Raw genomic sequence first — 54276 nt, 5'->3', positions numbered from 1 at the left:
ACGAATCCCACAGGTTGTAGGCGACCTCCAGGAACTCGGCCGCCCGGTCGGACGCGGTGGTGGCGATCGAGAACGACACCAGTGGTGGCAGCAGGCTGACGGAGACCAGTGAGGTGGCAGTGAAGTCGACTGGACCGTTGCCCGCGTCGGCGGCGATCACCACGACGCCGGCGGCGTACCGGCGGAACACTGAGCGGAAGATGTCGGCATCGACGGCCCGCTCGACGTCGGGATCGGGGACGACGCTCTCTCACCAAAGTCGACGACTGAAGAACTAGACAATCTCGTCGTTCGCAACGGCCGGGTCCCTCACACCCCGGACCGTCGGTGCGTTCTACTGGCGTGATGCTTTCGGAGAAGGTCAGGCTGCCGCCGTTCCAGGCGCTGGTGGACGAGCACTGGCGAGACGTCGCCAGGCTCGCCCGGGCGCTGGCCGGGCCGGTCGACGGTGACGACGTGGCCCAGCGCGCCTGGGAGAAGGCGTTCGCCGCCTATCCCAAGCTCACCTCGGCCCGGAACCTGCGCAGCTGGCTGCTCACCATCACGGCCCGGTGCGCGACCGACCTGCACCGGTCCCGGAAACCACAGACCTCCTTGGACGACGCACCACCGATCGCCGTCGACGGCCCCGATGCCGCCGAGTGGCCCGATCCGGACCTCTGGCAGGCCGTCAAGGACCTGCCCGAACGGCAGCGCGTCGCCGTCACGCTCAAATATGTCGGCGACCTGGACCACCATGGTGTGGCCGCCGCTCTGGACACCACGCCCGCCGCATCCCGCCGACTCGTCAGCGATGCGCTCGCGACCTTGCGTACCAAACTCGGAGTGGACCATGAATGATCTCGAAGTGCCTGATATCGAGGGCCGGCTGAGCCGGTTGACCCCCGGAGGCGCCCGCCCACCGGTCCTGCCGACCGCCGATGTCTCCTATGCCCTGCACGACACCCCCATCGGCACCCTGCTGCTCGCCACCGCGGGCGGCCGCCTGGTGGCCAGCTCCTTCGGCGACGAGGAGACGATGACGAATCGCCTAGCCCGGGCGATCTCTCCCCGCGTACTCCGTCAGCCCGCCGCGCTGGACGAAGTACGGCGGCAATTGGACGAATACCTGACTGGTCAACGAAAGGCGTTTGAATTGCCTGTTGACCTGGTGCTGGCAACGCCTTTCCAGCGACTCGTGCTGAGCGATCTTCCCGACCACACCAGCTATGGCAAGACGACGACGTACGGGCAGGTCGCCGGGGAGATCGACCGGCCGAAGGCAGCCCGTGCGGTCGGCACCGCGCTCGGCGCGAATCCCTTGTGTGTGGTGATTCCCTGCCATCGCGTGGTCGGCTCGAGCGGAGCACTCACCGGGTACGCCGGCGGGCTGGAGGCAAAGCGTTTCCTGCTGAATCTTGAATCGAAAAGCTGACGTTTCCGGCGGTTACTCGCGGCCATTTACACTGATCGCAAGAAGGAGCAGGTCCCCAATGTGGAGTGGGGACCTGCTTCTTTAGTTTTGCGTCACCAGCGCGGCCAGGAGTTTGCGCATTCCGGTCCGGGCGGACTCCGTCGCGGTCGGCCCGAGCGCCACCAGGGACACGACCAGCGCGGCCACCTCACCGGGGTCGAGCGCGATCGGCTCGATGCTCGAGCGGGCGTCGAACGCGTAGCCGCCACCAGGACCGCGGCGTACGGCGATCGGGATCCCGGAGTGCCGGAGCCGCTCGATGTCGCGCTCGACGGTGCGCGTGGTGACGCCGAGATCCTGGGCCAGCCGGGTCGCCGTTGCCGGTTCGCCACGCCGGGACCGCAGCGCCTCGATCAACGCGTGCTGCCGCTCGATCCGGCGCAGTGTCAGGTGCGGATCGGCCGATTCCGAAAAAGCCATGATCGAGAAAATACCCGACACCTGCTAGTCGGTCTTCCCGACTAGATTGGTCGCATGACCTCTCCTCTGCTGTTCCTCAGTGGCGCCGGGCTGCCGGCCTGGATCTGGGACGACGTCCGCGCCGCCCTGCCGACCTCCACCGTTGCTGCCTACCCGAGCGCAGGCTCGCTGCGGGACTACGCGACCAAGGTGCTGAACGAGGCTCCGGAGCGATTCACGATCGTCGCCCACTCCATCGGCGGTGTGATCGCCGGCCAGTTGGTCGCTCAGGCTCCCGATCGCGTCGACGGCCTGCTCGCCGTGGCGGCCTCGATCCCCCGCGCCGGCCAGTCCTTCCTGACCGCGCTGCCGTTCCCGCAGAAGCTGATCGTGCGGGCCGTCATCCGGCTGGCCGGGACGAAACCGCCGGAGAAGGCGATCCGCGCCGGGCTGGCGGCCGGGCTCGAGGAACCGCTGGTGGATCGCATCGTCGGTGAGTTCAGCCCGGAATCAGCTGCCCTGTATCGCGATACCGTTGCTCCGGGCACCTTTCCGGCCCGCCGCGGCTACCTGACCACGACGGCCGACAAGGAGTTCCCGGTAGCGCTCCAGCAGGTCTACGCCAAGAACCTCGACCCGACCTGGACCCACACACTGCCCACAGGCCACCTGCCCATGCTGGAAAGCCCGGGCGACCTCAGCCTTGCCATCAAGACGTTCCTGGAGAGCTGAGCCCTTACCCGTTGCCGGGTTGGTGGATCTCCAGGATCAGCCGGCGGCGGCCGCCCCACTCGCGCTTGTAGACCTGGTAGTCCTCGATGCCGGCCGCGGCGCAGAGGCGGCCGTAGCTGGCTTCGTCGTGGATGAAGTGGACGCTGCTGGTGCCGAAGTGCTCGGTCGTCACGATCCGGTGCTCCGGGCCCTGTCGCAGGCCGTTGGCGATCTCCGACGCGGTCGCGGGGCCCCAGACCGGCCCTTCGATCACGGCCAGCCCGCCCGGCTTCAGCACCCGGGAGATCTCCCAGATCGTCGACAGCTGCTCGTCCTCGGCGAACAGTTCGTGGAACGCGGTCCACAGGCAGATCACCGCGTCGAACGAGTCCGACTTGTACGGCAGGTCCGTCATCGAGCCGATCGCCCAGTCGATCGACAGCTCCTCTTCCTTCGCCTTGGCCTGGCCCGCCTTGACCAGGCTCGGGCTGATGTCCAGTGCCCGCACGACCTTGCCCGCCCGGCGCAACGGCAGGCTGACCCGTCCGTAGCCGCAGCACAGGTCGAGCACGGTCTCCCGGCCCTGCAGCAACTCCTCGACCGCCTCGACGACGGCGGCGTCACGTTCCGGCGTGGTGCGACTGGCCAGCCCCTCAGGACCGAGTTCTTCGTACTCGGCGCGGCTGCGCAGTGCGGAATTCAGCATTGCGCAAGTATCCCGGCACCGCTGGGTCACTGTCAGTATCGCGGTTCGATTCGAGACCGGACCGATTCCGGAGTACGGACGGCGCCCCGCGGACGCGGGGCCTAGCTCACTGGCTGAACCTCCTTGTGGCCGAGGCGGCCGAGGAGGATGGCGGCGATCATGGAGACGATGATCGAGGTGTACGTCGCGCCGAGCCAGCCCGGGACCGGCTGGTTGTTGAACAGGGTCTGCTGGACGTCGAGCCAGAACGGGGACCAGCCTTCGACCGTGCCGGGGTTGACGAGTTGGTAGGCGATGAAGCCGAAGACCCAGGCCAGTGCGGGCTGCCAGCGGAAGCGGGCGGTGTCCGAGACGTCCCAGCGCATCTTGCTGACCACGAAGAAGTCGGCGATCGCGACCGCGAACAACGGGATGAAGACCGAGCCGATCAGGTACAGGAACTGGGTGTAGTTGCCCAGGTCAACGAACAGCGCGAGGCCGGTGGCCAGCACGCCGATCGCGACGGAGATCCAGCGCCGGTCGATGTGCCCGACCAGATTGTGCGCGGCCATCGTGGTCGAGTACACGTTCGCGTAGGCCTCGTCGACCTCGTCCACCAGCAGCACGAACAACGCGATCGCGCCGGCCGGCAAGGTGACCAGCGCGGTGATCACGTCGGTGCTGTTGGTCTGCAAGGTGGCGACGGCGATCACGCCCAGGGCGTAGTACAGGATCGCGGCGAGGCCGTAGCCCAGGGCGGAGCCGGCGAAGGCGGCCTTGTTGGTGCGCGAGTGCCGGGTGTAGTCGGCGGCCAGCGGGGCGAACGAAACGACTCCGGCGGCGGCGAGGTCGACGCCGGGCCAGAAGCCGAAAACGCCGTCCTGCGGTAGGTCCTGCACCGGCTTGCTGAGCACCTGGACGAAAAGATAGACCGAGGCGATCAGGACCAGCCAGACCATGAACTTGCGCAGGATCTTGATGCTGCCCAGCGGACGGACGGCCATCGCGGTCGCGATGAAGCCCGCGATCAGGACGAACAGCCAGCGCCAGCGTTCACTCGTCACCGCGACGGCGGCCTGTGAGATGACGATGATCTCCATCGTCGCCCAGCCGATGTTCTGCGCGATGTTGAGCACCGTCGGCGCCATCGAGCCGCGGCGACCGAACAGCCCCCGCAGGCAGGCCATCGCCGGCGCGCCGGTGTGCGAACCGAAGACGGCGGCTCCACCCAGCACGAGCGCGCCGATCCCGCAGCCGACGACGACCGCGATCAGGCCCTGCACCAGCGAACCCGTGTACGCCGCGACGAGCGCGCCGGTCACCGGACCGAACAGCGAGATGCCCAGATTGCCCCAGAGGGTGAACTGGTCGAAGAAACCGAGGGTGCGGGGCGCATCCGTGGTGAGGACGAGCGGCGCCTCGGTGGCGGTGGACGTGCGTGCATCGGTAGTGGTCATGATGACCTGCTCCCTACGCCGGCATTACCCGGTCAGGTTCAGGCGGTCGGCGACCCGGCTGTGACAGCTCGTCGCCCTCTCAGCCCGCCATCATCGGTGCGAGCTCCCGCAGAGGTTGTTACTTCGTCAACGATAACGCCTTACTCACCGTTGTATACACCGGCTATCCGCTTGATGAACGTCACAAGCTCCGGGCCGTTGGTCAGGACCGGCATATGCGCTCCGGTCGGCAGGGTCCAGGCCTCGCCGTGCGCCAGGTCAGCAATCCGCTGCGCCCAGGCAGGCGGGCACAGGCTGTCATGCCTGCACCGGACGACCACTGTCGAGCACTCGAGCCGGCTGACTGCAGCAGCGAGGTCATAGCGCCGGGCGACCTCCATGGCGCGCGCCATGGAGATGAGGCCAGTGTGGGCGTACACCGGCACCAGTGGTGGCACCAGGGCCGGTGACTCCCATACTGCGGAGCGGATCCACCTGGCAGCGAGAGTTGGCCAGCCTGACGCCGCGACGTCTCCGGTCGGGCCGATGAGCACCAGCCCCTTGGCCATCGAAGGCTTAGCCAGTGCGGCCGCCACCACGATCTGGCAGCTCGCCGAATGACCGACCAGGACAGAGGGAGCAGACAGGCGCTCCGCGACCCGCTCAGCCAGCGACTCGGTCCGGAGGTCGTCGCCCGGCTGTACGTGTTCGCCGTACCCGGGCAGCGTCACCACCTCGTACTGCGCATCCAGGTGCTCCACCGTGGGCGCGTACGCCTCTGGTCCAAGGCCGAGACCGGGGACCAGTACTACGGGCAAGGTCACTCCCAGGGTGGACGGCTCGGGGGAGCCTGTACTACGGGGTTCGACACGTCAGGCTTGAGTTCGCGGTACCCAAGGGCAAGCCCCGCCGTCAGGATCAGCAGACCGGCACCACCCCACGCGTACGCCGTCGGCAGGCGGTGCAGCGAGTCGTCGATCGAGCCCAGACCAGTGGTCAGCACCATGACGAACCAGATCAGCAGTGGGATCAAGGAGAGGCCGACCAGACCGAGTCCGGCGAGCTCTGCCCGATCCGGCTGGCGTCCTGCCTTGCGGCGGCTCAGTATGTCGCGCAACCACATGGCCAGTGCGGCTGCGCCGACCAGGAGGGTCAGGAGCTGGCCGATGGTGTCGATGGCGTCCGTGCGGAGCGGGTGGTTCAGGGGCGAGCCGGGCGCCTGGGAGATCTCCCGCAACGAAACCCGCTGCACGGAGATGACCAGCAGGCCGTAGATGCCGGCGATGATCGTGGCGATCAGGACAACCCGGGCAGCGCGTGGGTCCCGCACCGGCTCCCGCCCGTACGTCGGCAACTGGTGTGGCTGGGGATTCGCGGGCGGGCCGTACGGCGTACCGGGGCGGTAGGCGGGCGGCTGGTTGTAGACGTGCCCCGCCGGCACCTGCTCCCCGTACTGCGGCTGCGGCTGTCCCGGCTGCTGCCCGTACTGCGGTTGACCTGGTTGAGGCTGGCCCGGTTGCGGTTGCCCTGGTTGCGGCTGGCCCGGCTGAGGCTGGGTGGGGTCGGCCGGTGGGATGAGGAACGCACCTGGCCGACTCGGATCGCCGGGGCCACCAGTGGCGTAGGTGCCGCCGCCGTACGGGGCGGGTTTCGCGTAGTGCTCGTCCGGGCGGGACTCATCGGGGTTGTCTCCCCGGCCGTAGGTGGGGAAGTCCTGTGACGACATTCGCTACACCATCCCGCTCGCTCGGACCGTCTCCGGACAGGTTCTCACGCGTGAGGGGGACTACGTGGCTTTGATCGTCGGCCACGCGTTGGGGAGGCAGCCGGCCAGGCCCTTGGACTGCTGCATCATGACGGGGGCGGGCGCGCCCGGCTTGGGGCAGGGTGCGTGGCCGTGGCCGAGGGCGTGTCCCACCTCGTGGTTGACCAGGTAGCTGCGATACAGCTCGACCTTGCCGGCGTACCCCGGGATCGCGTACATCCAGCGCTTGGCGTTGAGAACCACCCGGTCCTCGACCCGGCAGGAGAGCTCGCCGCCGGTGTCGAGCGGCAGGCACAGCTTGTCGGTGAGCGTCGGCGTGGCCACGATCACCCGCAGGTCGGCGTCGACCTTGTCGGTCCGCTCGAAGCTGACCGGCTGCAACGCCTGCCAGCCACGCGGATCGGTCAGCGTCTTGTGAATGGCCGCCGCGACGAGTGAGCCGTTGAGCGACAGCCCTTCCTCGATCTCCACCCGGTAGGTCAGTTTGTCCCGCACGCCGGTCGCCTTCGCGGACCCGGGCACCACCTGCAGCCGCCCGGTCGAAACGGTGACGTTCGGCTTGGAGCCCTTCGGCGGCCGGGTCAGGGTCGGTGCCGGACGCAACGGCTGGGTGAATTTCGCCGTCGGCGTCGGAACGACCGTCGGCACCGGCACCGGCTCAGGCGCCGGAACCTCGGCCGCGAGCGTCGTCCCACTGAACTGCGCCGCAAGATTGGTCTGCCGGCCGGCATCGGGATGCACCACCATCACCACCCCGAGCACGGCCAGCGCGGTCACCGAGAACCACTGTGCCTTGTACGACTTCCGGCGGCTGTGCCGCCCACCCCGGCGCGCACGAGTGCCGCTGCGCGTTGCGGTCCGCCGGGTGGTCATGTCGAGCCACCCTATCCACTCTTCGTTACATCACGAAAGTGCATCTTCCATCACGGTCCGCACTTCCCTACTCACGAGTCAGGTGCGGGTGCGGAGGAACTTGCCGAAGTGGGGGACGGTGAAGGCGACGGTGCCGCGTTCGGCGGAGAAGACCAGGCCCTTTTTGATCAGGCCGTCCCGGGCCGGGGACAGCGACTGAGGCTTGCGGTTGAGGGTGGTGGCGACCTCGGCGGTAGGGACGGAGCCGTCGTCGGCGTTGATGCCCAGCTCGGCCATCGCCCGCATGTACTCGCGTTCGGCCGGGGTCGCCCGTTCGTAGCGCGATCCGAAGAAGCCGACCGTGAGTTCGGCCGAGGCTTCGGGGGCGGCGACGGCGACGTCCTTGATGGTGATCGGGCTGGCCGGGGCGTGGTCCCAGGTGGCGTGGGCGAAGGCCTGGACGAAGTACGGGTAGCCGTCGGTCTGGGCGTAGAGCTCGTCGAGCGCTTCCTCCTCGAAGACGACGCCCTCGGTCTCGGCCGGGACCATGAGGGCGCGGTCGCAGGCCTCGCGGGCCAGGCGGTCGACGCGGATGTAGCGGAAGAGGCGTTCGGAGTACGACTTGCTGGCGGACAGTACTGCGGGCAGATGTGGCAGGCCGGCCCCGACGACGACCAGTGGGGCGCTCTGCTGGCTGATCTCGTGGCAGGCGGCGCAGAGTGCGGACAGGTCGTCGGCGCTGATGTCTTGCATCTCGTCGATGAACAGCCCGACGCCGACGGACAGGTCACCGGCCAGGTCGGCCGCGTCGGCGAACAGCTCGATCAGGTCCATCTCGAGATCGCCGGAGTCGGCCCGGCCTTTCGCCGCGACCACATCGACAGGCGGATGCCAGCGGATGCCTTTGCGATCGTTCTGCGCGGTCCGCAGCGCAAAGGCCTTCAGTACTGCGCTGAACTCGTCGACCCGGTCGTCGTCGCGATGCCGGTGGCCGAGTTCGCGCATGGCGGTGTGCATCGCCTGGGCGATCGGCAGCCGGATGCTCTGGTCCGGCCGGGCCTCGATCTTGCCGGTACCCCAGGCGCGCTTGATCGCCTGACTCCGCAAGGTGTTGAGCAGCACCGTCTTGCCGACCCCGCGGAGACCTGACAGCACCAGGCTCCGCTCCGGCCGTCCCGCCGCGACACGTTCGAGCACCACCTCGAACTGCCGCACCTCGGTGTCGCGACCGGCCAGCTCGGGCGGGCGCTGGCCGGCGCCGGGCGCATAGGGATTCCGGATCGGATCCATGCATTTCACTGTATGAGGATGTCTAGTGTTTTCCTTAGATTTCGCTAGCCAACCCGATCGCGTGTCGTCGCTCTGTCGCCATCTGCGGCTATCTAGCAAAAACACTAGAAAGAACTAGACAGCCGTAGCGCAGTCTAGGGAGCCGCTGCGAGCACTATGGTCTGCGCATGGGCGGGGCTGAGTTGCAGGACTGGACCGTGCAGGCGGCTGCGCAGTACGAGCGGACACACCAGCAGTACGTCGGCGGCGCGCGGAAGCTGGAAGCGCTGATCAACGAGCTGATCGGCGAAGAAGAGGGCATCAACTACCTCAGCGCGACCGCGCGGGCCAAGGATCCCGAGTCGTTCCTGGCCAAGGCGTCCAAACCGCATCCGGACGACCCGGGCAAGCCCAAGTACGACGACCCGCTGAACCAGATCACCGACCTGGTGGCGGCCCGCATCATCACCTTCCTGGTCGAGGCGGTGGACCGGGTCTGCGAGGTGATCGAGTCGGAATTCGAGATCGTCGAGCACACCGACATGGGCGCGCACACGCGAGCGCAGGGCGCCTTCGGGTACGCCAGCAAGCACTACCTGGTCCGGCTGAACGCGCATCGCCGGGAGCTGCCGGAGTACGCCGTACTGAAGAACCTGACGATGGAGATCCAGGTCCGGACGGCGGTCCAGCACGCGTGGGCCGAGTTCGAGCACGACATCCGGTACAAGCTGGACATCCCGCCGGACCGCAAACCCGAGTTCGACCGGCGGTTCCTGCTCGCGGCGGCGCTGATGGAGCTCGCGGACAACGAGTTCGCCGAGATCGACAAGCTGTACCGCGAACTCGCCGCGGCCGAGCCCGACGCGGAACCGATGGACCTCACCACGGCGACGCTGACCACCTACCTGACCCGGCGGTACCCCGACGCCCCGCACGCGAAGACCAACCACTACGCGTGGATCCTCGGCATCCTCGCCCAGCTCGGCGTGACCACCGAGGAGCAGCTGACCGAGCTGCTGCAGGGCATCGACAGCCAGGCGGTCCAGGCGGCGATGACCCATCGCTTCCCGGCCGGCACGGTCCGGCGGCTCGACGACGACCTGCTGGCGGCGAAGGGCTCGGAGTACATCGAGCTGTTCCCGACCGAGGAGCGCCGGCAGAAGATCCTGCGCGGACGACTGAAGGCCCTGGCCAGAGCCGGCCTGGTCGAGAGCTGACGTCGCGGAAGCGTTTCCAGCCGCAGCTCTTGCACAGAGCCGCCGGTTTGATCCACCCGTTGAAAAGGGTTTGACGGACTGTCGGCGGGCCCGCCTAGGCTGGATGCATTCGCCTGGTCAGGTGTCTCGAAACCCCTCTAGTTCTTTGGGACGTCATGTCGCTGCGCCTCATTCCGTTTGCCGACCCGGGTGTACCAGATACCCGGTCCGGTCTCCGACTCATTCTCTGGCTCGAGCACCAGCAGCTCCGGGGTCAGGTCTCGGCACTGTGCTGGGGTCTCCTGTACTTCGGCGGGATCGCCGCCGCGCCGGTCGCGGTCGGGCTGGCCGTCCAGGCCGTGATCGACAAGTCCTGGCCGAAGCTGTTCCTGGCCGGGGCGCTGCTGCTCGCGATGGGTGCCACCAAGGCGGCCGCGGACTCCTTCTTCCACCGCGCCGTCGTCACCAACTGGATCTGTACCGCGTCCCGTCTTCAGCAACTCCTGTCCCGCAAGGCCGCTGAGCTCGGTTCGCTGCTGACCCGCCGGATCGCGGCCGGCGAGGTGGTCGCCGTGAGCAGCGGCGACGTCGAGAAGATCGGCTGGTTCGTCGAGGTGCTCGGGCGGTTCGCCGCCGCCCTGCTGACCTGTTTCGCCGTGGTCATCGGCCTGCTGTTCTACGAGCCGCGCCTCGGGCTCGTGGTGCTCGTCGCCGTACCGATCCTGGCGTTCTCGATCCTGCCGCTGATGGGTCCGGCCGAGCGCCGGGCCGACGCCCAGCGGGCCAAGGGCGGCCGCGCCACCGAGCTGGCCGCCGACACCGTCGCCGGTCTGCGGGTACTGCGCGGCATCGGTGGCGAGCAGCTCTTCCTGGACCGCTACCGGGTGGCCTCCCAGGAGTACCGCGCCAGTGCGGTCCGCAGCGCGCGGATGTGGTCGTTGATCGCGGCCATCCAGGTGCTGCTGTTCGGGATGTTCCTGGTGCTGATCGTCTTTCTGGGCGTCGGCATGGTCAACGACGGGCTGATCGGGGTCGGCGAGCTCGTCACGACGTACGGGTTCATCACCTTCATGCTGGTGCCGCTGCACACGTTCGAGGAGACAGCGAGCGCCTTCATCTTTTCCAAGGTCTCCGCGCGGCGCGCTGCCCGCGTGCTGTCGCTGCAGCGGATGGACGACAAGGCAGGACAGTCGGCGGCCCAGGTGCCCGAGGGTGACCTGATCGACCCGAAGTCCGGCCTGGCCGTACCGGCCGGGAGCTTCACCGCCGTGGTCTGTGGCAACCCGGACGAAGGTGGTCAGCTAGCGGATCGTCTCGGCGGCCACAGCCCCGAGGCCGACCCGGACGACCCGTCTGTCCTGCTGGGTGGGGTCGCACTGGACGACCTGCCGCTGGACTCGGCCCGGACCGCAGTGCTCGTGCAGGACAAGGACCCGGTGCTCCTGTCGGGCACCGTGCGCGAGCTGTTCGACGTACCGGCGAGTGGAGCCGTCTCGGTCGAGACTGCTCTTGATGCGGCTCAGTGCACTGACATCCTCGACGTACTGCGGCAGTCGCTGCCCGACGGCGGTGCGGACGCCACTGCAGCCGTACTGACGGAGCGCGGCCGGTCCCTGTCCGGCGGTCAGCGGCAGCGCATCGCTCTGGCCCGTTCCCTGTACGTCGATCCCGCGGTGCTCGTGCTGGACGAGCCGACGAGTGCCGTGGACGCCCACACGGAGGCGCGGATCGCGGACAGCCTGCGGTTCCTCCGGTCCGGCCGGACCACCGTGGTGTTCACCTCGAGCCCGCTGATGCTGGACCGGGCCGAGCGCGTGGTGTTCGTGCCGGACGGCCAGGTCGATGCCGTAGGCACCCATCACGAGCTGGTGCACACCAACCCGCGGTACCGCGCGGTGGTCACCCGTGAAGACGAGCCAACCCTCGAGGAGTCGGTGTGAAGCCCCCGGAGTACGACCCGGCAGCCCCGCAGGAGGCGGCTCGCCTGCCGGTGGCCGGCACCGCGACGGTGAGGGCCTATCTGAAGACACTGTTCCGCCGGCACCGGCGTGCCTTCGGCTGGCTGACGCTGGTCAACGCGGTGGCGGCACTGAGCGGCATGGTCGGGCCCTGGCTGCTCGGCAACGTGGTGGAGAAGCTGTCCCTCGGCAAGACCGATGTCGACCTTCCGTACGTCGTACTGGGCTTCGTCTGCGCCCTTGCGGTGCAGACGGTCTTCGTCCGGCTCACTCGACTCCGTGGGGCCGTGCTGGGTGAGGAGATGCTCGCCGACCTGCGTGAGGACTTCCTGATCCGGGCGGTCGCACTGCCGCCTGGTGTGCTGGAGCGGGCCGGCACGGGTGACCTGTTGTCCCGGATCACCACGGACGTCGACCGCCTCTCGCACGCGATGCGGGACGCGGTGCCGCAGCTGACCATCGCAGTGATCTGGGCAGCGCTGCTGATCAGCGCCCTGGTCGTCACGGCACCGGAGCTGGCCGTGGCGATCGTGATCGCCGCCCCGATCCTGATCATCGGGGGCCGCTGGTACTTCCGCCGCGCGCCTTCGTCGTACCGGTCGGAGGCGGCGGGCTACGCGGCCGTCGCCTCGGCACTGGCCGAGACGGTCGACGCCGGCCGGACCGTCGAGTCGCACCGGCTCGGCAACCGCCGGATCAAGCTCGGCGACACCAGGATCGGCCAGTGGGTCGGGTGGGAGCGCTACACGCTCCACCTGCGGATGATCCTGTTCCCGGTCATCAACATGACCCACACGGTCGCCCTGGCCGCAGTACTGGTGATCGGCGGCGGACTGGCCATCGAGGGGCACATCACCGTGGGTGCGCTGACCACCGGCGCGCTCTACATCCAGATGCTGGTCGAGCCGGTCAACATGATGATCCGCTGGTACGACGAACTGCAGGTTGCCCAGGTCTCCCTGGCGCGACTGGTCGGCGTGCGGGAGATCGAGGCCGAAGAAGCCGGTCACCAGGACGAGCCGGACGGCCGGACCGTGCTGGCCGACGAGGTGCGCTTCGGCTACCTGGAAGGGCGCGACGTGCTGCACGGCGTCACACTGACCGTCGAGCCAGGAGCCCGCGTCGCACTCGTAGGCCCTTCTGGAGCAGGGAAATCGACGCTGGGCCGGTTGCTGGCCGGCATCTACTCGCCCCGGGTCGGTGACATCACCTTGGGCGGTGCGGCGCTGGACAAGATGTCGGCCGAGCAGGTGCGAAGCCATGTGGCCCTGGTGAACCAGGAGCACCACGTGTTCGTCGGCAGTGTCCGGGACAACCTGCGGCTGGCCCGGCCGACCGCCTCCGATGCAGAGCTTTGGACCGCCCTGCGGGCAGTCGACGCGCATGCGTGGGTGGCCGGGTTCGAGCACGGCCTCGACACTGAGGTCGGCTCGGGTGGGGTCTCGCTGACGCCGGCGCAGGCTCAGCAGGTCGCACTGGCCCGGCTGGTGCTGGCCGACCCGCACACGCTGGTCCTGGACGAGGCGACCTCACTGATGGACCCGCGCGCCGCTCGCCATCTGGAGCGGTCGCTGGCCGGCGTACTGGAAGGTCGGACGGTCGTCGCGATCGCCCACCGGTTGCACACCGCCCACGACGCGGACGTCATTGCAGTGGTCGAGGACGGCCGCATCGTCGAGCTCGGCGGCCACGACGAGCTGGTGGGCGCCGAAGGGCCTTACGCGGCCCTGTGGCACTCCTGGCACGGCGACCGCTAGCCACCTCGGGTGAGGGGCAGACACTCCCGTCTGCCCCTCAGCCGGCTACTTCGGCAGGCTCATCTCGGGGTCGATCGCAGCCTCGATCAGCTGCTGCAGCGTCACGGACGGTTTGATCACGCCCCACACAGAGACGGTGACGACCTGGCCGTCCGGCCGGACATACCGGACCATCAACGCACCGTTCCACGGCACGGCAGGGCTCGCCGTCGGTGCGGCCTTCGCCGTGACGATCCGGCGGCCGTTCGGGGCCGTCCTGGTCGTGCAGGTCAGGTTGGCCGAGCCCGGCAGCTCCGGCATCCCGCCGTCCCTGCACCACGCGCCCTCCGACAGTGAATGCGTCCCGGCGAACACCTCCACCTGGAGCTGTCCGAAGTCGCCGTTCTGCTGCCACCGCTTGCCGATCCCCACCCCGAAGAGCTTGTTCGACGAGTCGAACACGGTCGGCGAGAAGCTCTCACTGATGGTCTGCTTCGTGTATTTGCGGTCCGGATCGATGTGCCGATGCGCCACGATGTCGAGCTTCTTCATCGTGGTGCTCGCCAGCCGGGCGGTTTGCTGCGCACGATCTTCCCCGCCAGGCGCAGGGGGAGGGGCCACCGTCGGTTGGGCGGCCGGCGCTGGGCCCTGGCGGCCGGTCGACGAGGCGGGCATGAACTGCAAGCCCAGGGCAGCCACCGCGGCCACCGACGTCACCGTGGCGAACCCGGTGGCGATGCGGTGGCGGCGGAGCCGGCTGCGGCCGCGCCGGAGGTCCGCCGCCGGGTCGAACGGCTGCTCCCCGAGGTCGGTGGCGACGGTGAGTTCCAGACGGTCGCGCAGGTCCTGCTCGTTCATACTCGCTCCTCGGTCAGTGCGTCGATTCTGTCGGCGGTCAACCGGGTGCGGAGGTGGTCGAGGGCCCGGGAGGACTGGCTCTTCACCGTTCCGGTGCTGATCTTCAGGTCGGCGGCGACCTCCTCGATGCTGAGGTCGAGCCAGTAGCGCAGGACGACGATCCGCCGTTGCCGCGGCCCGAGCGCGGCCAGCGCCCGGACGAGTTCGTCGCGACCGTCGAGATCGGGCCCTGGTACGGGGTGCTCGGGCAGTACGTCGGAGCTCACCTCGCGCCGCCACCGCCGCCGGCCGGCATCGATGCTGGTACGGATCAGGATCTGGCGCGCATAAACGTCCTCGGCACCACGGCTGTGGATCCTCGGCCAGGCGGCGTACAGCTTGGCCAGTGCCGTCTGCACCAGGTCCTCGGCCGTGTGCCGATCACCGCACAGCAGGTAGGCAGCTCCCACCAGCCGTGATCGCCGCGCCTGCACGAAGTCCGAGAACTCCTGGTCACGCACACTCATCGGGTGCCTCTCGTCCGCTGGTTGACGATCGTAAAGACGGCGAGGTCCGGCGGTGGGTTGCATCTACTTGCAGTGTGGGTGACTCATTGGCGTGTGAGGATTGAGCGGTGCTGACGACTCTGCTCTCGCTGCCGACCGTGATGGCCTTCGATGTCGACCCAGCGGGTGACTTGCTCATCGGGTACGACGGCAGCGGGGTCCGGCAGATCCATGCGGTGGCGGCGGACGGCAACTGGCGGGCGCTGACCGCATTGGACGACACGGCTCGCTATGCACGCTTCATCCCGGACAGTCGCCAGGTAGTCGTCGAGCACGACAGCGGCGGCGACGAGAGAGGCCAGCTCTCCTTGCTGGACCTGGACGACCCCAGTGGCCCGGACGGGCTTCCCGTACTGTCTCCACTCGTCCACGACCTCGACTACTTCCACCACCTGGTGGATGCCAAGCCCGGCAAGGTCTTCTTCACCACCAACCGCCGCAACCAGGTGGACTTCGACCTGGTCACGCTGGACCTGGCCACTGGCGCCGAGACAGTCCTGTACGACGGCGGCGGCTACCTGAACTCGGCCCACGTCTCGCCGGACGAGCGCTGGGTGGTCATCGCCCTGGCCGGCGGCCCGGGCAACTCGGTGCAGCTCCTCCTGGTCGACACAGCTGCCCAGGCGATCACCGAGCTCACGGCGTACGACGAACTGACGTACCAGGAAGGGCCCTCGTGGCTGCCCGACTCGTCCGGGTTCGTCGTTGCCAGCGACCGAGGACGCGACCGGCTTGCCCTGCGCCGCTACGACCTCGGTACTGCGACCTGGGCCGATCTCATGGTCGACGAGAAGCATGACCTGGCCGGTTGGGTCTGTCCCGACGGCGAGCACCTGCTGGTCGGCACCACCGATGACGGTGTCGTCACCATGGCGCAGCACAAGCTCGCTGACGCTTCCTTCGTCGCGCAACTCGAGCTGCCGACTGGTGGTTGCGCCGCCAGGCTGATGGCCGCCCCGGATCCCCTGTGGTCGTCCGACGGCAGCTACGCGCTGCTCAACCACAGTTCGCCGATCGACCCGCTGTCGGTCTTCCGGTACACGCGGGAGACCGGTGAGGTCGTCGCTGTCGAGAGCCCGGAGGGTCCTGCGCTGCCACAAGGCCTCACCCACCCGGAGAGCCACCGGGTCACCTCCTTCGACGGCGAGCAGGTCCCTGTGTTCGTGTACCGCCCAATCGGGGGTGGCGACGGCTCGGCCGTGGTCTGGGTCCACGGTGGGCCGGAGGCAATGGCGATGCGCGTCTGGAACCCGGTGGTCACGGCACTCGCGGCTGAAGGCCACACGGTGATCGTGCCCAACGTGCGCGGCTCAGCGGCGTACGGGAAGCGCTGGTACTCGCTGGACGACAAGCAGAAGCGGCTCGACTCCGTGAAGGACCTCGCGGCGATCCACGAATGGCTGCCGTCGATCGACGTCGACCCGCAACGCACTGCGTTGTGTGGCGGCTCGTACGGCGGCTACATGGTGCTTGCCGGGCTCGCGTTCCAGCCCGAGCGCTGGGCAGCCGGGGTGGACATCGTCGGGATCGCCTCACTTGTGACGTTCCTGGAGAACACATCGGCGTACCGTCGGGTGGCGCGGGAGCGGGAGTACGGCGTACTGGCGGAGGATCGGGAGTTCCTGGAGGCGGCGAGTCCGCTCAACCGGGTGGGCGACATCCGGGCGCCGCTGTTCGTTATCCACGGGGCGAACGATCCGCGGGTGCCGTTGTCAGAGGCGGAACAGATCGTCGACGCTCTGGCGAAGCGGAACGTCCCGTGTGAGCTGCTGGTCTACGCCGACGAGGGCCATGGTCTGGCGAAGCGCATCAACCGGCTCGACGCCTACCCGAAGGCTTTCGCCTTCCTGGCCGAGCATCTGCGCACCAGCTGAGCACCTGAGGCGGCTAGCGGAGTGGGGTGAGGAGCGGCGTGAGGGTGCCGGCCGCGGCGTCGAGGCGGACCGGAAGGCCGAGCGGTACGGCGAGGTTGAGGTCCTCGTGGCCGATCGCGGCGCCCTCGACCATCGGCAGGCCGAGCGGCTCCAGGCGTTCCCGGACCACGTCGGCCACCAACTCGCGCTCGCTGTCGATGCTGAAGTCACCGATCACCAGGCCGGTCACCTCGTCGAACCAGCCGGACCTGAGCAACTGGGTGAGCAGCCGGTCGATGCGGTAGCCCTCCTCGCCGACGTCTTCCAGCACCACGATGCCGGCCGGCTGGGCGAAGGTCGGCGTACCGATGCTCGCGGCCAGCAGGGCGACGTTGCCCCCGAGCAGGCGGCCTTCCGCCGTACCGGCGACCACGGTCCGGGCGCCGGTCGGAGTGAGCAGGTCCTGCACCGACTCAGGCTCGAACAGCAGATCGCGCAGCCGGTCGTGGGTCTCCTGCACGCGGAGTTGCCCGATGCCGGCCGCCATCGGACTGTGCAGCGTGACGAGGCCGTGGGCGTTGAAGACCTCGTGCAGCGCGGTGATGTCGCTGAAGCCGACCAGAATCTTGTCGACGGCAACGAGCTCCGCCGGGTCGAGGTGCTGCAGCATCCGCTGGACGCCGTACCCGCCGCGGCCCGCGAAGACGGCCTTGACCGACGGATCCAGCCAGGCGGCCCGGAAGTCCGCGGCGCGAGCCCGGTCGTCACCGGCCAGGTAGGGCAGCCGGTCGTCGCGAGCCAGCGCGGACGGCATCACCTCGACGTCGATGTCCCAGTCCTTCAGGTACTTCGTCCCCAGCTCGAGCCGCTCTGGATCGAGCGGCCCGGCCGGCGCCACCACCGCGACACGATCCCCGGCCCGCAGCCGCGCGGGCCGCCTCACCCCATGCCCCAGCTCAGTCATTCCCCAGACGATAGTGCCCCGGCCCGCATCGGCGGCATCTGCCAGCCACGGGCCAGCGACGACTCGTACGCCGGTACGCCGCCGGCGAAGTACTCGGTGAACTTCATGATCAGCGGGTCCCAGCGCAACGGGTCGATGTAGCGGTCGTCGTTCATCAGCAGGTCATCGCGCACCTGCACCCGCTGCACCGACATCTCCAGCGCGCGCAGGTTGGAGTCCGGACCACCGACCTGGTGGATCGCCTCGATCCGGCCTTCGAGGTTGATCGGGCTCTCCTCGATGGCGTCCACGTCGACCAGACTGCCCGGCGACCTGGTCAGCCCGGCCGCCGCGAACTTGTCCGGCTCGTAGCGGTAGCCGCGCGCCCGCTTGGCCTCGGACATCTGCCGCGATCCGGTCAGCAACGCGATCCGGTCGAGCGAGGCGACCATCGCCGGGTCCACCAGATTGAGGATGCACTCAGGACGCTCCATCAGGTTCTGCACGGTCTGCGAGCCGACGGACATCCCGAGCATCGCCGACTGGGCCAGCCACCAGGCCGACGACATCGGCCCGAGATTGGTGGTCCCGTCCGCGTTCCGGGAACTGATCAACACGACCGGCGTACCGAAGTACAGAACCTTGGGTTCAACTATCCGCTTCATGCCTCTTGAACGTCAGCCGCCGCCGTTGTGTGAGGGCCCGAGCCTGCTGAGCACACCGGTGATGAACGGCGCCTTGCCGGCGCGATAGGCGGGACGGTCCCGATCGTCCGCCGCGGCCAGTTCGCGTTTGATCCGCGCATACTCGTCGCGATCGGCCGGCGTCTCCCGCAGGTGATCACGGAAGGCCAGCCAGGTCTGCCAGCCTGTCCAGGCAGCCTCCACGATGTGCAGGTGGTGTGAACGATGCTCGATCGTCGGAAAGCACAGCGACCACTTGCGGGCCGCGCTGTCGCCCGGCTCCGGCGCGACGCACCAGCCCAGTGCCGTCAGGCCGTCGAAGGCAGCTGCGCACTCGTCGTAGTCCCGGACCACTGCGGCCATGTCGATGATCGCCTTCGCCGGAAGGCCAGGGACCGACGTACTGCCGATGTGTTCTAGCGGCCGGACCAGCCAGGGAGCGAGGAGTGGCTCCACTCGCCGGCGCTGTTGCTCGAACAGCGCCGGCCAGCGGGCGTCGTACTCGACGATCTTGATGGGATCCAGCCGCATGCGACCTTGTCTACCAGGTGATCTGTACTGGCGTGGTCTTGGTCGTGTTGTTGACGGTCACGCCTAGTTGGACCGTGCCGGGGCGCAGTGCGGTGATGCGGCCGGTGGCTGGGTCGAAGGCGGCTACGGCCCAGAAGGGCGCAGTACGGACCGGTCCGATGTGCAGGAGGGACGAGCCGAACCAGTCGGCTGAGACCGGGAACGAGACCGGCACCCGGCGGTTGTCCTGTACTACGGTCGCCGCGGCCGGGGCACTCGTGCCCTGCTTGAGCTCAGTTGGTGCTGTCAGGTCCAGGGCATCTACGTGTGGCCGCAGCTCGACCTGGAACCAGGAGCGTTCCGGTGCCGACCAGTGGCGCTCAGCGGCGGCCGCCTCTCGCGCGTCGGGGTCGATGCCGACGAGAGCCCAGCCGGTGAACCCACCTGCGTCCGGTGCAGCCGCTGGCCCCTTGCCCATGTTCCCTGTCAACGGCAGCAGTACTCCGTCGGTCCGGGTGGCGGCAAACGTCCCGGCGTGAGCAGCCATGTACGCCGCCCCCTTGCCCGTCGATGCCCGGAAGTCGGCGAGCCAGCGGACCAGCAGCTCCGCTTCCTTGCGATCACCGAGCTGCGAGTTCTGCGTCGGCGACGGGTCGTCGATCGGGTGGTGCGCCATCACCACGACGTTGCGGATCGAGCGATTCGCCCGGGCGTCGTCGAGCTGCTGCTTGAGGTCGAGGATCTGCGCGAACCCACCGGCCCGCAACGATCCCAGCGAGGAGTCGCGCAGGATGAACCGCGTGCCCTTGTGGTCGAACGTGCTGGTCGGAGCGCCGAACACCTTGGTCCACTCGGACAGGTCGCCCGGTCCGTAGCTCTCGTGGTTGCCCGGCACGTAGTGCACCGGCACCTTGCTGGCCACCTCCTCGTCCAGGATCCGCTTGGCCAGCGCGATGTCGTTGGCGAAGGCCCGGTCGACGAAGTCGCCGTTGATCAGCAGGAACTCGGGATTCTGCGCGAGCGCCTCGCGGATCGTCCGGCGGGCCTGCTGGACGATGTCCGACTCGGGCGCGTCGGCGGTGAACTGCGCGTCCGACATCACCGCGAACTTCCACCGCTTGCCGCCCGTCGCGGTGCCGTCGGTGACCACCATCGGGTCGATCACCGTGGCCGGCGGCGCCATCGTCAGCGGCGGAGCGCTGCGCACGGTCAGGTCGTCGATCACGATCCGGCCCGCGTACTGCCGGGTCGGTACGGTCTCGACCACGTAGATCCGCCAGAACCGCAGCGGCATCGTCATCCCCGGCGGGATGTCCGCCTCGACGTACTTCCAGCCGGTCCAGTCGACGGACGCCGCGAGGTTGAGCGTCTTCGCCGAGCCACCGGCCGCGTCGTACGCGTTCGCCCGCAACCAGGCGCCCTTGCCATCGCCGTACACCCAGGCGCCGAGCTTCTGCGGCTGTCCGGGCAACGTCTGCTGCGGAGTCTGCGCCAGGTACGCCGCCCGCGTTGCGGTACTGCCGGTCAGCGAGTAGTCCAGCGCGATCGCCTGGCCGCCATCATGGCCCTCGGCAACCGACCTGGATGCTGTCGCGGCGCCGGCCGGTACTGCGTTCGCCTGCCAGCGGGTGAGGTCGTCGAGCTCATCCACCACCTGGCTGGTCAATCCGGCCGTGACGCTGAGCTGGGTGGTCAGCGATCCGACCTTCGCCGTGACAATCGTCGACACCGCGTCGGCGCTCACCGCCTTGACGTCGAACCCATTGCCACGAGCAACTATCGAGACGAGCTTGCTGTCGTAGCTGAGCTTGACGTCCTGCGGTTCGACCCAGGTGGAGAAGCCGTCGCGATCGAAGCCGTTGACGGTGAAGAAGCCACTGGAGGTTGCATCCGGCAACGACACTTGACGGGTCGAGGGCGCCAGGCGGATCGGCGTACCGAGGACTGTCATCGGGAAGCGGCCGCGGGCCACGCCCTTCAGGGCTGTGACGGTCACGTCGCCTGCCCGGCGACCCGTGACGACGCCCTTGCTGCTCACCGTCGCGTTGCTGCCCGCGAACCAGTACGGCGTACCGGCGGCCGGCGCGTAGGTCTCGTCGTGGCCGCGAGCACTCAGGATGCGGGTGAGGCCGGTGAAGACTCGGGAGCTCTTGGAGAGGTCGGCGTCGGCGTCTTCGGCCGCAGTACCGGCGGCTTCGAGCTGGAAGCCGGTGAGCTTGCCGGAGCCCTTGACCGGAAGGAGTCCCAGGCCGTTCGGAACGATGCGCTCGCCGCCGTCGGACGGATCGTTGACGATGCCGGGCGCAGCCTCGCCCGGCGACCGCGCGAGCATCGTGGAGGAGCCGCCACCGTCGAGGTTCAGGACGTCGTCGGCGCCGAGACTGACCATCAACTGGCCCATCTCCTTCAGCGTCAGCCCGCGTGAGCCGGTCGAGCGGCCGTCGACCGTGACCAGCACCATCCGCCGGCCGTCGTCGGTGAACCCGACCGCGGTCCGCGGCGCAAGATCAGCATCCGGTACGTCGGCCGGCACCTGCCCGTCGCGGGCCAGTTGCACGTTGCCGCTGATCGCTACCGCGGCATCCAGCGCATCGGCGCTCGGGCCGTATTGCACGTCGACCTTCTCACCGGTCTCGAACGCGGTCAGCGCGGTGGCACCCGCGTCACGACCGATCAAGGCCAGCTCGCCCGCGGCCAGCGGCGTAGTACCGGGGGTGGTGCTCGAGGAGACGACGACTCCGTCGCGGAGGACGACCTCACGGACCGCCGGTACTCCGTCGACGGTCCTGGTCCGGGCCGCCTCGCCCCACTCGGGCGTGTAGAGGCCGATGCCGTTCGCGCTGACGCCGGGTGAGTTGAGGTTGGTCAGGTCGAGCTTGGTGGCGTCGTCGTCGGTCGCGCTGCCCTTGAGGAAGACCTGGGCGATGCGGCCGAGACCGTCCTTACTGATCACTGCGGTCTCGTTGTGACCGGCCGCGGGCGCGTTGACCAGGCGGCCGCCGGTGCCAGCACGTTCGATACCGACGCCGAGGGGGGCGGTCGTGTCGTTGATGTCGAAGAAGTCGCCGTTGACGCCGGCGATCGCGCCCTTGCGGGCGAGCTGCTGGCTGAGCGGCTGACCGCCGGAGACCTTGCCGGAATTCACATAATCGACGGTGACGCCCTTGCGGTCGAGGTCGGCGACGAGGATGTCGCCGCGAAGCCAGCCGCGGGCGTCGAGCCGCTCGAAGGCGGTGTAGTTCACGCCGGGCGCGACGGGGCTGTCCTGGCGGCTGGTCACCAGCCCTTCGCCGGGCGGCGCGATGGCAACATCGGCGATATCGGACCCACTCGACAGCGGCCGCAGCGCCTCAACGGGCGTCTGCAGAAAGTCGAGACCGGGCCCGGGGGTTGCGGCTGCCGGGGCGAAGGCTGAGCCGGCCAGCAGACCACCCAGGAGGACAGCGGTCGTTGTACTGCGGCGGAGCGTCGCGCGGGCGGCCGGCTTCGACGGGCGGAGCTCGTGGCGGCCGGTCTGCGAGTGGGGTGGGCGGAAATGGGCATGCCTGGACACAGGGGCCTCCTCGGCGTGGACGGACGCGGCCATCCGACGCCGCAGGCACTACCCCGAGATGAGCCCTGAGTGGACGCCGGTCGACCAACCGGTGACAAAGTAACCTTTCCAGTCAGCAACCGGAAGGTTTCTGTCCCTCTTCGGCCCCGGCAACCGCCGCGAGAGTCCACTTTGTGCACGGGGTGAGCGCTCCGGCAGCGCCGAAACGCTCGGCTGGTGCACAAAGTCGCCGGGCCCGGCCGCCGGCCGCCTGCAGGCGAGCGGGGGCGGGGCGAGGAGGGCGCGCAGGGCGGGGCGGCGGGGGTCAGTCGAGGGCGACCGGGCGGCCGGCCGATTCCCAGGCGTGCATGCCGCCGTCGAGGTTGATCGCGTCGCGCCCCTCGGACGCCAGGAACTGGGTCGCCATCGAGGACCGGCCGCCGACCGCGCAGACGCAGAGCACCTTCTGGCCGAGCGGCACCTCACCGACCCGCTCCTGCAGCTGGCCGAGCGGGATGTGGACCGCGTTCTCGATGTGCCCGCGGTTCCACTCGTCGGGTTCGCGCACGTCGAGCACGAACGCCTCGGCGAGCAACGCGTCATCGACGTCGGCAACCACCACTGCGGGAATCTCCGGAGTCTGGAACATGTCCCGATCATTCCAGCCCCACCGGCCAGACCGGAATCCACGTCCCGGTTTGCCCCACCCAGCGCACCGAGCTGGCTGAGCGCTTCGGCAATCCGGCGGGCTACTTCAGGAGTTTGGACAGCCGGCGGTCGGCCAGCGGCTTGCCGCCGGTCTGGCAGGTAGCGCAGTACTGGAGGGACGAGTCGGCGAAGCTGACCTCGCGGACGATGTCTCCGCAGACCGGGCACTTCTGCCCCTTGCGGCCGTGCACCCGCATGCCGCTCTTCTTCTCCGACTTCAGGTCCTGGACGGCGAGCCCGGTCGAGCGGCCGACCGCGTCGCGCAGGGTCTCCTGCATCGCGTCGTAGAGCTGCTGGAGCTCGTCGGCGGACAGGTTCGATGCCGGCTTGAACGGGCTCATCTTCGCCACGTGCAGGATCTCGTCGGAGTACGCGTTGCCGATGCCGGCGATGACCGACTGGTTCCGCAGGACGCCCTTCAGCTGGACCCGGCCGGCCGCTTTCAGGATCTCGCCGAACCGGTCGGCGGTGAGCGTGAACGGGTCGGGGCCGAGCTTCGCGATCCCGGGCACCTCGGCCGGGTCGCGGACGACGTACACGGCGAGCTTCTTCTGGGTGCCGGCCTCGGTCAGGTCGAAACCGGAGCCGTCGTCGAGCACCACCCGGCAGGCGATCGGCCCCTTGCCGGGCCGGACCAGACCGGTGGATTGTTCCTCCCGCCAGCGCAGCCAGCCCGCGCGGGCCAAGTGGATGACCAGGTGGATGCCCTGCGCGGAGATGTCGATGAACTTGCCGTGCCGCTGGACGTCGTCGATCAGCAGGCCGACCAGCGACGAGATCGGCGGGTCGTAGGTCTTCAGCGCGCTGATCGCGGTGATGTCGGCGCGAACGAACGCCCGCTCGACGGCACGCTCCCGCAGGAACCCCGTCAGCGACTCAACCTCCGGCAACTCGGGCACCCGTCAAGTGTGCCCTACCCCACCGACACCACAACAGAAAAAGACGAAGGGAAGGAAGGCGGGCAGAGCGGCCGCGGGGCTGGGGCGAGAGGGCGAGGCGGGGAGAGGGCAGTGCGGGGGGTGGGGTGCGGGCGGTGAGGGGTTGGTGACTTGCGTGGGGGCGGGGGGTCGGTCAGGGTCTGGGGGTGACCGACGTACCGACGTTTCGCTACCACCCGGATCCGGTGGCCACCGGCGAGGTGATCACCAGCGACGACCCGTGCCGGTGCTGCGGCCGGCGGCAGGGGTTCATCTACACCGGGCCGGTCTACAGCGCGGAGGAAGTGGTCGAGGAACTCTGCCTGTGGTGTATCGCGGACGGTTCCGCGGCGACCCTCTTCGAGGCGGAGTTCACCGACGTCGTCAACGTCCCCGACGACGTCCCGCAGCCGATTCTGACCGAGGTGCTCACCCGGACCCCCGGTTTCAGCAGCTGGCAGCAGGAGCGGTGGATGTTCCACTGCGCCGACGCCGCGGCGTACCTGGGCAAGGTCGGCTACGAGGAGCTGGTGGTGGTACCGGAGGCGCTGGAGATGCTCCGGGAGGAGAACGCCCCTTTTCCCTGGTCCGACGAGCAGCGTGAGGCCTATTTACGGACCCTGACACCGACCGGCGAGGCGACCGCCTACCTGTTCCGGTGCCTGCACTGTGGCACTCATCTGACCTACGCCGACCACGCCTGAGGGATGAGTACGGGGGATCACCCATGGGGAATGGTTGCGGGTACCGCTACCTTCGAAGCAAGCAGAGAAGGAGGCCCCCAATGGGTTTCGTGAAGTCATTGCTCAAGGGCGCCGTGGTCGCCAAGGTCCTGCAGGTCGTGCAGCGGGAGGCCAGCAAGCCCGAGAACCAGCGCAAGGCCAAGGAGATGTTCAACAAGGTGCAGCAGCGCCGCAAGGGTCACTGACGACGGCGGGCTTGCAGGGTGTAGGTGGCGGGGAGACGCTCCGGTTGATCCGTGAGGCGCCACTCGCCCTGCTCGTCGCGCGTCATATGTCCCGGTAGTGGCTCCCACGGCGCACTGTCGTGCTCTTCGAAGTCGGTGACGTCGAGGCCGGCCTTCGTCAGCGCGGTGAAGATCTCGCCGAGACCGTGGTTCCACTCGTGCGTGACGTTGTGGCTGAACTCGACGTCCGTCTCGACGTAGGTGCCGCCCTCGTCCCAGATCTGCGGCGCCTCGGTTTCGAAGTACGGGGCCGCGAGGACGAGCTCACCGCTGGTCTTGGACACGTCCAGTGACCACAGCATCGGGTGTCCCTCCCGGATGAACAGCCGGCCACCGGGCTTGAGCAGACCAGCCACCACAGCTGCCCAGCGCTCGATGCTCGGTAGCCACCCGATCGCCCCGATCCCGGTGAACACCAGGTCGTACTGCGCCGCGCCGAGCACCTCGACCGCGTCGTACACGTCGGCCTGGTGGAAGTCGATCTCGTGCCCGAGCGAGTCGGCGAAGGACTGCGCCTGGGCGACCGCGGGAGCGGAGAAGTCCAGCCCGCTCATCCGGGCGCCGAGGCGGGCGAGCGAGACCGTGTCGGTGCCGATGTGGCACTGCAGATGCACGCCCCGGAGCCCGGAGATGTCACCCAGCCGCGGCAGGTCGAACCGCACGACCTCACTCAGGTACTGCGGGTCCGCGGCGAACCGGTCGACCTTGTAGTCCGGCGACGCGGCGTGCGCCGGCACTCGTTCGTCCCAGCTGGCCCGGTTCACTGCGCGGTAGTCGTCCATGGGCCCGACTGTGACACACCATCCCGCAGTACCGCCTGCTGTTTTCCCAATCACCAAAGGCCTACTGCGAATGGGCCTGGGCGGCGAGATCGGTCAGCGTGAGGACCTGTTTGCGCATCATCAGGAGGTCGCCCCAGGCGAGGAGTGTTCGGCGTACTGGGTTGCCGTGGGCCGGGAGTGCGAGTTTCACGACCAAGCGGGAGCCCGTGGTGGCCGGTACTGCGGCGTACGTGACGGCGAGCTCGCCGAAGAGGCGGAGAGACGCGCGGTCGACGAGTCGCAGCGTCAGTTGGTGGCCGGGGGTGAAGTCGGCGATCTCGAAGATGGTCATGAACCTCTGGCCCAGCTCGAGCTGGTCGGCGCCGGGGGACAGCGCGCGCGGACTGGTCTTGCCGAAGTTGTCGAGCAGGTCGTAGCTGTACGGCGCGATGCGGAGCTGGCAGATCCAGCGGAAGAGTGTGTCGGCATCGGCGGCCGAGTCGTATGGTATGGCCGCTCGCTAGGTGGTGCCGTACATCAGGCCGCGTGCCGACCGTGGTGGGCGAAGACGCGGGCGCTGCGGATGCTCACGACGGCGCCGGGGGTGGAGGCGGGCTTGTGGGAGAACGGCTCTGCCGCGCCACCGAGGGCGAGCAGGTCGAGCTTGGTCCTGGCGAGATCGCGGTCGTCGGCCGCCTGACGGCCCAGGGGCCCGAAGCCGTCGGCGTTGCGCCTGTTGCTGACTTCGAGAGCCGCGATCACTACCAGCGCGAGTACTGCGAGAACTACGATTCCGGTCATGGCAGTAATCTTGCTACCAACCAGATCCCGCCACAATTGGCACTACTGACCATCATGCACAAATTTCTGCCATACTGATTCGCATGCTGCGGAAGATCGCTGTCGTCCTGATGGAGGACGTCGCCCTGTTCGAGTTCGGGGTGCTGTCGGAGGTGTTCGGGATCGACCGGACCGACGACGGCTGCCCGCCGTTCGACTTCAAGGTGTGTTCGACCACGCCGGGTGTGCCGCTGCAAACCAGTAGCCACTCGTCGGTGATCGCGCCGTACGGGCTGGAGGAGCTGGAGGACGCCGACCTGGTCGCGCTGCCGGCCACCACCTGGCGCGGCTCGTACGACCAGCGCATCCTGGCTGCCCTGCGCAAGGCGCACGAGCGCGGCGCGATCCTGCTGACCGTCTGCTCGGGCGCCTTCGTACTCGGCGAAGCGGGTCTGCTGAACGGGCGTAGCTGTGCGACCCACTGGCGGTACGCGGACAAGTTCCGGCAGCAGTTCCCCGAGGCCAAGCTCGACGCCGACGTGCTGTTCGTCGACGACGGCGACATCATCACCAGCGCCGGCACGGCGGCCGGCATCGACGCCTGCCTGCACCTGGTCCGCCGGGAGCTCGGCAGCGCGGTGGCCACCCGGATCGCCCGCCGGATGGTGGTCCCGCCCCAGCGAGACGGCGGCCAGCGCCAGTACGTCGAAGTACCGGTGCCCGAGTCGTCCGGGGAGAGCCTGCAGCCGGTCCTCGACTGGATGGTCGGCAACCTGACCATCGAGCACACCGTGCCGGAGCTGGCCCGCCGGGCGAAGATGTCCGACCGCACGTTCGCCCGCCGCTTCGTCGCCGAGACCGGTACGACGCCGCTGAAGTGGGTCACCACGCAACGCGTCCTGCACGCGAGAACCCTGCTGGAGCAGACGAAACTCGGCATCGAGCAGATCGCGACCGAATCAGGATTCGGGACGGCGGCGTTGTTGCGCCATCACTTCCGTAGAGTGGTGGGCGTGCCACCACAGGATTATCGCCGCACCTTCCAGACCACCAGCTGATGCCGCCGGACCAAGCACCCGACCTGGCAGCTGACCCCACCGCCGTGTCCGCCCCGGCAACGGCCGCGCCTCGTGTCGAGGTGGCTGGCGAGCTCGCCTTCCGGTCCGCCGAGGCTGCGGATGCGCCCGCCGTACTGGATTTCTGGGCCGACGCCGCCGAGGACTCCGATCGCCCGGCCGACTCTCTCGACGCTGTCCGCCGGCTGATCGCCCGCGACCCCGACGCCCTGGTCCTTGCCTTGGACAACGACCGGGTCGTCGGGTCGATCATCGTGGGCTGGGACGGCTGGCGATGCCATCTCTACCGGCTCGCCGTCGCCCCCACCCACCGCCGGCGCGGGATCGCCCGCAAGCTGATCGCGTTCGCGGAGAGCCGCTTCATGGAGTACGGCGGCACCCGCGCCGACGCCATGGTGCTCGACACCAACACCGAGGCACACGCCGCCTGGCGCAACGCGGGCTACGCGCCCCAGCCCAACTGGTCTCGCTGGGTCAAACCGCTCTGATCAGACCGACCGCTGGTACGTGCGGAAGGCCCGGGTGGAGAGGTAGCCCACGATCAATGTGAAGGCCACCAGGTACAGACCGTGCCGGGCGACCGAGTTCCAGTCGGGATCGGCCGACAGTGCCTGGCGTGCTGCGATCGCGGCCCAGTCGACCGGGTTGAAACGCGCCGCGACGCCGACCCACTCGGGCGCCAGTTTCGGGTCGAGCATGATCGAGGACATGAACGTCAACGGCAGTGAGACGAACTGGGAGATGCCGATCAGCGCGTCCTGCTGACGGGTGAGCAACGCGACCGCGTTCGAGAGCGAGCCGAACGCCGTACCGACGAGCATCGACGCGACGATCGTGACGACGTACCCGAGCACGCCGCCGTCGTACCGGGCACCGGCCGCGAAGCCGATTGCGAACACCAGGACGGTCTGGATCATCGTGGTGGTCCCGTTGCTGATCAGTTGGCCGGCCATCAGCGCGCCGCGGCGTACCGGTGAGGCGAGCATCCGGTCCATCACGCCGCGTTCCATGTCCGCGATGAACGACGTCCCGCTCCAGCCGCTCGTCATCAGCGCCGTCATCATCACGATGCCCGGCGTCAGGAACGCGATGTACGACGAGTCGCCGAACCCCGGAATCGCGACCACCCCCTTGAAGAGCTGCCCGAAGAGCAGCAGCCAGATCGCGGGCTGGACCAGCGTGAAGACGATCAACGCGGGCGACCGGTACTGCGCCTGCAGCCACCGTCTCGCGATGAAACCGGTGTGGCTGAGGAACCCTCCCGGGCGGACCCGACGGTCGGTGGCACCTCGTTCCGCCGTCAGCGCGCTCATGCGGCCCCCTCCTCGTCCTTCTCGGCCGACTTGAACGAGCGGCCGGTGTACTGCAGGTAGACGTCATCCAGCGACGGCCGCGAGACCGTCACCGCCATGACCGGAATCGTCTTCTCCTCAAGGGCTCCCAGTACTGCGGGAACCGCGGTCGCGCCGCGATCGACTCGCGCCCGCAGCGTGTTGCCGTCAGCAACGATTTCACCGATGCCAGGAAGTGCGGTGAGAAGGCTGCGGACCGCGCCATCGGTGTCCGGGGCAACGAGCTCGACGTGCACCGAGTCGCCGCGGAGCTCGGCCTTCAGCGCCTCGGGGGTGCCTTCGGCAACCACTTTGCCGTGGTCGACGATCGCAAGCTGGTCGGCGAGACGGTCGGCTTCCTCCAGGTAGTGGGTGGTCAGCAGGACGGTCAGACCTTCGGTGCTGGCCAGTCGCTCGACCTCCGCCCACAGGTCCGCGCGGGCTTCCGGGTCGAGGCCGGTGCTCGGCTCGTCGAGGAAGAGTACCCGCGGGCGGTGGACCAGCCCGAGAGCCACGTCCAGCTTGCGCTGCATGCCGCCGGAGTACGTGCGTACCTGCCGCGCCCCGACGTCGGTCAGGTCGAAGCGTTCGAGCAGCTCGGCGGCCCGGCGTACCGACTCCTGCCGGGTCAGCCCGTAGATCCGGCCGGACAGGACCAGGTTCTCGACGCCGGTCGCCATCGGGTCGGAGCTGGACTTCTGCGGTACGTAGCCGATCGAGTGCCGGACCTCCTCCTGCTGCTTGCCGACATCGAAGCCCGCCACCCGCGCTGTCCCGGAGTCGGCCCGCGACAAGGTGGTGAGGATCTTCACGGTGGTGGACTTGCCGGCGCCGTTGGGCCCGAGCAACCCCAGTACTACGCCCTCCGGGACGGTGAAGCTCAACCCGTCGAGCGCCCGCAACGGCGGCTTCTTGCGGCCGGCGGGATAGGTCTTGACCAGTTCTACTGCCTCGAGGGCAGGGGGTAATGCCATGGCGATGCGACTCCTCTGAACGAGTGATGAGGAGTTGAACCCGGCGTACCTGGCTATCCTGTGGTTGCGCCTTGGGCCAGGTCTCGCTTGCGGGATCGACTCGAGGAACTGCGGCCTTCGACCCGGGCGTTGCCGCGCCCTGGTCGGGGGCCGTCCTACTTGCTTACTTCGCTGCTGGTGGGACCTCCTTGAGCCAGGGGAACTCCTCCCCGAAGTACTTGACCGGGTCCTTGAGCAGGTCGGCCGCCGTGATGCCGAGCTTCTCGGCCAGCTCGTGAGCCTTGCGCCAGAAGGCCGAACCTTCCAGCTCGTCGTTGCGGATCTCCCGGATCAACCGCCGCAGGTAGGTGATCTCGGCCTGGACCAGAGCGAGCCGGAACTCCGACTCGATCCAGAACACCCTCGGCAGCTTTGCCGCCGCCACCGTCGCGTGCGCTTGGTCGAGCTCCTCGACCTCGGCATCCAGCGCCCTGAGCCGCTGCTCCAGCAGCTCGACCACTGTGGCCGGTGGCAGCGCGGGTGCGTAGGCGAGGCCCGCTTCCAGCTGACTGAACTGACGCTCAGGCGTGCCGAGCAACTCCGAGAGCCAGTCTTTGAACTCCTCGCGCCCGGCCTCGGTGATCGCGTACACGGTCCGCTCCGGGCGATTGCCGTCGCGCACGGTCTCGACCGCCTCGACATACCCGTGCTTCTCAAGTGCGGCCACGACCGAGTAGAGCGAGCCGTAGTTGAGCTTGATGCTCATGTCCTTGCCGCGCGCCTTGAGCATCGAGGAGATCTCGTACGGGTGCATGGGCCGCTCGGCCAGACTCCCGAGCACGGCGAACGCCAACGGATTGGCCACCTTGCGCCGCGCCATCACTCAACTCCTCGATCTCAAGTACTCGAAATCGAGTATTCGTCTCCGGCTATCCGATGTCAAGTAGTCAGACGGCCCGCTCGAAGAGCACCTCCAGGCCGTCCTCCTCGTCCCACTGCTCGCCGGCCTCCAGGAAACCGAAGCCCGCGATGGTCGCCAGCGAGGCAGCGTTCGTGGGACTGATCGAGGCACGCACCACCCGTACGCCGGGCTCAGCCGCGGCTTGCTCGATCAGCTTGGTGAGCGCTGCCCTCCCGTAACCGCGACGACGGTACTGCTCGTCGACGGTGTAGCCGACCTCGACCATGCCGTTCTCGTCGGGCGGTCCGTGGTAGCCGGCGTGGCCGACCACTGTGCCGTCGGGCTCGGACGCGATCGCGTGGATGAGCCACCGGGCAGAGCCGGGATCGCCCTTCACCTGCGGGAGGCGGAAGTTGATCAGCCACTTCGAGTGCTCGTTCAGGAACAGCTCGGTCAACTCGACGCCGGCCTCCCGGTTGGCCGTTGGCAGGTCGTCGGCGAGCAACGCTTCCATCGTTGCCGCGGACAAGGGCACCAAGCGGACCTGCTGTGTCGTCATGGCGATGATGCTGCTCTGCGCATCCCGCCACGTCTAACGGTTTAGGCCGCTAGTGGTTCAGCGCTTCGGCGTACCAGGGCTTGATGACGGTGTCGATCAGGGCGAGGCGCTCGTCGAAGGGGAGGAACGCGGACTTCATCGCGTTGATCGCGAACCAGCGGAACTCGGGCAGGCCGTAGCCGAACGCCTCGGCGAGCAGGGCCAGCTCGCGACTCATCGACGTACCGCTCATCAGCCGGTTGTCGGTGTTCACCGTGACCCGGAACTTCAGCTTGGTGAGCAGCCCGATCGGGTGCTCGGCGATCGAGTCGGCCGCGCCGGTCTGCAGGTTCGAACTCGGGCACATCTCCAACGGGATCCGCCGGTCCCGCACGTACGCCGCCAGCCGGCCGAGCTCGACCTTGCCGTTGGGCTCGTCGTACGTGATGTCGTCGATGATCCGGACGCCGTGGCCGAGCCGGTCCGCGCCGCACCACTGGATCGCCTGCCAGATGGACGGCAGTCCGAACGCCTCGCCGGCGTGGATGGTGAAGTGCGCGTTCTCGCGCTGCAGGTATTCGAAGGCGTCCAGGTGCCGGGTGGGCGGGTAGCCGGCCTCGGCACCGGCGATGTCGAAGCCGACGACTCCGCCGTCGCGGTAGGCGACGGACAGTTCGGCGATCTCCATCGACCGCGCCTGGTGCCGCATCGCGGTCAGCAACTGGCGCGCGACGATCGGCCGCTCAGCCTTGGCCATCCCGTCGTCGAAGCCCTCGCGGACGGCATCGACGACCTGCTCGAGGCTGAGCCCGCCGGTGAGGTGCTGCTCCGGCGCGTAGCGGATCTCGGCGTACACGACGCCGTCCGCGGCCAGGTCCTGCACGCACTCGCTGGCGACCCGCTTGATCCCCTCAGCGGTCTGCATCACCGCGACGGTGTGGTCGAACGTCTCCAGGTACCGCTCCAGCGATCCGGAGTCGGCCGACTCGACGAACCACTGCCCAAGCTCACCGGCATCGGTCCGCGGCAGCGTGTGCCCGGCCTCAGCCGCCAGCTCCACGATGGTCGCCGGCCGCAGACCGCCGTCCAGATGGTCGTGCAGCAGCACCTTCGGCGCGGCCTTCAACTCCTCCTGCGTGATCATCCAGCCATCTTGCCCCAACCTGCCCGGAGAAGGCCTTCGTGTCGGCACCCGACCCGCCCCGATCCTGAGTCGCATGAACGCGCATCCCCCGGCCTGGTACCCGGAGTTCCTCGACGCGGTGTCGGCCCACGTCGCGGCGGACCAGGACAACCCGATCCTGACCGCGTGGTCGATCGGCCACGAGATCCTGCGCCGGCAGACCAGCCCCGGCTGGTCGAGCCGCACAATCCTCCACCTCTCGGCAGACCTCAAGGCCCGCTTCCCCACCCGCAAAGGCCTCTCCCCCCGCAACCTCCGCTACATGCGCGCCTTCGCCCAAGCCTGGCCCCACGAAGCCTTCGCCCGAGGCCCCCTGTCCCAACTCCCCTGGCACCACCACCTACTCCTCATCCAAAACCTGGACGACCTGAACCTCCGCCTCCGCTACGCCCGCCAGTCCCTGGAAAACAACTGGACCCACCAAACCCTCAACTCCCAAATCAAAGCCCACTCCCACCACCACAAGCCCAAGCGTTGAGCTGGCAGGGCAGACAATTTGTGCAAGCGCGCTTGCACAAATTGTCAGGCGGGGTGGATTTTGAAGACCGGTACTCCGGGGGCTACGTGGAGGAGGATTTCGGTGGGGGAGTCGGCTCGGACGTCGTTGCCGAAGAAGGCGCCGACTTCCCAGGCCCACTTCTTCAGGTAGGTGCGGATGATGTCGGGCTTGTCGGTGTCGGTGAGTTCCTCGGCGCGGAAGTGTTCTACCTTGCGGCCGAGGCGGAGGGTGCCGGTGTTGCTGGCTCGGAGGTTGCGGACCCATTGGGTGTGGCCGCGCGGGGCGACGAGATAGCGCTGGCCGTCTACGGTCAGCAGGTTGACTGGGGTGCTTCGCCACGCGCCGGACTTGCGGCCCTGGACCGACAGGACGCGGCTGCCCATCAGGCTGATGCCGAGGTTCGTCAGGCCGGCGACCATCTTGTTCATCACCAGCATGCTGCGTCGGCCGCTGGTCACCACTCGCTTGTCGTTGTACTCCTGCATCGCCATCGCCTCCCAGTCGTCGAGAGCAGTGCTCTCTGTTGTGACCAGTGAACACCACCACCGTTCGGCGTGTCAAGAGCAGTGCTCTCGATTTAGTTCGGTGCTCGTGGCAGACTGACCGGCATGAACACAGAGGCCGGCAGGAACGCAGGACGGACTGCCCGTGATCGCGCCCGGGCCGAGCTGACGCAGGAGATCAAGGACGCCGCCCGCCGCCAACTGGCCGCGGAGGGCGCCGAGCGCCTCTCGCTCAGAGCCGTTTCGCGCGAGCTCGGGATGGTCTCCTCCGCGCTCTACCGGTACTTCCCCAGCCGCGACGAGCTCCTGACCGCGCTCATCATCGACGCGTACGACGCGCTGGGCGCCGAGGCGGAGGCAGCGGCGAAGAGCGAGTCGGAGCCACGCGCTGCCTGGCTCGCGGTCTGCCGGGCGGTCCGGGCCTGGGCGATCGCGCACCCGCAGGAGTACGCGCTCATCTACGGCTCACCGGTCAGCGGCTACCAAGCGCCTCAGTCGACGGTCCAGCCGGCCAGCCGGGTCATCCTCGTCCTGTTCGGCATCCTCGGTCAGGCGCAGGCGTCCGGCGTACTGGTTCCGCCCGAGGATGCGCCCGAGCCCGAGGGGTTACTGGCGGAGCAGCTCGGAACGCTCACCGGCTATGCACCCGGCGTACCGCTGAAAGTTCTCGGCCGTACTGCGATCGCGTGGACTCAGCTGTACGGGATGATCAGCTTCGAGCTGTTCGGCCAGCTGGTCGGCTCGATGGACCCGGCCGACGAGTTCTTCGCGGACGCGACGGAACAGCTCGCCACGTTCCTCGGCCTCCCCTGATCGGGCTCAGCTGAAGGCTTCCGGGAGCGGGACGTTGAGCGCGATCTCCAGCCGACGGATGTAGACGTCCCGCGGGATCGCCACCGCACCCAGCGTCGCCAGATGGCTCGTCACCCACTGGATGTCCAGCACCCGATCGGCGGCGTACTTGTCGCTGAGCAGCTCCACCAGACCGGCCACCGCCGCCTTCGAGCCGTCCGTCTTGTGGTGGAACATCGACTCGCCCGCGAACAGCCCGCCGATCGCCACGCCGTACAGGCCGCCGGCCAGCTCGTCGCCGTCCCAGGCCTCCACCGAGTGCACCCAGCCGAGCTCGTGCAGTCGCGTGTACGCCGCGATGATGTCCGCGTCGATCCAGGAACCCGGCCGGCGCGGGTCGGCGCACGCGCGGATCACCTGGTCGAAGGCGGTGTTGACGCGGATCTCGAAGCGTTGCCGGGCCCGCCGCAACGACCGGGACGGGTGGAACCCGTCCACCTCGATCACGCCGCGATCCACCGGCGACCACCACAGCAGCGGCCCATGACTGTCCGGCATCGGGAACAGCCCGCGCTTGTACGCCGCCAGCACGGTGCCCGGCTCCAGATCCGCTCCGGCCGCGACGACATCGCTCGGACCGGCAACCGCGACCGGCGGGAAGTCCCACACGGAGACAGGTGGTTCGACAGGCACCCCACCATCCTGACCTACCCGCCACCGGGCGAAACGCGCGGCACCACCGCAACAACTGTTGACAGCGATCGAGTTGTGCAACATATGCTGCTGGCCATGAAGATCGTCAAGGAACTCGAAGGTTCGGGCGGGCTCGCGGCCATCGCCCGGATGACCGAGGCGATCGCCGCACTGGAGACCCGCAGGACCGAACTGATCGAGCAACTGCGGTCCCAGCGACGAGCGAGCTGGGAGGAGATCGGGCAGGCGTGCGGCATGACCCGGCAAGGTGCGAGCCGGCGATGGTCGCGGCAGGCGCACGCGGCTTCCTTCGGCGCGGCAGCCGCGGCGTACCGGCGAGGACGGCCGCCGTACCCGGAGTCGGCCGTCGACTGGCTGATCCCCCGTACTGCGCGGTCCGTGCTGGACCTCGGCGCGGGGACCGGGAAGCTCACGCAACTGCTGGTCGATCGCGACGTGGCGGTGACGGCCGTCGAGCCGTTGGCCGCGATGCGCGAGGAACTGGTCGCGGCGGCGCCTTCGGCCGACGTACGGGATGGATGGGCCGAGGCGATTCCCCTGGAAAACAAGGCTGTTGACGCTGTGGTCGTTGCGCAGGCGTGGCATTGGTTCGATCCCGCGAAGGCGCTGCCGGAGATCGCGCGCGTGTTGACGCCCGGCGGGACGCTCGGCTTGGTGTGGAACGTCCGCGACCACAGCGTGCCCTGGGTGGCCGAGCTGGATCGCGTACTGCACCGGCACACGCGCCAGGAGATCGACACGAGACCATCAGTCGGTACTCCGTTCCGCGAGGTGGAGCGACTCGAGGTCCGGTGGGAGCACGCGCTGACGCGGGACGAGCTGCTCGACCTGGTGGCGTCGCGGTCGTACGTGATCACCATGCCGCGCAGGGATCGGGACGAGCTGATGCACCAGGTCACCGAATTGCTCGACTCGCATCTCGACCTACGCGGCCGCAAGAAGCTGACGATGCCGTATGTGACCCGCTGCACCCGCGCCCGCCTCGCGCCGTGATCAACCTGAGGGTGTTGGGGGCCGCGGACGCTTCGCAGTACCGGGCGTTTCGGTTGGAAGCGTTGCGGATGACGCCGACGGCGTTCACTTCGACGTACGCGGAAGATGTTGATCAACCGCTGGAGGTCACGGTCAAGCGACTGACCGATCACGCCACTGTGGGTGCCTTCGACGGCGAGTGGCTGGTCGGTATCGCTGGGATGGCTAGCGACCCGCGGCAGCAGGTGCGGCACAAGGCGACGCTGTTCGGGATGGCGGTCGCGCCGGAGGCCAAAGGGCAGGGTGTCGGCAGGGCGCTGGTGATGCGGATCATCGAGCTCGCGACGGCGACGGACGGGTTGCGGCAGATCGTCCTGACCGTGTCGGAGGGGAATGTGGCGGCTGAGCGGCTGTACCGGTCCTGCGGTTTCGAGCAGTGGGGACGGGAACCGGCCGCGGTGATGGTCGACGGCCTGCCGGTCGCCAAGCTGCACCTGATCCGCCGGCTGTAATCACTGGCTGTAGGTGGGGGACTGGCCGGGGTTTCTCCCGAGTGGCGCGACCTGGTGTGGCACGTAGAGTTGACAGTGCTGCGCCCGCCCGCCGGACTCCGGGGGTGGGTGTCCGAGTTGTGAAGGAGTGCTGTGGCCGGAGTAGCCAGATTCGTTGCCAGCAGTCTTGCGCCTGCCGCCCAGCGGTTCGCCCCGCAGGCCGCGGCCGGCGTACTCCGTCAGGTCCTGGAGATCGCGATTGACGGGTACCAACGGTTCCCCGGCGCCGAGCGGGTGGCCGAGCGGCAACTGGCCAAGGCCGGTGACGACGCGCAGCTCGCCATCGACGCGGTGATCGACCAGCACATCCGGCTGGCCGGCGTGCAGGGATTCGTCACCAGCATCGGCGGGCTGGTCACGCTCCCGGTCGCGCTGCCGGCGAACCTGACCGGCATCGCGGTGGTGCAGGCGCGGATGGTCGCCGCGATCGCGCACCTGCGCGGGTACGACCTCGACGATCCGCGGGTCCGCACCGCGGTGATCACCTGTCTGCTGGGCGAGGACGGCGTCACCGACCGGCTGAAGAAATCCAGCCTGCCGACGTCACCGCTCGCGATCGCGACCGCGCCCGTCTTCGATCCCGAACTGGACCGACAGGTGGCCGGGGAGGTGGTGGGCGAACTCATCGCCCGGATCGGCGGCAAGCGGATGGGCATCATGGTGACCCGGCGCATCCCGCTCCTCGGTGGCGCGGTCGGCGCCGGAGTCGACGGCTGGTCGACGTACCAGGTCGGTCAGTACGCCGACAAGAGCCTCGTCCGCCGCATCCGCCGCCCGATCGAGCCTTAGCGGCGTCCGCTTCTGACGGGAGAACAGGTGTCTGAGGCTGTCGCGCCGTTGTGGGGGCCGGTGCTGGACTGTCCCGACCCGATCGCGCTGGCGGAGTTCTACCAGCGCATCTGCGGTGGCGAACTCACCGTGGCGACGGACTCCCTGGCCGAGCTGCGACTGGACTCGATCAGCCTCGGGTTCCAGCGCGACCTCAACTACCGCGCACCGACCTGGCCGGATCCACGGGTCCCGCAGCAGGGTCATCTCGACTTCAAGGCCGCCGACCTGGACGCGACGGAGTTGCGCGTGCTCGCGGCGGGTGCGACCAAGTGCGCAGTACAGCCGAATCCTGCCGGGTTCCGGGTCTTTCTCGATCCGGCCGGGCATCCGTTCTGCATTTCGACCTGGGGCACCGAGGCGGGACCGCCGGAATCCCGGTGAAACTGTCGGCACGGCGTGTCAGCATGAGCCGGTGAGTACTCGACGGACCGAGCTCGCGGAGTTCCTGAAGGCCTGCCGCGCCCGGCTCACCCCCGAAGCCGTTGGCCTGCCCCCAGGCGGCCGACGCCGTACTCCGGGCCTCCGGCGCGAGGAGCTCGCCCAACTCGCCGGTGTCGGGGTCACCTGGTACACCTGGCTCGAGCAGGGCCGGCCGATCAACGTCAGCGGCCAGGTGCTCGACGCGGTCGCGACCACGCTGTGCCTCACCGACCTGGAGCGAGCCCACCTGTACTCGCTGGCCGAGGCGACTCCGGTCCGGGCCAAGACGGGTGTGCATGCGGACGACCTGGTGCTGGCCGAGATCCTGACCGCGCTCGACCCGCTCCCGGCGGTGATCACCAACACGCGGTACGACATTCTCCAGCCCAACAAGGCCTACAGCGATCTCTTCCACGACTGGCACTCGATGCCTTGCGTCCACCGCAACCTGCTCTGGTGCATCGTGACCGAACCGCTGGCCCGCAAGCAGCTGCTGAACTACGACACCGAGGTGCCGTACCTGGTCGCCCGGATGCGCGCGGCGTACGTCGAACACATCGGCGATCCAGCCTGGGAAACAGACCTGGCCCGGCTGCGGAAGCTGAGCCCCGAATTCGAGCAGCTCTGGTCGCGGCACGAGCTGGCCGAGCCCCAACCCCGCCTGCGCCGCATCCAGCACCCGATCGCCGGCGAACTCTCCTTCACCGTCACCGAACTGACCGTCCCGTCCCACCCCGACCTGATCCTCTTCATCGAAACCCCCGCCGACGAACAGACTCGAACCCAACTCCCCCTCACCCGCCGCAATCCCGCTGCGGTCTGATCAGCAGGGGCTGCGCCCGCTGGGCTGCCGTCAGGCGTCAGCTGACCAGTGCCGCACGGCTGCCGCTTCGCAGCGCGCCAGCGGGATGCGCCCTTGCCTGCCAGCAGCTCCTCGCGTAGCGCGTGGCGTCAGCCGGCTAGAGCTTGTACTACGCGGCTGGCTGAGGGTTTGCCCAGCTGGGTGGACATCCAGATGCTGGTGGTGACCAGTGCTTCCAGGTCGACGCCGGTTTCGATGCCGAGGCCGTTGAGTTGCCAGAGCAGGTCTTCGGTGGCGAGGTTGCCGGTCGCGCTCTCGGCGTACGGGCAACCGCCGAGCCCGCCGGCCGAGCTGTCGATAGTGGTGACGCCTTCCCTCAACGCGGTGAGGGTGTTGGCGAGTGCTTGGCCGTAGGTGTCGTGGAAGTGCACGGCCAGCTTCTCGACGCCGACGCCCGCACTCTCGAACGCCTTGACCAGCGCGATGACCTGGCCGGGCGTCGCCACCCCGATCGTGTCGCCGAGGGAGAGCTCGTGACAGCCGAGCTCGATCAGGCGCGCGCCGACCTTGACCACCTGGTCGATCGGTACGGCGCCTTCCCACGGGTCGCCGTAACACATCGAGACGTACCCGCGGACCGCCAAACCCTCGCCGAGCGCGCGCTCGACGGTCGGGGTGAACATGGCGAACTGCCCGTCGACGGTCGAGTTCAGATTCTTGGCGGCGAAGGTCTCGGTCGCGCTGGCGAAGATCGCGATCTCGCTGACGCCCGCCTCGAGCGCGCGCTGGAGACCACGCTCGTTCGGCACCAGCACCGGCGTACGGAGGCCGTCCGGGAGGTCGAGCCGGCTGAGCAGTTCGGCGGCGTCGGCGAGCTGAGGGACCCACTTCGGGTGCACGAAACTGGTCGTCTCGATCGTGGTCAGCCCGGCCGCGGCGAGCCGCTGGATGAACTCAGCCTTCACCGCCACGTCGACGATCGCATCCTCGTTCTGCAACCCGTCCCGGGGACCGACCTCGTAGATCGTCACCCGATCGGGCAGCCCAACGGCTCGGATCAGCTCAGGCTTGCGCACGTTCGCCTCCATCTCGTGAGCCGGGCTCCGTCGCCGGGGCCGGGAGGGGTCTCCTCCACAATGGCTCGTGATGACAACTTTGGCTGACATTCTGCGCGGGATCGAAGGTGGCGTCTTCCCCACCCCGGACCTGAGCATCAGCGTCGTACCGGCGCCGTCCGAGCGGGAACTGTGCGTGGCGGCCTTCACGGCGCACATCGTGATCGCCGCGGACGTGTCGCCGGAATGGGTCGCCGACCTCATCCCGGACGGCGATCTGTCGGCGCCGCTGAACCCGCCCTTCCTGTACGCCCTGGAACAACTGACGGGCCGCCGAGTCAACGCGATCGACCAACTGCTGCTCGCCCCGGCGATCGCGGACCCCGCTCAGCGCCGCGCCGCCACCGAAGGCCTGGTCGAGGTGACCGAGCGCGGTCACCCCCGCATCGAAAGAGCCTGGCGCTACCGCGACGAGGTCCGCGCTTACGTCGACCCGTACGGCGGCCTGGTGCTCACCGGTCGCGGCGTGGCCGGCCGCTTGGAGGTCGCCCTCGAGGTCCCCGAGTCATCCCGCGAAAAGGGCCACGGCCGCCGCCTGGCCCTCGCCGCACGAGCCCTCATCCCACCCGGCGCCCACATCTGGTCCCAGGTGAGCCCCGGCAACGCCGCCTCCACCCGCACCTTCCTCGCCGCCGACTACAAACCGGTCGGCGCCGAAGCGCTGCTCACCCGGTCCTAGTACTACGCACCGGGCTGCGACTGTAGGGCTATGTGGTCGCCGGCGCCATCACGGGGTAGGGGCGGCGGTGATAAGTGGGGGTGGTGTTGGCATAGATGTCGCCTCGGTAGATGCCGTGGATGATTTCAGCTTCGTAGCCGTTGAGTTCTGGCATGCCGAGGGAGCGGGCGACTTCGAGTTCGGCCGGGGCGTCGTACGGGACGCGGACGAACTGGATGGAGAACGGGGCTTCGTCCAGGGTGTCGGGGATGCCTTCGAGGATGACGTAGACCGGGGTGGGGTCGCCCATGCTGTTGCCGACGCTGCCGGTGTTGAAGAGGGTCCGGCGGTCCAGGTCGACCTCGTAGAAGGGGTCGTGGGTGTCGGCGTACCCGACCACGGTCGGAACCGGGCCGTCGCCGGTGGCCTCGGTGTTCTGGAACATGCCGAGGAACTCCTGCTCGTCGTGATCGAACCGCACCCTGCGGTGCACGCTCGTCGCTGACGCGTGGAAGAGCCGGATCCGGCGGCCGCTGAGCACGAAGTCGTAGCTGAACGGGAGCGATCGCAACCAGGTCCACTGGTCCTCGCGCAGCTCGTTCTTCCACCAGCGCAGGCCTTCACTGTCGTGCGTCCGCTCCGGATCGGGCAGGAAGTCGTCCCAGTTGCCGAGGATGTTGACCTCACACCGCTCCCGGCACAGATCCACCACCGCACTACCCCGCGGCCCCTTGCCGACGTAGTCGCCGAGGTTGAAGATCCGCTCGATCCCCCGCTGCTCGATATCCGCGAACACCGCCTCGAGCGCCGACAGATTCCCATGAACATCAGAAACCAAAGCAATCCGCTGCAAACCCATGCGCCCCATCCTGTCTGCCCACCCAACCCACCCGAGCAGGTGGGTTCCGGGGAGAACCAGACAAGCCCGCCAGAGCTGTCGTGGGCCGAGCCCGGCGAGACCGTGCTGGGCCAGCGTGCGGTGGGACTGTCGTGGGCCGAGCCCGGCAGGACCGTGGTGGGCCAGGCCCGGCAGGCTGCTGTCGGACCCGTGCTGTGAGGCGGTGTGCTCTGGCCCGGCCGGGCAGGGTGGGGCTCGGTGGGGTGGGGCTCGGTGGGGTTACCAGTTGCCGGTGGGGCCGGGGAGGTTGGGGGGATCTGTGGGAGGGGGCGGGGGTTTGGGTGGCCGAGGGGGCGGTGGGGGCGGAGGGCCGCCTGGAGGGGCGGAGGAGCTGCCGCCGGAGTGCGGGCCGCCAGAGTCGGAGCCTGAGCCGCCGGAGCGGGAGCCGCCAGAGGGCGCGCTGCCGCTGGGGCGGGAGCCTCCGGGGGCGGGGCTGCGGGAGCCTCCGGGTGATGGGGAGCCGCCGCCTGACTCGCCGGCTGAGTGGGAGGCTGCGCCGGAGAGGGCGCCGGTGGCTTGTTTGGTGGCGGTCAGGGCGGCGCCGGCGCCGGCTGCGGCTACGCCGATTGCGCCGGTGGCTTGGCTGCCACCTCCGCCACCTCCGCCACCTCCGCCACCTCCGCCACCTCCGCCGCCGCCAGAGCCGGAGCCGGAGCCGGAGCCGGAGGCGCGGGTGCGACCGGGGGAGCGGGCTATGTTGATGGCTCCGGAGGCTAGGCCGCCGGGGTCGGCTACTGCGGAGCCGCTGGCTGAGCCACCGCCTGCTACGGCTGCGGTCAGGGGCACGGTGAAGCGGAGTAGGGCTGGGAGGGCGACGATGGCCAGGGCCAGCATCATCAGGCCGGTGAGTACTTGCACCAGGCCGTCTCCGGACTGATGCATCATCCCGTCGTGGCTCATCCGGAGAGCTGCGGCGTAGATCAATGCGGCGGCCGGCTTGTACGCGATGAAGGCCAGCGCCCACCCGCAGAACTTCTTGAACCACGCCATGCCGGCCTCGGTGTTCGTCGCGGCGGCCGCCAGCGGGAACGTCCCGGCCAGCAACACCAGCATGGCCGAGCGGATCAAGAGCAGAACGATCTGGATGAGCGACGCGACCATCGCCGTCGCACCGGCGAACAGTGCGATCAGGATCGGCAGCTTCTGCGTGGCTCCGCCGTCCATCACCAGGTTCTGCATCGCGCCGTCGAAGGAGGATTTGGGCGGCAACGCCTTGGTGACCAGGTACTTCGAGAACTCGTCCGACCACATCGTCAGCAGTTGCAGCACCGCCGATCCGGCCGCCGCCACGGCCATGAACAACATAGTTGCCTTGAGCAACTCACGGAGCGGCTCGGCGCGCTGCTCCCAGGCGATCCGCATCCCCGCGACCAAAGCCGCCAGCCCGAAGACCGTCCCGGCCACCCAGAGGACGTGCTCCTGCAGGAACGCGACCGGTCCGCTGGCGGTCCAGTCCTGACCGCTGCCGGTGGCGAGCGTCGGGCTCTCCAGGTTGATCCAGAAGGTCGACAGCGAGCGCAGGCTCTCGAGCGCGGCCCTGTTCATGTCCTCCAGCAACGCGTCGAACTGACTGCTGATGACGGACTGAAAGCCTTCCTTCACCTGACAGGCGACATCGAGTCTGCCGCACATCAGACACCGCTCCAGGCCACGAAACCGTCGAGATCACGGTGCTGCGAGTACGGCGCACCGACCGGGCTCCCGCTCGGGGGTGGGACGAGCCGCCAGTCACCGGCGTACCAGGCGAGGGTGATGGTGGCGCTCATGTACTGCGATTCGACGGCCAGCGCGAGCATGATCGTGACGCGGTCGCGGCTGGCGTCCACCACTCGATAGCCGGCCAGCTGCGTCGGCTCCGAGGCCGCGTCGCCGGACTCTGCCGCCAACTGCTCGATCAGAGTGTCCGTATCGCGGCCGGGCAACATCAACTTGCGGGCGGTCGCGACAGCCTTGGTCTGATCGGCCAGCGCGGCGATCACGTTGTACGCCGCGTAGACCGCGCCGGTCGGCGAATGCGCGAAACAACGCCGGAACCCGTCGCCGTCGGTCTTGCCCGGCCCGTACGCCGCCGAACGCGGAACCACCACCCGACGACTCACCTCCCACCCATCAACACCCGGCGCCTTGCCGGAGGGAATCGCCTGCTCGCCATCGCTCAACCCACACCGGTTCGCAGTACCAGTCATCTCCGGCCCAGGCGTGGCCCCGGACTCAGAGCCCGGCAGGGAGGGTTGCCCGCCGGACGGCTCCGCCCCCACCGAGCCCTTGACCTGACCTGCGTCCCCACCGCCCGGCTCAGCCGACCCCGGGTCACCGGAACCCGCGCCGCCCGAGCGCGAGTCGCCCGAGGCTGAGGCTGGTCCGCGTACTGCGGCCTGGCTCCCCGCGTCCGACGAGAGGCCGGTGACGAGGAGGACTCCGCCGCAGGCGAGGACGGCGCCGATGATGATGCAGGCCGCGACGAACCCCCGGCCGAACGGTGACTGGTCTTCGGTCTCACTCATCGGATCCCCCACTTTCCCGGTTCACTGGCTGACCCTGGAAAGCCTGGCAAAGATCGGCCGACCGCCGCGAAAGTTATCCACAGGTAGCTGTCCGCAGCCCCGAAGTCACGCTCAATCACCCATCGATCGTGTCTCGACCTGTAGCCGATAGGTCACCCGGTGTAGCGAACTGACCTAGTCAGCTAATAGAGTCCGCGCATGACCATCGCGCCTTCGCTTTGCTCGCCCCTAGCGCTCGCCGATGCAGAACCCACTCACGCCGCCGAACCCTGGGATAGCGACGTGATCACCGCGTACGGCCTGCTGCGGGAAGCAGCAGCCGAACTCGATCACCTGATGCGCCATTCCCTCAAGCGCAGTGGTCTGCAAATGGCAATGTTCGAACTGTTGCTGCGGCTTGCCCGTAGCCACGGGGAGAAGCAGCGTCTCACCTCACTCGCCCGGGAGCTGACCGTCACCACCGGCGGCATCACCCGGCTGGTCGACCGCGCCGAGAATCTCGGACTGGTACGCCGGGAGCCCTGTCCCGACGACGCCCGCGGCTCGTACGCGGTTCTCACGGAGGAGGGCAAGCGCCGGCTTCGCGAAGCGCTGCCGGACCACCTCCTGGAGATCGACAGCCTGTGGATGTCCCAGCTGGCGGACGAGCAGGAACTCGTCCTCGGCAAGCTCCGTCGCGTTCGCGACAACGCCCGTCGCTGGCCCAACGGCCGGCCCAACCTCGGTCCGCTGTCCGCAGCCGACCGGATCTGACCCCGCAGGACTCAGCAACACCTCGGCAAGAGCATTACCCGCTACTAACGGATGCGGCGTCTGGCTGGTGCCTGGCGCCGCACCGAGCGATCGTTGAGCCGTGAACCAACCTCTGGTCCGGCCGGTGTCCAGCGACAACCCTCCCGTGCGCTCCCCACGGACCGGACTCGTCCTCAGGTCAGCCGCCGGTGGTGTGCTGGCCGCCCTCGCGGGTCTGGCCGCCGGCGCAGTTGCCGCCGCACTGCTCGGCACCCGGCTGTCGCCCGTCGTGGCGATCGGTTCGGCCTTCATCGACCGGGTCCCGCCGTGGCTCAAGGACCTGGCCATCTCCGTCTTCGGGACGCACGACAAGACCGCGCTCAAAGCCGGCATCCTCATCGTTCTGCTCGCCCTCGCCGCTCTCGGCGGTGTTCTCGCCGTACTACGGTACTGGTCGGGCGCGGCCGTCGTCATCCTGCTCGCAGGTCTCGCCGTCCTGGCGGCAGCCACCCGGCCCGACGCGGGGCAGACCGGTTTCGTCCCGTCGTTCGTCGCTGGGATCACCGCGCTGCTCATCCTCAGGCTCTTCGCCACACGGCTGTCCGGTCTCGTCACTGACCCGCAGGACGGTGTCAGTCGCAGAGGGTTCCTCCAGCTCTCGGCCGGGGTGGCGCTCGGAACCGTCGCGGTCGGCGCACTGGGCCGGGTCGTCGGCGGGCGACGCGCTGCCGTCGCGGAGGCCCGCGAGGCGCTCAACCTGCCCTTGCCGCCGAGCCTCGACCCGCCGGCCGGAGTACAGGCTGCCGGTGCTGTTCCGTGGGCGACGCCGACTGAGGATTTCTACCGGATCGACACCGCGTTGTCGGTACCGCTGATCACCCCGACGGACTGGACGTTGCGGATCCACGGCATGGTCGATCGCGAGGTCCAGCTGAACTTCGACGACCTGCTGAAACGCAAGGTCGTGCACAAGTGGGTCACCTTGGCGTGTGTCAGCAACGAGGTCGGTGGCGACCTGATCGGCAACGCGCTGTGGTCCGGCGTCCTGCTGAAGGACCTGCTGGCCGAGGCCGGGCCGGCCGCCGACGCCGATGCGATCAAGTCGACCTCGCAGGACGGCTTCACCGCCGGTACGCCGCTGAGCGCGCTGACCGACGATCGCGAGTCGATGCTCGCCTTCGCGATGAACGGGCAGCCGTTGCCGGTGGAACACGGCTTCCCGGTGCGCATCGTCGTACCGGGGCTGTACGGCTACGTCTCGGCGACGAAGTGGCTGACCGAGATCGAGGTGAGCCGGTTCGACCGGTTCGACGCGTACTGGACGCCGCGCGGCTGGTCGGAGCTCGGCCCGATCAAGTTGTCGTCGCGGATCGACGTCCCGCGGTCGAAGGCGACCGCCGGTCAGGTGACGGTGGCCGGCGTGGCCTGGGACCAGCACGTCGGCGTCTCGAAGGTCGAGGTCCGCGTCGATGGTGGCCCATGGCAACAAGCCGAGCTGGCGACGGACGCGTCCATCGACACCTGGCGGCAATGGCACTGGACCTGGAACGCGCCACGGGGCAACCATGTCCTGCAGGTCCGCGCGTTCGATGCCAAGGGCGACCCCCAGATCGAGGTCCAGGCGCCACCGGCCCCGGACGGCTCGACCGGCCTGCACAGCGTCGACATCAAGGTCGGCTAGCTGTCCTGACGGGTGACCGCTGCCAGGACCATCGGGAGGAAGGTGTGCTCGAGGGTGCCGGCGGGTAGCTGCTCGGGCTCCAGCAGGGTCTGTGCGCGGGCTCCTTCGTGGACCGCGATGACCAAGCGGACGAACTGCTGCGGCGGGACGCTCAGCCGCAGTCCGCTGGTCCTGGTGATCTCCTCGACGAGCCGGGTCAGCTGGTCGCGGAACATCGCCCGCTGCTGGTTGAGCGCCTCCGCGGCCTCCGGATGCCGGAGCGCGTGCAGGGTGAACTCGGTGGAGATGAGATGCCACTGCCGCTGATCCGGCGCCGCGTCGTCGAGCAGGCCCAGTACTGCGTCCAGCAGGGTTGTGGGCTGATTGGCAAGGTCGGGCAACAGCGCGGCGATCTGCTCCAGCAGGCGATCCGTGGTGGCCTGGAACAGGGCGAGCACGAGTTCGTCCTTGGAGCCGAAGTTCGAGTAGAACGCGCCGCGGGTGAAGCCGGCCCGGTCGCAGATGTCCTCCACCGAGGCGCCGTGGAAGCCGCGCTCGGCGAACACCGCGAGGGCCCCTTCGAGCAGCCGGGCGCGGGTGTTGGAGCGACGTCGCTTGGGCGGTTCCATGACAGTAGGATACAGTTCTGTATTGAATACACAACCGTATTGAACGGGGTTTGCCAGGATGGAGCTCAAGGCACACGCGATCAGCGTGCGGGGGCCGCACGCGCCGATGCTGCAGCCGACGTCGGTCAGCGTCGGCGACCACCAGCTGGTGCTGTTGGCGGGGTACCCCGGCCCTGGTCATGTCGCCGTGTCTCTCGGGCTCTCCGGGCGGCTGAAGCCGGACGGTGGCGACGTACAGCTGGACGGCGAGACCTCTGGTCGCGTACTGCGCCGGCGGGTTGCCGTAGTCGATGCGCCGGGGATCACTGAGCCTGACGATGCCCTGCCGGTCCAGACGGTCGTTGGCGAGGAGCTGGCGATTGCTGGACACAAAGCTGGACGCAAGGCGGTCCTGGAGTGGCTGGAGCAGCACGAGTGGGATGGTTTCGCTGATCGACGGTTCGAGCATCTCCCGGTGAGCGTGCGGACCAAGCTATTTGCGGAGCTCACCGTGGCTCGGCCGGACGTCAAGGCGGTCATCCTGACGATGCCGGACCGGCTGGGCGGGGATCCGCACGAGTGGTACGAGCTGGGGCGCGACCTGGCGTCCCGCGGGTACGGCGTGATCATCACCTGCGCGGACGCGTCGGCACGCCTCCTCGGAGTCGAAGCAGCCCAGCTCGGCTCGGTCAGCCCGCCGCAACCCGTGCAGATCGAGCCCGCCGAGCCAGTCGCACCCGCAACGCCGACCGAGGTCGCCACCGAAACCACCGGGGCCGGGGAGGCCGAGGCGGTGGATGAGGCCGGGTCGCCGGCGGAGGACGTCGCGTCGGCCGAGCCGGCGGCGGAAGACGCAGTACCGGATGAGGCGGCGGACGTCGTACCGGCAGAAGAAGTTGAAGAGCCTGTGTTGGCTGAGTTGGTTGACGAGAAGAAGAAGGACCTGGCATGACCTCGATCCGGATGGCGATGAGCGAGCTGCGGCGGTTGACCGCGGGGCGGTTGCCGAAGCTGGCCCTGGTCGCGCTGCTGTGCGTGCCGATGCTGTACGGCGGCCTCTACCTCTACGCCAACCACGACCCGTACGGCCGGCTGGACAAGGTCCCCACCGCGGTCGTCGTCGAGGACGCCGGTACTACGTTGTCGACCGGCGAGAAGTTGTCGGTCGGCCCGCAGGTCGCCGACGAACTGGTGAGCTCGAAGAGCTTCGACTGGCACCGGGTGAGTCGGGCCGATGCTCAGGCGGGGGTCGGGAACGGGAAGTACGAGTTCGCGCTCGTGCTGCCGAAGACGTTCTCCGCGGATCTCGCGTCGAGTGCCGAGTTCCAGCCGCGGCAGGCCAATCTCGAACTGCTGACCAACGACGCGAACAACTACCTCGCCCACACGATCGCGAACCAGGTCGTCGCGCAGGTGACCAAGTCCGTCGCGTCGCAGGTGAGTGAGACCGCGGCGAGCAAGCTGTTGGCCGGCTTCAGCACGATCCACGGCCAGATCACCAAGGCGGCGGGCGGCGCCGGGCAACTCCAGAGCGGTCTCACCTCGGCCGCGACCAGTGTCGGCAAGCTCCAGACGGGCGCCGGTCAGCTCAACACCGCGCAGCAGCAACTCGCCGCCGGCGCGACCAAGCTGGACACCGGCCTCGGTCAAGCCGCGAAGGGCGCGGACAGCCTCGCCACCGGCGCCAGTCAGCTGAACTCCGGCCTGACGACGCTGAAGAACAAGACGGCCTCGTTGCCTGCCGACACCAGGAAGCTTGCCAACGGCGCCGATCAAGTTGCTGATGGCAACGAGAAGATCGCCGGCATCGGGCAGGAGGTCGCGACCGCGTCGAGCACGCTGGTAACCGACCTGAGCACTCTCGACGCCGGTCTGGCGGCCCGCCTCAAGGCGCGCGGGTTCACGCAGACGCAGATCAACCAGGTACTCACCGAGACCGCGAAACTGCGCGCACCGGTGGTGACCGCGAACACCAAGATCCAGTCGACCTCCAAGCAGCTGAACCAACTCGCGACCGGCGCCCGGCAGGTGGCCACCGGCGCTGAGACGCTCGCCAACGCGATGCCCGCGCTGACCAGCGGAATCAAGGACGCCGCCGCGGGTGCCTCGCAGCTGAGCACCGGCACGACCCAGCTGAAGAGCGGTATCGGCACTCTCCACGCCGGCTCCTCGCAACTCGCGGCCGGCGAACGGCAGGCCGTCACCGGACAAGGCCGACTGCTGGCCGGCGTCAACGACCTCGCCACGGGAGTCGGCAAACTCAAGACCGGCGCGACAGACCTGAACACCGCGCTGACCAACGGCGCGAAGCAGATCCCCGACCCGTCTCCTCAAGCACGCAAGGCGGTTGCGGAGACCCTCGGCGCACCGGTCGGGCTGAAGAACTCCTCGCAAGCGACCGCCGACAGCTACGGAGCGGGACTCGCACCGTTCTTCCTCAGCCTGTCCTGCTGGATCGGCGCGTACGTGCTCTTCTTGCTGGTCCGGCCGCTGTCACCGCGAGCACTCGCCGGCCTGCAGGCACCGGTTCGCGTCGCGCTCGGCGGTTGGTTGCCGCCCGCAATTTTCGGCGCGATCCAGGCGGCACTGGTCTTCACGGCGGTCAGCTTCGGACTCGGGATCGACACCGCACACCCCTGGCTGACGGTCGGCTATCTGATGCTCACCTCGCTGACCTTCGTCGCGATCCTGCACGCCTTGTCCGCCTGGCTGGGGGCCGTCGGCAAGTTCCTCGGCCTGGTCCTGATGGTGATCCAGCTCGTCAGTGCCGGCGGCACGTTCCCCTGGCAGACGATCCCGACACCGCTTTACTTCTTCCACCACGTCCTACCGATGAGCTACGCCATCGACGGCGTCCGCCACCTCATGTACGGCGGCCCCGGCAACAGCATCCCGAAGGACCTCCTAGTGCTCGCGGCCTGGCTCGCAGCCGGCCTGGCCGCATCCTCGCTGGCGGCGCGCAAACAACGAGTCTGGCCCGCGAAGAAGCTCCAGCCGGAGCTTGCGATCTGAAGGAGGCGGACGCCCAGGCCATCAAAGGGCGGCCGGCGAGACGCGGGTGAGCGCGCCGCCTTGGCTGACGTGGGGGCATTGATGGGCTGGGGCTCCGCGCCTTACTCAGCAAGCACCTTGACCGCCGCCTTGAGTAGCTCGCCCGTGGTGGGCTGGTCGAAGTACGTGATGAGGGCTTCGTAGGTGCCGTGGTGGGCGGCGTCGGGGTCTACTACGTAGCCGAAGTAGCCGTCGGTGTAGCCGATGACTCGGGTGATGGGGTGGGGGCTGTCTGCCTGGAGGTAGCAGCCGTGGCTGGCGAAGAGTTCTACCGGGAGGTGGACCCAGGCGACCTCTCCGAGCTTGACGACGCTGATCGGGAGGTCGAGCGCGGGCGGGAGGTTGGCGGCTGCCATCTGTGCTTGGCCGCGGGCGCCGTCGAGGCGGGTTTGGGCGATGCGCTGGGCCGGGTGGTCGATGCCGCCGTGGAGGTCGGCTTCGGCTGTCGCCACCATGGCTTCCAGCTCGGCCGGTGTAGGGAAGTCGCGCACCTTCAACGTCACCGTCGTACGCCGGATGGCCGGCGCCACGGCAGGTAGCTCGAGACCTGGTTCGGTCAGTGCTTCGGCGACGCGGGCTGCGAGCAGACCGCCGAGGCGTTCGACCTCCCGAGCGTCACGGCCCTGACGGGTGAACCGAGGGCTGACGTCACCGGCCGCTCCTTGGAGGAAGCCGACAACCGGTCCTGGCGGGAGGGCCGGCCCACCAAGTGAGGCCGAGGCGGTGCTGAGGTGGGCCAGGGCTTTGCGGGTGGCTCCGGGCCAGTCGGCGGAGTAGAGCAGGTTTTCGGGGCCATACGTGGTGGGGTGGCAGGCGAAGTCGAGGAGTACTGCGGCCAGGGTGCCGTCAGCAACCGAGTGCAACGTCAGGACTCCGGCGGTGTTGTCGTGGGGGCCGTTGCGCCGGTGCCTGTTCGTGCCCACGCCCACCACCTCGATCGAGCGCCACGAAGCGCGCACCGGCCGGCGTTCCAGCGGCGCGGAGGTGACTGCAGCGGTGAGCGACTCGTAGAGAACTGGCTCCCGCTCGGCTGGGATGACCGGATGGATCTGACCGGTCCAGCCCGCCGGCGCCGAGTGGGTGTGGGAGGCACACACCAGCACGCATTCCGGCGGGATGCCCGCCGCAGCGCCGGCCGCCGCGGACAACTCGGCCACCAAAGACGTCCCTACCGCGATCGCGTCCAGGCTCAACCAGAGCACTCCGGGCGAGTCCGCAGTACTGAGCCAGATCATCGTCGCGCGCAACAGATCCGCAGTACCGGTGGCTACTCCCTCTCGGGCGGCGTAGCCGTCGAGGCGGTGGCCGGGTGGTGGGGTCACGTCCAGGGACGCCGCGGCCAGCAGTAGTTCGCTCATTTCGACGCTCCCGCGGTCGTGCTCTGCCGGTGGAATACCCAGTAGACCGCCGGCAAGGTCTCGATCGAAAGGATCTGGCTGTCTTTGCTCATCTGTCGCTTCGGATCGCGCCGACCAGCCGGGCGGTGATCTCCATCGGGTTGGTGATCGCGGAGCCGACGACGACGGCGTACGCACCGGCTTCGCGGACAGCGCGGACGTCTTCGGGCGTGCGGATCCGGCCCTCAGCGATGACCGGGCAGTCCAGCACCGCGGCGAGCTCCCGGACCAGGTCGACGTCCGGTCCGGCGGGGGTGTTGCCGGTGGTATAGCCGGACAGTGTGGTCGCGACCAGGTCGGCGCCGTCGGCACGCGCCGCGAGGCCGGCTTCGAGGCCGTCGACATCGGCCAGCACCGGTACTCCGAGCTCGTCGTGGATGCGCTCGATCTGGCGTCGCAACCGGTGCCCGTCGGGGCGTGGCCTCAGGGTGCCGTCGAGGGCGATCAGCCCCGCGCCCGCCTCGACGAGACCGATGGCGGACTCGAAGGTCGGCGTGATGAAGACGCCAGCGGGATCGCCGACCTTGTGGAGGCCGATGATCGGCAGGTCTGTGACCGCGCGGATCGCGGCCACGTCGGCAGCTCCGTTCGCGCGGAGGGCGCCGGCGCCGCCCGCCTCCGCGGCGCGAGCCATCAAGGCCATCGACTCGGGAGAGCAGAGAGGGTTGCCGGGGCCGGCTTGGCAGGAGACCACGAGGCTGCCTGGCTGGAGGATCGGCATCAGTCGGTCCGGTGGATCACGAGGAGTTCGGCGTACGGGCCCGGGGCCGCTGTGGCCAGGCGTTCGGCGCCGTCGAGGGAGCTGCCCGCGGCGGGCGTCAGGTGTGCGCGAGGTGGCAGGGCGGCTCGCACCGGGTCGGCAAGTTGTTCGCCGGCGCCGGCGAACAGGCCGCCTACACAGGCGACCGGGACCGGTTCGTGACCGGCCAGCCGGTGTACTGCGGTGGCGATTGTCTCGGCGATGTCGGTCGCGGCTCCGAGGACGATGCCTTGGGCAACTGGATCGCCGGTGGCGGCGTGCTGTAGTACGACGGGCGCGAAGCGGGCGACGTCGTCCACGAGGGTCGGCGACGGGTACAACGTGATCGGATCCAGGTCGGTGTCAGCGAGCGTGGTCGCCGGACCGCGACCGTCACGAGCCCGCTGTACTGCGACGAGGCCCGCGCGCCCGATCGCGAAAGCACTCCCGGCGTCGCCGAACAGGTAGCCATGCCCGTCGACCTTGTAGCAGGAGCCATCACGATCAACCGCCAGACAGACCAACCCGGTGCCAGCAGCAACCACCACGCCGTACCCGTCGGGGAGCGCCCCAGCGTGAGCGGTCACCATGTCCTGAGTCAACCGCACCTCGGCAGCGTCCAGCACCTCGGCAATTCCGCCGGCCAGCTCGCGCGCCCGCTCCGGATCCTGCGGGAACCCGGTGAGCCCGAGAGCTGCAACCTCGACCGGGGCCACCACACCCGCTCTTTGCGCCGTGAGGCGGATGGCCTGCAGGGTGGCTTGGACGCTGTTGGTGCTGTGGGTGTAGCCGGGCCCTTCTGCTGTGGTGCGGGAGGGGAGTACGCGGAGACGGAGGGCTGACTGGCCGCCATCGAAGGCTAGGTGGGTCATGAGTGATCCAACGTGCCGGAAGGCCCAGGGTGCATGGACCTACTCTGGCTGTCTGGTGCTGGTCGGTAAAGCGAATCGACTAGACCACTGACGAAGTTCAGGAGGGGACAGCATGCGGTTTGGGCTCAAGGTCAATCCGGCCGGCTGGGACGACGCGGCGTACTGGGCGGGTGTCGCCGAGTCGGCCGGCTTCGACGGGCTGTGGACGGGTGACAACCTGCGCAATCCGCGCGACGCCGCGATTCCCGTGCACGACGGGCCGACCGTCATCGCCGGGTGGGCGGCGACCACGACGAAGATCCGAGTCGGGCTGCTGATCGCGAACATGGTGTTCCGGCAGCCGACCCTGCTCGCGAAGCAGGCGACGACGCTGGACCACATCTCGGGCGGACGGTTCGACCTGGGCATCGGCTCCGGCGTCTGGCCGACCGACCACGGCATGGCCGGTACGCCGGTCTGGACCGCGCGCGAGCGAACCGACCGGCTGGCAGAGTTCGTCGCGGTCGTGGAGCGGTTGCTGTCAGGCGACGTGAGCGACCACGACGGTCCGTACTACCCGTACACGCTGGCCGCGATGGCGCCGGGCACGGTGCAGGAACGGCTGCCGTTGATCGTGGCAGCCAACGCTCCGCGGGCACTCGCGGTGGTCGCGGCCCACGCGGACGGCTGGGTGACCTTCCCCGGCGCCGCCGCCGAGGAGGAGTTCTACACGAAGTCTGTCGAGCGCGGCCGCGCGCTGGACGAGCTACTCGGTGGTCGCGAGATCCGGCGGATTCTGCTGGCCTACGGGCAGATCGACCCGTGGGCGTCCGAGGACGGATTCGCGCGACTGGTCGAGCGTTACCAGCAGATCGGCTTCAACGAACTGGTGGTCTACGCCCCCAAGGAGCATGAGTTGGCGGTCTTCGAGAAGGTGACCGCGCGGCTCGACACCTACCGCGGCTAGACCTCGATGTTCGACATCACGTGTTTGATGCGGGTGTAGTCCTCGAGGCCGTACATCGAGAGGTCTTTGCCGTGGCCGGAGTTCTTGAAGCCGCCGTGGGGCATCTCGGCGACGATCGGGATGTGGGCGTTGATCCAGACGCAGCCGAAGTCGAGGCGGCGGGCCATTCGCATTGCGCGGCCGTGGTCGCGGGTGAAGACCGAGGAGGCCAGCCCGTACTCGACGCCGTTGGCCCAGCGGAGGGCTTCGTCCTCGTCGGTGAAGCGTTGGACGGTGATGACCGGGCCGAAAATCTCCTGCTGGATCGCCTCGTCGGTCTGCCGCAGCCCTGACACGACCGTCGGTTCGTAGAAGTAGCCGCGGTCGCCGACCGCGTTGCCGCCGGTCTGGAGTGCAGCATGGTCGGGGAGCCGGTCGACGAAGCCCTTGACCCGGCTGAGCTGGTCGGCGTTGTTCAGGGCGCCGTACGCGACGTCCTCCTCGGGCTGGCCTGTCGTGGTCGAACGCGCCTGC

General features: G+C 68.7%; 59 protein-coding genes and 1 riboswitch (2 of these 60 cut by a window edge). Of the genes, 24 read left to right on the top strand and 35 right to left on the bottom strand.

The window, feature by feature from the left end:
- Positions 1-190 carry the 5' portion of a flavin reductase gene (locus ACQPYM_RS01115; RefSeq protein WP_433013325.1) on the bottom strand. 245 nt of this gene lie to the left of the window's left edge, so 190 of the gene's 435 nt are visible here — the first part of the coding sequence; the start codon lies at positions 188-190; its stop codon lies beyond the left edge, outside the window.
- Positions 191-345: 155 nt separating this feature from the next.
- Here ACQPYM_RS01115 and ACQPYM_RS01110 point away from each other — a divergent pair, with 155 nt between their 5' ends.
- Positions 346-840 (top strand): RNA polymerase sigma factor, encoded by a 495-nt coding sequence (locus tag ACQPYM_RS01110; RefSeq protein WP_433013323.1) that lies wholly within the window; start codon positions 346-348, stop codon positions 838-840.
- Positions 833-1414, top strand: coding sequence for a methylated-DNA--[protein]-cysteine S-methyltransferase (locus ACQPYM_RS01105; protein WP_433013320.1), 582 nt, complete (start codon positions 833-835; stop codon positions 1412-1414). The genes ACQPYM_RS01110 and ACQPYM_RS01105 overlap by 8 nt, the downstream gene beginning before the upstream one ends.
- 81 nt (positions 1415-1495) lie before the next feature.
- Here the strand turns inward: ACQPYM_RS01105 and ACQPYM_RS01100 are convergent, their stop codons facing one another.
- Positions 1496-1873: a helix-turn-helix transcriptional regulator gene (locus tag ACQPYM_RS01100; protein WP_433013317.1), complete on the bottom strand. Its 378-nt coding sequence runs from the start codon at positions 1871-1873 to the stop codon at positions 1496-1498.
- 54 nt (positions 1874-1927) lie between these two features.
- On the opposite strand from ACQPYM_RS01100, the gene ACQPYM_RS01095 reads away from it, so the two are divergent.
- Entirely contained in the window at positions 1928-2584 is a 657-nt protein-coding gene (locus ACQPYM_RS01095; protein ID WP_433013314.1) for an alpha/beta fold hydrolase, read from the top strand.
- Between the two features lie 4 nt (positions 2585-2588).
- Here ACQPYM_RS01095 and ACQPYM_RS01090 read toward each other — a convergent pair whose 3' ends face one another.
- From ACQPYM_RS01090 to ACQPYM_RS01065, 6 genes are all read right to left on the bottom strand, one after another.
- The gene (locus tag ACQPYM_RS01090; protein ID WP_433013311.1) at positions 2589-3269 is read right to left on the bottom strand and encodes a class I SAM-dependent methyltransferase; all 681 of its coding nucleotides are present in this window, start codon (positions 3267-3269) and stop codon (positions 2589-2591) included.
- Between the two features lie 101 nt (positions 3270-3370).
- Entirely contained in the window at positions 3371-4705 is a 1335-nt protein-coding gene (locus ACQPYM_RS01085) for a purine-cytosine permease family protein (RefSeq protein ID WP_433013308.1), read from the bottom strand.
- Positions 4699-4825: riboswitch (TPP riboswitch) on the bottom strand. It overlaps the preceding gene by 7 nt.
- A gap of 20 nt (positions 4826-4845) precedes the next feature.
- Complete coding sequence (locus tag ACQPYM_RS01080) at positions 4846-5508, bottom strand: alpha/beta fold hydrolase (protein WP_433013305.1); 663 nt, start codon at positions 5506-5508, stop codon at positions 4846-4848.
- Complete coding sequence (locus tag ACQPYM_RS01075; protein WP_433013302.1) at positions 5505-6410, bottom strand: hypothetical protein; 906 nt, start codon at positions 6408-6410, stop codon at positions 5505-5507. The genes ACQPYM_RS01080 and ACQPYM_RS01075 overlap by 4 nt, the downstream gene beginning before the upstream one ends.
- Positions 6411-6470: 60 nt before the next feature.
- Positions 6471-7322 carry a DUF3152 domain-containing protein gene (locus tag ACQPYM_RS01070; protein WP_433013299.1) on the bottom strand — a complete coding sequence of 284 codons (852 nt, stop codon included), beginning with the start codon at positions 7320-7322 and terminating at the stop codon, positions 6471-6473.
- 78 nt (positions 7323-7400) lie between these two features.
- The gene (locus ACQPYM_RS01065) at positions 7401-8591 is read right to left on the bottom strand and encodes an ATP-binding protein (RefSeq protein ID WP_360276357.1); all 1191 of its coding nucleotides are present in this window, start codon (positions 8589-8591) and stop codon (positions 7401-7403) included.
- Between the two features lie 167 nt (positions 8592-8758).
- Here ACQPYM_RS01065 and ACQPYM_RS01060 point away from each other — a divergent pair, with 167 nt between their 5' ends.
- From ACQPYM_RS01060 to ACQPYM_RS01050, 3 genes are all read left to right on the top strand, one after another.
- A complete protein-coding gene (locus tag ACQPYM_RS01060) occupies positions 8759-9787 on the top strand; it encodes a GTP pyrophosphokinase (protein WP_433013295.1) in 1029 nt (342 codons plus the stop codon).
- A 155-nt stretch (positions 9788-9942) separates the two neighbouring features.
- Positions 9943-11706 carry an ABC transporter transmembrane domain-containing protein gene (locus tag ACQPYM_RS01055; protein WP_433013292.1) on the top strand — a complete coding sequence of 588 codons (1764 nt, stop codon included), beginning with the start codon at positions 9943-9945 and terminating at the stop codon, positions 11704-11706.
- Entirely contained in the window at positions 11703-13481 is a 1779-nt protein-coding gene (locus ACQPYM_RS01050; RefSeq protein WP_433013289.1) for an ABC transporter ATP-binding protein, read from the top strand. The genes ACQPYM_RS01055 and ACQPYM_RS01050 overlap by 4 nt, the downstream gene beginning before the upstream one ends.
- A 45-nt stretch (positions 13482-13526) precedes the next feature.
- Here the strand turns inward: ACQPYM_RS01050 and ACQPYM_RS01045 are convergent, their stop codons facing one another.
- A complete protein-coding gene (locus ACQPYM_RS01045) occupies positions 13527-14318 on the bottom strand; it encodes a hypothetical protein (protein WP_433013286.1) in 792 nt (263 codons plus the stop codon).
- Positions 14315-14824 (bottom strand): SigE family RNA polymerase sigma factor, encoded by a 510-nt coding sequence (locus ACQPYM_RS01040; protein ID WP_433013283.1) that lies wholly within the window; start codon positions 14822-14824, stop codon positions 14315-14317. The genes ACQPYM_RS01045 and ACQPYM_RS01040 overlap by 4 nt, the downstream gene beginning before the upstream one ends.
- 107 nt (positions 14825-14931) lie before the next feature.
- Between ACQPYM_RS01040 and ACQPYM_RS01035 the strand changes: the two genes are divergently transcribed.
- Entirely contained in the window at positions 14932-16737 is a 1806-nt protein-coding gene (locus ACQPYM_RS01035; protein ID WP_433013280.1) for a S9 family peptidase, read from the top strand.
- A 13-nt stretch (positions 16738-16750) separates the two neighbouring features.
- Here ACQPYM_RS01035 and ACQPYM_RS01030 read toward each other — a convergent pair whose 3' ends face one another.
- From ACQPYM_RS01030 to ACQPYM_RS01005, 6 genes are all read right to left on the bottom strand, one after another.
- A complete protein-coding gene (locus tag ACQPYM_RS01030) occupies positions 16751-17680 on the bottom strand; it encodes a S66 peptidase family protein (RefSeq protein WP_433013277.1) in 930 nt (309 codons plus the stop codon).
- On the bottom strand, positions 17677-18324 hold the full coding sequence (locus ACQPYM_RS01025) for a flavin reductase family protein (RefSeq protein ID WP_433013274.1): 648 nt from the start codon (positions 18322-18324) through the stop codon (positions 17677-17679). The genes ACQPYM_RS01030 and ACQPYM_RS01025 overlap by 4 nt, the downstream gene beginning before the upstream one ends.
- Before the next feature lie 12 nt (positions 18325-18336).
- Positions 18337-18873, bottom strand: a complete 537-nt coding sequence (locus tag ACQPYM_RS01020) for a GrpB family protein (protein WP_433013271.1) — start codon at positions 18871-18873, stop codon at positions 18337-18339.
- 10 nt (positions 18874-18883) lie between these two features.
- Positions 18884-22405, bottom strand: a complete 3522-nt coding sequence (locus ACQPYM_RS01015; RefSeq protein ID WP_433013268.1) for a phosphodiester glycosidase family protein — start codon at positions 22403-22405, stop codon at positions 18884-18886.
- 304 nt (positions 22406-22709) lie between these two features.
- On the bottom strand, positions 22710-23033 hold the full coding sequence (locus ACQPYM_RS01010) for a rhodanese-like domain-containing protein (protein ID WP_433013265.1): 324 nt from the start codon (positions 23031-23033) through the stop codon (positions 22710-22712).
- 100 nt (positions 23034-23133) lie between these two features.
- Positions 23134-23991, bottom strand: a complete 858-nt coding sequence (locus ACQPYM_RS01005) for a DNA-formamidopyrimidine glycosylase family protein (RefSeq protein WP_433013262.1) — start codon at positions 23989-23991, stop codon at positions 23134-23136.
- Between the two features lie 185 nt (positions 23992-24176).
- Here ACQPYM_RS01005 and ACQPYM_RS01000 point away from each other — a divergent pair, with 185 nt between their 5' ends.
- Together ACQPYM_RS01000 and ACQPYM_RS00995 are read left to right on the top strand one after the other, a co-directional pair.
- Positions 24177-24713 carry a CbrC family protein gene (locus ACQPYM_RS01000; RefSeq protein WP_433013259.1) on the top strand — a complete coding sequence of 179 codons (537 nt, stop codon included), beginning with the start codon at positions 24177-24179 and terminating at the stop codon, positions 24711-24713.
- An 80-nt stretch (positions 24714-24793) separates the two neighbouring features.
- Positions 24794-24937, top strand: coding sequence for a hypothetical protein (locus ACQPYM_RS00995; protein WP_433013256.1), 144 nt, complete (start codon positions 24794-24796; stop codon positions 24935-24937).
- Here ACQPYM_RS00995 and ACQPYM_RS00990 read toward each other — a convergent pair.
- From ACQPYM_RS00990 to ACQPYM_RS00980, 3 genes are all read right to left on the bottom strand, one after another.
- On the bottom strand, positions 24931-25758 hold the full coding sequence (locus ACQPYM_RS00990; protein ID WP_433013253.1) for a class I SAM-dependent methyltransferase: 828 nt from the start codon (positions 25756-25758) through the stop codon (positions 24931-24933). The genes ACQPYM_RS00995 and ACQPYM_RS00990 overlap by 7 nt on opposite strands.
- 61 nt (positions 25759-25819) lie before the next feature.
- Positions 25820-26089, bottom strand: a complete 270-nt coding sequence (locus tag ACQPYM_RS00985; protein ID WP_433013250.1) for a hypothetical protein — start codon at positions 26087-26089, stop codon at positions 25820-25822.
- A gap of 185 nt (positions 26090-26274) precedes the next feature.
- Positions 26275-26538, bottom strand: a complete 264-nt coding sequence (locus tag ACQPYM_RS00980) for a hypothetical protein (RefSeq protein ID WP_433013247.1) — start codon at positions 26536-26538, stop codon at positions 26275-26277.
- Between the two features lie 83 nt (positions 26539-26621).
- Here ACQPYM_RS00980 and ACQPYM_RS00975 point away from each other — a divergent pair, with 83 nt between their 5' ends.
- Positions 26622-27575: a GlxA family transcriptional regulator gene (locus ACQPYM_RS00975; protein WP_433013244.1), complete on the top strand. Its 954-nt coding sequence runs from the start codon at positions 26622-26624 to the stop codon at positions 27573-27575.
- Entirely contained in the window at positions 27575-28081 is a 507-nt protein-coding gene (locus ACQPYM_RS00970) for a GNAT family N-acetyltransferase (protein WP_433013241.1), read from the top strand. The genes ACQPYM_RS00975 and ACQPYM_RS00970 overlap by 1 nt, the downstream gene beginning before the upstream one ends.
- Here ACQPYM_RS00970 and ACQPYM_RS00965 read toward each other — a convergent pair whose 3' ends face one another.
- The 5 genes from ACQPYM_RS00965 to ACQPYM_RS00945 all read right to left on the bottom strand — a co-directional run bounded on the left by ACQPYM_RS00965 (position 28082) and on the right by ACQPYM_RS00945 (position 32460).
- Complete coding sequence (locus ACQPYM_RS00965; protein WP_433013238.1) at positions 28082-28906, bottom strand: ABC transporter permease; 825 nt, start codon at positions 28904-28906, stop codon at positions 28082-28084.
- A complete protein-coding gene (locus ACQPYM_RS00960; RefSeq protein WP_433013235.1) occupies positions 28903-29898 on the bottom strand; it encodes an ATP-binding cassette domain-containing protein in 996 nt (331 codons plus the stop codon). Before ACQPYM_RS00960 ends, ACQPYM_RS00965 begins: the two co-directional genes overlap by 4 nt.
- A gap of 163 nt (positions 29899-30061) precedes the next feature.
- Positions 30062-30757: a PadR family transcriptional regulator gene (locus ACQPYM_RS00955; RefSeq protein WP_433013232.1), complete on the bottom strand. Its 696-nt coding sequence runs from the start codon at positions 30755-30757 to the stop codon at positions 30062-30064.
- 67 nt (positions 30758-30824) lie between these two features.
- Complete coding sequence (locus ACQPYM_RS00950; RefSeq protein ID WP_433013229.1) at positions 30825-31337, bottom strand: GNAT family N-acetyltransferase; 513 nt, start codon at positions 31335-31337, stop codon at positions 30825-30827.
- Between the two features lie 49 nt (positions 31338-31386).
- On the bottom strand, positions 31387-32460 hold the full coding sequence (locus tag ACQPYM_RS00945) for an adenosine deaminase (protein ID WP_433013226.1): 1074 nt from the start codon (positions 32458-32460) through the stop codon (positions 31387-31389).
- Between the two features lie 73 nt (positions 32461-32533).
- Here ACQPYM_RS00945 and ACQPYM_RS00940 point away from each other — a divergent pair, with 73 nt between their 5' ends.
- Positions 32534-32977, top strand: a complete 444-nt coding sequence (locus ACQPYM_RS00940; RefSeq protein WP_433013224.1) for a DUF1016 N-terminal domain-containing protein — start codon at positions 32534-32536, stop codon at positions 32975-32977.
- A gap of 44 nt (positions 32978-33021) precedes the next feature.
- On the opposite strand, the gene ACQPYM_RS00935 is transcribed toward ACQPYM_RS00940, so the two are convergent.
- Positions 33022-33489 (bottom strand): nitroreductase family deazaflavin-dependent oxidoreductase, encoded by a 468-nt coding sequence (locus ACQPYM_RS00935; RefSeq protein WP_433013222.1) that lies wholly within the window; start codon positions 33487-33489, stop codon positions 33022-33024.
- 117 nt (positions 33490-33606) lie between these two features.
- Between ACQPYM_RS00935 and ACQPYM_RS00930 the strand changes: the two genes are divergently transcribed.
- Positions 33607-34314 carry a TetR/AcrR family transcriptional regulator gene (locus ACQPYM_RS00930; RefSeq protein ID WP_433013220.1) on the top strand — a complete coding sequence of 236 codons (708 nt, stop codon included), beginning with the start codon at positions 33607-33609 and terminating at the stop codon, positions 34312-34314.
- A gap of 6 nt (positions 34315-34320) precedes the next feature.
- Here ACQPYM_RS00930 and aat read toward each other — a convergent pair whose 3' ends face one another.
- Positions 34321-34986 carry a leucyl/phenylalanyl-tRNA--protein transferase gene (gene aat, locus ACQPYM_RS00925; RefSeq protein WP_433013218.1) on the bottom strand — a complete coding sequence of 222 codons (666 nt, stop codon included), beginning with the start codon at positions 34984-34986 and terminating at the stop codon, positions 34321-34323.
- 96 nt (positions 34987-35082) lie between these two features.
- Here aat and ACQPYM_RS00920 point away from each other — a divergent pair, with 96 nt between their 5' ends.
- From ACQPYM_RS00920 to ACQPYM_RS00900, 5 genes are all read left to right on the top strand, one after another.
- A complete protein-coding gene (locus tag ACQPYM_RS00920) occupies positions 35083-36000 on the top strand; it encodes a class I SAM-dependent methyltransferase (RefSeq protein ID WP_433013216.1) in 918 nt (305 codons plus the stop codon).
- Positions 35997-36491, top strand: coding sequence for a GNAT family N-acetyltransferase (locus ACQPYM_RS00915; protein ID WP_433013214.1), 495 nt, complete (start codon positions 35997-35999; stop codon positions 36489-36491). The genes ACQPYM_RS00920 and ACQPYM_RS00915 overlap by 4 nt, the downstream gene beginning before the upstream one ends.
- Positions 36492-36623: 132 nt before the next feature.
- Positions 36624-37319 (top strand): EcsC family protein, encoded by a 696-nt coding sequence (locus ACQPYM_RS00910; RefSeq protein ID WP_433013212.1) that lies wholly within the window; start codon positions 36624-36626, stop codon positions 37317-37319.
- A 27-nt stretch (positions 37320-37346) separates the two neighbouring features.
- Positions 37347-37742, top strand: coding sequence for a VOC family protein (locus tag ACQPYM_RS00905; protein WP_433013210.1), 396 nt, complete (start codon positions 37347-37349; stop codon positions 37740-37742).
- Positions 37743-37773: 31 nt separating this feature from the next.
- The gene (locus ACQPYM_RS00900) at positions 37774-38604 is read left to right on the top strand and encodes a helix-turn-helix transcriptional regulator (protein ID WP_433013208.1); all 831 of its coding nucleotides are present in this window, start codon (positions 37774-37776) and stop codon (positions 38602-38604) included.
- Between the two features lie 128 nt (positions 38605-38732).
- Here ACQPYM_RS00900 and ACQPYM_RS00895 read toward each other — a convergent pair whose 3' ends face one another.
- Complete coding sequence (locus ACQPYM_RS00895; RefSeq protein ID WP_433013206.1) at positions 38733-39659, bottom strand: hydroxymethylglutaryl-CoA lyase; 927 nt, start codon at positions 39657-39659, stop codon at positions 38733-38735.
- Between the two features lie 70 nt (positions 39660-39729).
- Between ACQPYM_RS00895 and ACQPYM_RS00890 the strand changes: the two genes are divergently transcribed.
- Positions 39730-40377 carry a GNAT family N-acetyltransferase gene (locus ACQPYM_RS00890; RefSeq protein ID WP_433013204.1) on the top strand — a complete coding sequence of 216 codons (648 nt, stop codon included), beginning with the start codon at positions 39730-39732 and terminating at the stop codon, positions 40375-40377.
- Positions 40378-40405: 28 nt separating this feature from the next.
- Here ACQPYM_RS00890 and ACQPYM_RS00885 read toward each other — a convergent pair whose 3' ends face one another.
- The 3 genes from ACQPYM_RS00885 to ACQPYM_RS00875 form a co-directional block, all read right to left on the bottom strand.
- A complete protein-coding gene (locus tag ACQPYM_RS00885) occupies positions 40406-41215 on the bottom strand; it encodes a metallophosphoesterase family protein (protein WP_433013202.1) in 810 nt (269 codons plus the stop codon).
- 258 nt (positions 41216-41473) lie between these two features.
- A complete protein-coding gene (locus ACQPYM_RS00880) occupies positions 41474-42886 on the bottom strand; it encodes a hypothetical protein (protein WP_433013200.1) in 1413 nt (470 codons plus the stop codon).
- Positions 42886-43758: a hypothetical protein gene (locus tag ACQPYM_RS00875; RefSeq protein ID WP_433013198.1), complete on the bottom strand. Its 873-nt coding sequence runs from the start codon at positions 43756-43758 to the stop codon at positions 42886-42888. The genes ACQPYM_RS00880 and ACQPYM_RS00875 overlap by 1 nt, the downstream gene beginning before the upstream one ends.
- A gap of 198 nt (positions 43759-43956) precedes the next feature.
- Between ACQPYM_RS00875 and ACQPYM_RS00870 the strand changes: the two genes are divergently transcribed.
- Together ACQPYM_RS00870 and ACQPYM_RS00865 are read left to right on the top strand one after the other, a co-directional pair.
- On the top strand, positions 43957-44511 hold the full coding sequence (locus ACQPYM_RS00870) for a MarR family winged helix-turn-helix transcriptional regulator (protein WP_433013196.1): 555 nt from the start codon (positions 43957-43959) through the stop codon (positions 44509-44511).
- 100 nt (positions 44512-44611) lie between these two features.
- Positions 44612-46171 (top strand): molybdopterin-dependent oxidoreductase, encoded by a 1560-nt coding sequence (locus ACQPYM_RS00865; protein ID WP_433013194.1) that lies wholly within the window; start codon positions 44612-44614, stop codon positions 46169-46171.
- Here ACQPYM_RS00865 and ACQPYM_RS00860 read toward each other — a convergent pair.
- A complete protein-coding gene (locus ACQPYM_RS00860; RefSeq protein ID WP_433013192.1) occupies positions 46168-46779 on the bottom strand; it encodes a TetR/AcrR family transcriptional regulator in 612 nt (203 codons plus the stop codon). The genes ACQPYM_RS00865 and ACQPYM_RS00860 overlap by 4 nt on opposite strands.
- 58 nt (positions 46780-46837) lie before the next feature.
- Here ACQPYM_RS00860 and ACQPYM_RS00855 point away from each other — a divergent pair, with 58 nt between their 5' ends.
- Together ACQPYM_RS00855 and ACQPYM_RS00850 are read left to right on the top strand one after the other, a co-directional pair.
- The gene (locus ACQPYM_RS00855) at positions 46838-47710 is read left to right on the top strand and encodes a hypothetical protein (RefSeq protein ID WP_433013190.1); all 873 of its coding nucleotides are present in this window, start codon (positions 46838-46840) and stop codon (positions 47708-47710) included.
- On the top strand, positions 47707-49770 hold the full coding sequence (locus ACQPYM_RS00850) for a YhgE/Pip family protein (protein ID WP_433013188.1): 2064 nt from the start codon (positions 47707-47709) through the stop codon (positions 49768-49770). The genes ACQPYM_RS00855 and ACQPYM_RS00850 overlap by 4 nt, the downstream gene beginning before the upstream one ends.
- A 101-nt stretch (positions 49771-49871) precedes the next feature.
- On the opposite strand, the gene ACQPYM_RS00845 is transcribed toward ACQPYM_RS00850, so the two are convergent.
- The 3 genes from ACQPYM_RS00845 to ACQPYM_RS00835 form a co-directional block, all read right to left on the bottom strand.
- The gene (locus ACQPYM_RS00845; RefSeq protein WP_433013186.1) at positions 49872-51167 is read right to left on the bottom strand and encodes a neutral/alkaline non-lysosomal ceramidase N-terminal domain-containing protein; all 1296 of its coding nucleotides are present in this window, start codon (positions 51165-51167) and stop codon (positions 49872-49874) included.
- Positions 51168-51255: 88 nt separating this feature from the next.
- On the bottom strand, positions 51256-51927 hold the full coding sequence (locus ACQPYM_RS00840; RefSeq protein WP_433013184.1) for an N-acetylmannosamine-6-phosphate 2-epimerase: 672 nt from the start codon (positions 51925-51927) through the stop codon (positions 51256-51258).
- Positions 51927-52817, bottom strand: a complete 891-nt coding sequence (locus ACQPYM_RS00835) for an N-acetylglucosamine kinase (RefSeq protein ID WP_433013182.1) — start codon at positions 52815-52817, stop codon at positions 51927-51929. Before ACQPYM_RS00835 ends, ACQPYM_RS00840 begins: the two co-directional genes overlap by 1 nt.
- 112 nt (positions 52818-52929) lie before the next feature.
- On the opposite strand from ACQPYM_RS00835, the gene ACQPYM_RS00830 reads away from it, so the two are divergent.
- Positions 52930-53763: an LLM class flavin-dependent oxidoreductase gene (locus tag ACQPYM_RS00830; protein ID WP_433013180.1), complete on the top strand. Its 834-nt coding sequence runs from the start codon at positions 52930-52932 to the stop codon at positions 53761-53763.
- Here the strand turns inward: ACQPYM_RS00830 and ACQPYM_RS00825 are convergent.
- A protein-coding gene (locus ACQPYM_RS00825; protein WP_433013178.1) for a gamma-aminobutyraldehyde dehydrogenase crosses the window boundary here: on the bottom strand, positions 53760-54276 show its final stretch. The gene runs 908 nt beyond the window's last position; 517 of the gene's 1425 nt are visible here — the last part of the coding sequence; its start codon lies off the right edge, out of view; the stop codon is at positions 53760-53762. The two genes, ACQPYM_RS00830 and ACQPYM_RS00825, sit on opposite strands and share 4 nt — an antisense overlap.

The sequence above is a fragment of the Kribbella sp. CA-294648 genome (assembly GCF_050943845.1).
GTDB lineage: Bacteria > Actinomycetota > Actinomycetes > Propionibacteriales > Kribbellaceae > Kribbella.
This window is presented reverse-complemented; position numbering and strand designations above follow the sequence as displayed.

Coding starts and splice junctions, on each gene's coding strand:
- ACQPYM_RS01110 (WP_433013323.1), top strand. CDS start 346: ATGCTTTCGGAGAAGGTCAGGCTGCCGCCGTTCCAGGCGCTGGTGGAC.
- ACQPYM_RS01105 (WP_433013320.1), top strand. CDS start 833: ATGAATGATCTCGAAGTGCCTGATATCGAGGGCCGGCTGAGCCGGTTG.
- ACQPYM_RS01100 (WP_433013317.1), bottom strand. CDS start 1,873: ATGGCTTTTTCGGAATCGGCCGATCCGCACCTGACACTGCGCCGGATC.
- ACQPYM_RS01095 (WP_433013314.1), top strand. CDS start 1,928: ATGACCTCTCCTCTGCTGTTCCTCAGTGGCGCCGGGCTGCCGGCCTGG.
- ACQPYM_RS01090 (WP_433013311.1), bottom strand. CDS start 3,269: ATGCTGAATTCCGCACTGCGCAGCCGCGCCGAGTACGAAGAACTCGGT.
- ACQPYM_RS01085 (WP_433013308.1), bottom strand. CDS start 4,705: ATGACCACTACCGATGCACGCACGTCCACCGCCACCGAGGCGCCGCTC.
- ACQPYM_RS01075 (WP_433013302.1), bottom strand. CDS start 6,410: ATGTCGTCACAGGACTTCCCCACCTACGGCCGGGGAGACAACCCCGAT.
- ACQPYM_RS01070 (WP_433013299.1), bottom strand. CDS start 7,322: ATGACCACCCGGCGGACCGCAACGCGCAGCGGCACTCGTGCGCGCCGG.
- ACQPYM_RS01065 (WP_360276357.1), bottom strand. CDS start 8,591: ATGGATCCGATCCGGAATCCCTATGCGCCCGGCGCCGGCCAGCGCCCG.
- ACQPYM_RS01060 (WP_433013295.1), top strand. CDS start 8,759: ATGGGCGGGGCTGAGTTGCAGGACTGGACCGTGCAGGCGGCTGCGCAG.
- ACQPYM_RS01055 (WP_433013292.1), top strand. CDS start 9,943: ATGTCGCTGCGCCTCATTCCGTTTGCCGACCCGGGTGTACCAGATACC.
- ACQPYM_RS01045 (WP_433013286.1), bottom strand. CDS start 14,318: ATGAACGAGCAGGACCTGCGCGACCGTCTGGAACTCACCGTCGCCACC.
- ACQPYM_RS01040 (WP_433013283.1), bottom strand. CDS start 14,824: ATGAGTGTGCGTGACCAGGAGTTCTCGGACTTCGTGCAGGCGCGGCGA.
- ACQPYM_RS01030 (WP_433013277.1), bottom strand. CDS start 17,680: ATGACTGAGCTGGGGCATGGGGTGAGGCGGCCCGCGCGGCTGCGGGCC.
- ACQPYM_RS01025 (WP_433013274.1), bottom strand. CDS start 18,324: ATGAAGCGGATAGTTGAACCCAAGGTTCTGTACTTCGGTACGCCGGTC.
- ACQPYM_RS01020 (WP_433013271.1), bottom strand. CDS start 18,873: ATGCGGCTGGATCCCATCAAGATCGTCGAGTACGACGCCCGCTGGCCG.
- ACQPYM_RS01010 (WP_433013265.1), bottom strand. CDS start 23,033: ATGTTCCAGACTCCGGAGATTCCCGCAGTGGTGGTTGCCGACGTCGAT.
- ACQPYM_RS00995 (WP_433013256.1), top strand. CDS start 24,794: ATGGGTTTCGTGAAGTCATTGCTCAAGGGCGCCGTGGTCGCCAAGGTC.
- ACQPYM_RS00990 (WP_433013253.1), bottom strand. CDS start 25,758: ATGGACGACTACCGCGCAGTGAACCGGGCCAGCTGGGACGAACGAGTG.
- ACQPYM_RS00985 (WP_433013250.1), bottom strand. CDS start 26,089: ATGACCATCTTCGAGATCGCCGACTTCACCCCCGGCCACCAACTGACG.
- ACQPYM_RS00980 (WP_433013247.1), bottom strand. CDS start 26,538: ATGACCGGAATCGTAGTTCTCGCAGTACTCGCGCTGGTAGTGATCGCG.
- ACQPYM_RS00975 (WP_433013244.1), top strand. CDS start 26,622: ATGCTGCGGAAGATCGCTGTCGTCCTGATGGAGGACGTCGCCCTGTTC.
- ACQPYM_RS00970 (WP_433013241.1), top strand. CDS start 27,575: ATGCCGCCGGACCAAGCACCCGACCTGGCAGCTGACCCCACCGCCGTG.
- ACQPYM_RS00965 (WP_433013238.1), bottom strand. CDS start 28,906: ATGAGCGCGCTGACGGCGGAACGAGGTGCCACCGACCGTCGGGTCCGC.
- ACQPYM_RS00960 (WP_433013235.1), bottom strand. CDS start 29,898: ATGGCATTACCCCCTGCCCTCGAGGCAGTAGAACTGGTCAAGACCTAT.
- ACQPYM_RS00955 (WP_433013232.1), bottom strand. CDS start 30,757: ATGGCGCGGCGCAAGGTGGCCAATCCGTTGGCGTTCGCCGTGCTCGGG.
- ACQPYM_RS00950 (WP_433013229.1), bottom strand. CDS start 31,337: ATGACGACACAGCAGGTCCGCTTGGTGCCCTTGTCCGCGGCAACGATG.
- ACQPYM_RS00945 (WP_433013226.1), bottom strand. CDS start 32,460: ATGATCACGCAGGAGGAGTTGAAGGCCGCGCCGAAGGTGCTGCTGCAC.
- ACQPYM_RS00940 (WP_433013224.1), top strand. CDS start 32,534: ATGAACGCGCATCCCCCGGCCTGGTACCCGGAGTTCCTCGACGCGGTG.
- ACQPYM_RS00935 (WP_433013222.1), bottom strand. CDS start 33,489: ATGGCGATGCAGGAGTACAACGACAAGCGAGTGGTGACCAGCGGCCGA.
- ACQPYM_RS00930 (WP_433013220.1), top strand. CDS start 33,607: ATGAACACAGAGGCCGGCAGGAACGCAGGACGGACTGCCCGTGATCGC.
- ACQPYM_RS00920 (WP_433013216.1), top strand. CDS start 35,083: ATGAAGATCGTCAAGGAACTCGAAGGTTCGGGCGGGCTCGCGGCCATC.
- ACQPYM_RS00890 (WP_433013204.1), top strand. CDS start 39,730: ATGACAACTTTGGCTGACATTCTGCGCGGGATCGAAGGTGGCGTCTTC.
- ACQPYM_RS00885 (WP_433013202.1), bottom strand. CDS start 41,215: ATGGGTTTGCAGCGGATTGCTTTGGTTTCTGATGTTCATGGGAATCTG.
- ACQPYM_RS00880 (WP_433013200.1), bottom strand. CDS start 42,886: ATGTGCGGCAGACTCGATGTCGCCTGTCAGGTGAAGGAAGGCTTTCAG.
- ACQPYM_RS00875 (WP_433013198.1), bottom strand. CDS start 43,758: ATGAGTGAGACCGAAGACCAGTCACCGTTCGGCCGGGGGTTCGTCGCG.
- ACQPYM_RS00870 (WP_433013196.1), top strand. CDS start 43,957: ATGACCATCGCGCCTTCGCTTTGCTCGCCCCTAGCGCTCGCCGATGCA.
- ACQPYM_RS00860 (WP_433013192.1), bottom strand. CDS start 46,779: ATGGAACCGCCCAAGCGACGTCGCTCCAACACCCGCGCCCGGCTGCTC.
- ACQPYM_RS00855 (WP_433013190.1), top strand. CDS start 46,838: ATGGAGCTCAAGGCACACGCGATCAGCGTGCGGGGGCCGCACGCGCCG.
- ACQPYM_RS00850 (WP_433013188.1), top strand. CDS start 47,707: ATGACCTCGATCCGGATGGCGATGAGCGAGCTGCGGCGGTTGACCGCG.
- ACQPYM_RS00845 (WP_433013186.1), bottom strand. CDS start 51,167: ATGAGCGAACTACTGCTGGCCGCGGCGTCCCTGGACGTGACCCCACCA.
- ACQPYM_RS00840 (WP_433013184.1), bottom strand. CDS start 51,927: ATGCCGATCCTCCAGCCAGGCAGCCTCGTGGTCTCCTGCCAAGCCGGC.
- ACQPYM_RS00835 (WP_433013182.1), bottom strand. CDS start 52,817: ATGACCCACCTAGCCTTCGATGGCGGCCAGTCAGCCCTCCGTCTCCGC.
- ACQPYM_RS00830 (WP_433013180.1), top strand. CDS start 52,930: ATGCGGTTTGGGCTCAAGGTCAATCCGGCCGGCTGGGACGACGCGGCG.